Source organism: Romboutsia sp., assembly GCF_051659545.1.
In the GTDB taxonomy this organism is placed as follows: domain Bacteria; phylum Bacillota; class Clostridia; order Peptostreptococcales; family Peptostreptococcaceae; genus JBOFOR01.
Genome location: NZ_JBOFOR010000036.1, coordinates 1 through 50,041, shown reverse-complemented (window position 1 = coordinate 50,041; position 50,041 = coordinate 1). Strand labels below are relative to the sequence as shown.

40 protein-coding genes are annotated in these 50,041 nt (G+C 28.5%); 33 read left to right on the top strand and 7 right to left on the bottom strand.

The genetic code is table 11. The annotated features are described in order from the left end of the window. Positions 1 to 294: 294 nt before the first annotated feature. Positions 295 to 8,658 carry a hypothetical protein gene (locus ACRC03_RS02130; protein WP_438650905.1) on the top strand — a complete coding sequence of 2,788 codons (8,364 nt, stop codon included), beginning with the start codon at positions 295 to 297 and terminating at the stop codon, positions 8,656 to 8,658. Between the two features lie 126 nt (positions 8,659 to 8,784). Here ACRC03_RS02130 and ACRC03_RS02125 read toward each other — a convergent pair whose 3' ends face one another. After that, entirely contained in the window at positions 8,785 to 9,951 is a 1,167-nt protein-coding gene (locus tag ACRC03_RS02125; RefSeq protein ID WP_438650904.1) for a leucine-rich repeat domain-containing protein, read from the bottom strand. A gap of 654 nt (positions 9,952 to 10,605) precedes the next feature. On the opposite strand from ACRC03_RS02125, the gene ACRC03_RS02120 reads away from it, so the two are divergent. Beyond that, entirely contained in the window at positions 10,606 to 12,366 is a 1,761-nt protein-coding gene (locus ACRC03_RS02120; protein WP_438650903.1) for an ABC-F family ATP-binding cassette domain-containing protein, read from the top strand. A 122-nt stretch (positions 12,367 to 12,488) separates the two neighbouring features. Here the strand turns inward: ACRC03_RS02120 and ACRC03_RS02115 are convergent, their stop codons facing one another. Next, entirely contained in the window at positions 12,489 to 13,448 is a 960-nt protein-coding gene (locus ACRC03_RS02115) for a calcium/sodium antiporter (RefSeq protein ID WP_438650902.1), read from the bottom strand. Positions 13,449 to 13,791: 343 nt separating this feature from the next. Here ACRC03_RS02115 and ACRC03_RS02110 point away from each other — a divergent pair, with 343 nt between their 5' ends. From ACRC03_RS02110 to ACRC03_RS02030, 17 genes are all read left to right on the top strand, one after another. Beyond that, on the top strand, positions 13,792 to 14,685 hold the full coding sequence (locus ACRC03_RS02110; protein ID WP_438650901.1) for a LysR family transcriptional regulator: 894 nt from the start codon (positions 13,792 to 13,794) through the stop codon (positions 14,683 to 14,685). Between the two features lie 180 nt (positions 14,686 to 14,865). Beyond that, positions 14,866 to 16,071 (top strand): acetyl-CoA C-acetyltransferase, encoded by a 1,206-nt coding sequence (locus tag ACRC03_RS02105; protein WP_438650900.1) that lies wholly within the window; start codon positions 14,866 to 14,868, stop codon positions 16,069 to 16,071. A 194-nt stretch (positions 16,072 to 16,265) separates the two neighbouring features. Continuing rightward, positions 16,266 to 17,108, top strand: a complete 843-nt coding sequence (locus tag ACRC03_RS02100; protein ID WP_438650899.1) for an enoyl-CoA hydratase-related protein — start codon at positions 16,266 to 16,268, stop codon at positions 17,106 to 17,108. A gap of 11 nt (positions 17,109 to 17,119) precedes the next feature. Further along, a complete protein-coding gene (locus ACRC03_RS02095; RefSeq protein WP_438650898.1) occupies positions 17,120 to 17,962 on the top strand; it encodes a 3-hydroxybutyryl-CoA dehydrogenase in 843 nt (280 codons plus the stop codon). Between the two features lie 46 nt (positions 17,963 to 18,008). Continuing rightward, positions 18,009 to 19,133, top strand: coding sequence for an acyl-CoA dehydrogenase (locus ACRC03_RS02090; RefSeq protein WP_438650897.1), 1,125 nt, complete (start codon positions 18,009 to 18,011; stop codon positions 19,131 to 19,133). A 29-nt stretch (positions 19,134 to 19,162) separates the two neighbouring features. After that, a complete protein-coding gene (locus ACRC03_RS02085) occupies positions 19,163 to 19,960 on the top strand; it encodes an electron transfer flavoprotein subunit beta/FixA family protein (RefSeq protein ID WP_438650896.1) in 798 nt (265 codons plus the stop codon). A gap of 52 nt (positions 19,961 to 20,012) precedes the next feature. Further along, entirely contained in the window at positions 20,013 to 20,987 is a 975-nt protein-coding gene (locus ACRC03_RS02080; protein WP_438650895.1) for an electron transfer flavoprotein subunit alpha/FixB family protein, read from the top strand. A 23-nt stretch (positions 20,988 to 21,010) separates the two neighbouring features. Next, on the top strand, positions 21,011 to 21,391 hold the full coding sequence (locus tag ACRC03_RS02075) for a hotdog domain-containing protein (RefSeq protein WP_438650894.1): 381 nt from the start codon (positions 21,011 to 21,013) through the stop codon (positions 21,389 to 21,391). A gap of 18 nt (positions 21,392 to 21,409) precedes the next feature. Beyond that, entirely contained in the window at positions 21,410 to 22,255 is an 846-nt protein-coding gene (locus ACRC03_RS02070) for a 3-keto-5-aminohexanoate cleavage protein (protein WP_438650893.1), read from the top strand. 23 nt (positions 22,256 to 22,278) lie between these two features. After that, positions 22,279 to 22,932: an acetate CoA-transferase subunit alpha gene (atoD, locus tag ACRC03_RS02065; RefSeq protein WP_438650892.1), complete on the top strand. Its 654-nt coding sequence runs from the start codon at positions 22,279 to 22,281 to the stop codon at positions 22,930 to 22,932. Beyond that, on the top strand, positions 22,933 to 23,592 hold the full coding sequence (locus ACRC03_RS02060) for a 3-oxoacid CoA-transferase subunit B (protein ID WP_438650891.1): 660 nt from the start codon (positions 22,933 to 22,935) through the stop codon (positions 23,590 to 23,592). Positions 23,593 to 23,607: 15 nt separating this feature from the next. Next, positions 23,608 to 24,639, top strand: coding sequence for an L-erythro-3,5-diaminohexanoate dehydrogenase (locus ACRC03_RS02055; RefSeq protein WP_438650890.1), 1,032 nt, complete (start codon positions 23,608 to 23,610; stop codon positions 24,637 to 24,639). Between the two features lie 18 nt (positions 24,640 to 24,657). Then, positions 24,658 to 25,908 (top strand): lysine 2,3-aminomutase, encoded by a 1,251-nt coding sequence (gene ablA / locus ACRC03_RS02050; protein ID WP_438650889.1) that lies wholly within the window; start codon positions 24,658 to 24,660, stop codon positions 25,906 to 25,908. A 109-nt stretch (positions 25,909 to 26,017) separates the two neighbouring features. After that, positions 26,018 to 27,037 (top strand): hypothetical protein, encoded by a 1,020-nt coding sequence (locus tag ACRC03_RS02045; RefSeq protein WP_438650888.1) that lies wholly within the window; start codon positions 26,018 to 26,020, stop codon positions 27,035 to 27,037. 213 nt (positions 27,038 to 27,250) lie between these two features. After that, positions 27,251 to 28,531, top strand: a complete 1,281-nt coding sequence (locus ACRC03_RS02040; RefSeq protein ID WP_438650887.1) for a MutS-related protein — start codon at positions 27,251 to 27,253, stop codon at positions 28,529 to 28,531. 20 nt (positions 28,532 to 28,551) lie between these two features. After that, positions 28,552 to 30,129 (top strand): lysine 5,6-aminomutase subunit alpha, encoded by a 1,578-nt coding sequence (locus ACRC03_RS02035; RefSeq protein WP_438650886.1) that lies wholly within the window; start codon positions 28,552 to 28,554, stop codon positions 30,127 to 30,129. Beyond that, positions 30,129 to 30,914, top strand: a complete 786-nt coding sequence (locus ACRC03_RS02030; RefSeq protein ID WP_438650885.1) for an OAM dimerization domain-containing protein — start codon at positions 30,129 to 30,131, stop codon at positions 30,912 to 30,914. Before ACRC03_RS02035 ends, ACRC03_RS02030 begins: the two co-directional genes overlap by 1 nt. Positions 30,915 to 31,060: 146 nt before the next feature. Here ACRC03_RS02030 and ACRC03_RS02025 read toward each other — a convergent pair whose 3' ends face one another. The 5 genes from ACRC03_RS02025 to ACRC03_RS02005 all read right to left on the bottom strand — a co-directional run bounded on the left by ACRC03_RS02025 (position 31,061) and on the right by ACRC03_RS02005 (position 32,705). Further along, the gene (locus ACRC03_RS02025) at positions 31,061 to 31,624 is read right to left on the bottom strand and encodes a hypothetical protein (protein ID WP_438650884.1); all 564 of its coding nucleotides are present in this window, start codon (positions 31,622 to 31,624) and stop codon (positions 31,061 to 31,063) included. Then, positions 31,605 to 31,730, bottom strand: coding sequence for a hypothetical protein (locus tag ACRC03_RS02020; protein ID WP_438650883.1), 126 nt, complete (start codon positions 31,728 to 31,730; stop codon positions 31,605 to 31,607). Before ACRC03_RS02020 ends, ACRC03_RS02025 begins: the two co-directional genes overlap by 20 nt. Before the next feature lie 69 nt (positions 31,731 to 31,799). Further along, positions 31,800 to 31,988 (bottom strand): hypothetical protein, encoded by a 189-nt coding sequence (locus ACRC03_RS02015; protein WP_438650882.1) that lies wholly within the window; start codon positions 31,986 to 31,988, stop codon positions 31,800 to 31,802. 2 nt (positions 31,989 to 31,990) lie between these two features. Further along, positions 31,991 to 32,221 (bottom strand): hypothetical protein, encoded by a 231-nt coding sequence (locus ACRC03_RS02010; RefSeq protein WP_438650881.1) that lies wholly within the window; start codon positions 32,219 to 32,221, stop codon positions 31,991 to 31,993. A 19-nt stretch (positions 32,222 to 32,240) separates the two neighbouring features. Next, positions 32,241 to 32,705, bottom strand: a complete 465-nt coding sequence (locus ACRC03_RS02005; protein WP_438650880.1) for a DUF5058 family protein — start codon at positions 32,703 to 32,705, stop codon at positions 32,241 to 32,243. A gap of 365 nt (positions 32,706 to 33,070) precedes the next feature. Between ACRC03_RS02005 and ACRC03_RS02000 the strand changes: the two genes are divergently transcribed. From ACRC03_RS02000 to ACRC03_RS01935, 14 genes are all read left to right on the top strand, one after another. Beyond that, complete coding sequence (locus ACRC03_RS02000) at positions 33,071 to 33,604, top strand: GNAT family N-acetyltransferase (RefSeq protein WP_438650879.1); 534 nt, start codon at positions 33,071 to 33,073, stop codon at positions 33,602 to 33,604. 460 nt (positions 33,605 to 34,064) lie between these two features. Continuing rightward, positions 34,065 to 34,970, top strand: a complete 906-nt coding sequence (locus ACRC03_RS01995; protein WP_438650878.1) for a hypothetical protein — start codon at positions 34,065 to 34,067, stop codon at positions 34,968 to 34,970. Between the two features lie 509 nt (positions 34,971 to 35,479). After that, positions 35,480 to 37,018, top strand: coding sequence for a glutamate/gamma-aminobutyrate family transporter YjeM (yjeM, locus tag ACRC03_RS01990; protein WP_438650877.1), 1,539 nt, complete (start codon positions 35,480 to 35,482; stop codon positions 37,016 to 37,018). A 253-nt stretch (positions 37,019 to 37,271) separates the two neighbouring features. Next, entirely contained in the window at positions 37,272 to 38,006 is a 735-nt protein-coding gene (pxpB, locus tag ACRC03_RS01985; protein WP_438650876.1) for a 5-oxoprolinase subunit PxpB, read from the top strand. Further along, positions 37,994 to 39,010, top strand: coding sequence for a biotin-dependent carboxyltransferase family protein (locus ACRC03_RS01980; protein ID WP_438650875.1), 1,017 nt, complete (start codon positions 37,994 to 37,996; stop codon positions 39,008 to 39,010). Before pxpB ends, ACRC03_RS01980 begins: the two co-directional genes overlap by 13 nt. Positions 39,011 to 39,022: 12 nt before the next feature. Beyond that, positions 39,023 to 39,460 carry an acetyl-CoA carboxylase biotin carboxyl carrier protein gene (gene accB, locus ACRC03_RS01975; RefSeq protein ID WP_438650874.1) on the top strand — a complete coding sequence of 146 codons (438 nt, stop codon included), beginning with the start codon at positions 39,023 to 39,025 and terminating at the stop codon, positions 39,458 to 39,460. A gap of 16 nt (positions 39,461 to 39,476) precedes the next feature. Then, positions 39,477 to 40,817 carry an acetyl-CoA carboxylase biotin carboxylase subunit gene (locus ACRC03_RS01970; protein WP_438650873.1) on the top strand — a complete coding sequence of 447 codons (1,341 nt, stop codon included), beginning with the start codon at positions 39,477 to 39,479 and terminating at the stop codon, positions 40,815 to 40,817. 73 nt (positions 40,818 to 40,890) lie between these two features. Continuing rightward, positions 40,891 to 41,658, top strand: coding sequence for a LamB/YcsF family protein (locus ACRC03_RS01965; RefSeq protein ID WP_438650872.1), 768 nt, complete (start codon positions 40,891 to 40,893; stop codon positions 41,656 to 41,658). A gap of 42 nt (positions 41,659 to 41,700) precedes the next feature. After that, the gene (locus tag ACRC03_RS01960; RefSeq protein WP_438650871.1) at positions 41,701 to 42,975 is read left to right on the top strand and encodes an Nramp family divalent metal transporter; all 1,275 of its coding nucleotides are present in this window, start codon (positions 41,701 to 41,703) and stop codon (positions 42,973 to 42,975) included. A gap of 518 nt (positions 42,976 to 43,493) precedes the next feature. After that, on the top strand, positions 43,494 to 44,108 hold the full coding sequence (locus tag ACRC03_RS01955; RefSeq protein WP_438650870.1) for a hypothetical protein: 615 nt from the start codon (positions 43,494 to 43,496) through the stop codon (positions 44,106 to 44,108). A 38-nt stretch (positions 44,109 to 44,146) separates the two neighbouring features. Beyond that, complete coding sequence (locus tag ACRC03_RS01950; protein ID WP_438650869.1) at positions 44,147 to 45,259, top strand: hypothetical protein; 1,113 nt, start codon at positions 44,147 to 44,149, stop codon at positions 45,257 to 45,259. A 154-nt stretch (positions 45,260 to 45,413) separates the two neighbouring features. Next, on the top strand, positions 45,414 to 46,292 hold the full coding sequence (locus ACRC03_RS01945) for a YARHG domain-containing protein (protein ID WP_438650868.1): 879 nt from the start codon (positions 45,414 to 45,416) through the stop codon (positions 46,290 to 46,292). Between the two features lie 201 nt (positions 46,293 to 46,493). Further along, positions 46,494 to 48,839 (top strand): ATP-dependent DNA helicase, encoded by a 2,346-nt coding sequence (locus ACRC03_RS01940; protein WP_438650867.1) that lies wholly within the window; start codon positions 46,494 to 46,496, stop codon positions 48,837 to 48,839. 160 nt (positions 48,840 to 48,999) lie between these two features. Next, a complete protein-coding gene (locus ACRC03_RS01935) occupies positions 49,000 to 49,872 on the top strand; it encodes an aldose 1-epimerase family protein (RefSeq protein WP_438650866.1) in 873 nt (290 codons plus the stop codon). The last annotated feature ends 169 nt before the right edge of the window (positions 49,873 to 50,041 follow it).

Sequence of the window (50,041 nt, the reverse complement as noted above, 5' to 3'; positions counted from 1 at the left end):
TATTTAAGGACTCCATCTAAAGGAATTTTATCAGAAGCTACTATAGCAGTACATATTCGCTATATTATTTTATTGAGTTTGGGTAAAAATAGGGATTTAAGCATAACTAAAATAATTAAAGAAAAGCAGGAAGAAGCCTAAAAAAGAGAATTTTTTCAGGCTTCTTAATCATATGAACTTTTGACTGTGCAGTAATAAAGATAATACAATAATATCACCGATAATAAGTTGAAGCATATTATATAATAGGTCGATATAGACCAAATTTTTCATAAAGTGGGTGAAATTTGTTAAATGATAATATACAATAATGTATGCCTAAAGTTTGTTACTCAAGTAGATATAAATAATCCATATGAAAAAATAATTAATATATTTGTTGTAAATGAAGACAATGTAAATGAAACACTTAATCTAGAAGAAGATGTATCATTTACATTGACAATTACAAAAGGTATTGGAAGTTATTTTGATAATGAGTTAATTGATTTTAATTGTACATTATATGAGGATAATACAGAACTAATTAAATTTAAACCATCAAAAAATGAGGCAAAATTAATAGATAATAATAATGTTCCAAAAGATAAAATTGAACAACTAATAACAATAAAAAAAGGAGCAAATAAAAAAGTAATAAAAATTGTTTCAAATATAATAAAAAATGAAGATGAGTGGAGTTTTGATAATAAAAAAATAAACATAGCCAATGCAAACTACTCAGGAGCAGCCTTATTAAATATACAAGCATGGAATCCTATAAACTGTAAATTAATGCTAGATGATGGTGTTAAAAAAATTGAAAATGCTATCAAACTTGATATATATAATGAACTACCAAGTAAATGGCCAATGATTAGTCATTATAAATTATACAACACAAGTATTGAAAACAATAAATTCTATATATACGGAACTATTGACATGACATTGGTCAAATACCTGATTCAAAAGGGAATATTTTCTGGTAAAGGAAGAATAGATCTAGATACATTTTTTGAGGTAGAAGTTAAAAGTGGATTTAAGTTAATTGGCTTAGGCGAGTATTATTATGAAAAATATGATAATACCACAGAAACTATAATTAGTTTTTTAGTAATTGGTTCAAAAGGTGTTGTTAGTGCAGCTATAAATCAAAATTATTCTAGCGATTTAGACTTTTCAAATATGAAAAATTTTATTTGTAAAATAGAATTAGAAATCCAAGAAGGTAATATTAACACACCAATAAGCGAAGTAGCAAAGAAACTATTAATAGATATGCAAGTTGAACTAAGTAATTTTTATCAGCAAGGAGATCAAGAAGAGATAGGAACAATACCAGGACTTCCTAGATACAAAAATGTAAAAGTGGATGAGAGAGTATACTTCAGAGGAGAAAAAGTACCTATACTTGTAGAATTTGATAAAGTAATGAATGCAAACAAGAGAATTGATGACAAACAATGTACTCTAATAGTAAATAATGAAGAATTGAAACCATACTTTATCTCTGATGAATTTAATGCATCTACACTACTATTTTTATACGAAGTAAAAAGTGATAGTAATACAACTTTAAATATAGAAAAATTTATAGATGGTAGAGTATTTAATGATGCCAACTTAGACGAAATAGATTTTTCTCAAATTCCAAATTCTTCTCCAAAATGTACCTTAGTACCAATAAGAATGTGTGATGCAATCCTAGATATAAATCCAATAGATATAGTAAGAGACGATAAAACAGAAAATCTACCGATAACAGAAAAAATAGGAATAAGAATAAACTTGTTAAATGATGAAGATTATAAAACGTACTATATAAATGACAAAAAATATGAAAATTCTAATATATCTAACTCTGTATATGCAAAAATAATAGAAAAAGAAAGCAATGATATAGTAGCTGATAATATAGAATTACACTACTCATCTGACTATAGCACCTTAATAGGAAGTTGTAATATAAATCTAAATATATCTGATGAATCAAAAGAATACTTTGTAAAAATATACGCTAGAGATATATACCTAAAAGGTAATACTAAAGTAATAGGTGATTATATTTTAGTATATAACAAAACTGCTAGTTTTATTTTATCACCAATAAAATACGTAGTAGCTACAGATATTACCTTACAAATACCAGTACAAGGACAAAATTGGCCATCAAAAATAGATAACCTAATATACAATGTCAATGAAGAACTAGTAGAAATAGCATATGTATATTCAGCAACTATTCCAGCAGACTATGCTAGAGAAAAAGATTTTGTATGGAGTGTAGTAAATAAAGATACTTCTATCACAAATCAAATAGCTACCGTAACAATAATTAACAATAAAAATTTTATACTACCTCTTATAGATAATAAAAGTGAAGAAGGAGAAATAATAGTAAAACTAACTGCAACCAATGGAAATGTAAATACTATCCCAAATATAACAGTATCATCACAACCAATAAAAATAGCCTACGAAGATAAACCAAGTCTCATTATTCCTACAGTATTTTCAAAAATAGAAATAATAGATGAGTCTGATGCAAAAATTAGATATATTCAAAACTTAACAGAAGTAGATACAAGTAAAGATGTTGATTTTTACTGCTACCTTTACAATGGAAATTACAAAATAAACCAATTACAAAATATACAGCCTATAGAAACCTTTAATTATAAAAGAAGTTCAAACTCATATGATAAAAATGAATACACAATCTCAAAAGATTACTTAACTCATGGCCCTTCTCAAGGTACTACACCTGGATACACAGTTCTTATAAAATCAAAAGACCCTTATGAAAATAATAAAGACTTGTATGCTATTGCATATATTTACGTAAGAGCTAAGCCAATAAAATTAAGCTTAGACTGTGGAGATAAAACAACTTATATAGATAATAGCGACTCACAAAACAATAATACCATTGTAAACATAAATTGGAAAATAGAAAATATTGATGAAGTAAATGGGGCTGAGGTCTTATTCCAAATAGATAAAAATGGGAAGGTTTTACAAGAAAGCATAAAAATTTTAGAAAACATGATAAAACAGAGTAAAGGAACTTATACAGGAACTTATGATTTAGAACTTACAAACGTACCTCTTAATATACCAAAAGATGTGTATACGATTTCTATAAAAGGAAAAAATGTTCAATATAATGAAACTAGCTTCGATTCAAAAATATTTAATGTTTACTCAGCCAACAGTCTAAAGATACTAATAAATAATACAGATACACCAACCTATAACATGAATAACTATGACTATCTTAGCACTTTGAATCTAAATACCTTAACTTCTACAGAAATAGAAAACCTAAGAAAAGCATTAAATCTAAAAGCTAAGGCCTCTATAAAAGCCTCTACCTTCAAGGAGTATGAAGACTTTATAAGCTGGAAAACTTCCGACCATGATAAATTAACTATTAACTACCTTACTGGTAATAACTATCAAGATATACAAAAAACTATATATGAATATTTCACACCAAGTCAACAATTCTTACTAGCGGGATTAAAAGATGGGCAAGTTACCTTAAGTGCAACCCATGCTCAAACTAATATAACTGATAAAGTAACCATTAATATATCAACCCTAAAAGATAAATTCTATTTATTCAAATTCTATCCAAAAACTAAAACTACTATTAATTATACAGATTCCCAAAATAACAAAAGAAGTGTAACTAGTAATAATGAAGGAATGTTAGCTCTTTACGAACCCAATAGAATTAACTCGAGCGTATACGTAAAAAGTGAATATAATAATGAGACTTATCTTGGAACTATATTAAAGATAAATACCTTATCTGGAGAAAAAGATATAACAAAAAACATGCTCTATCCTATAAACATGCTTAGCCTGCGTAAAGTGGCAGTTATTGATATATATCTAAAAAATGATGATGGCACACCTTATACCAAAAAAATAAAAGTTCATGGTGGAGTATATAAAAATGACGGATACTGCCAAGATGCACTTATTGAAGGGAATACAGGCAAAGTAGGAGCAGAGATAATAGCAAGTAATAGTGGTCATATAAAAATTAACATGGATTCAACACAATTTTGGTCAAGGGAATTAGGAGAAGTGCAATTTGAGGAATTAATCCCAATGGATAAGCTTAAATTTATATTAGAAATTTATCCATTAGATGAAAATTACTACCCAACTATTATTTATATAGATGGTAATGAAAATAATGATGATATAGTTAAATTTGGAAATGGAGTAGTTAACCTAGTAAGGATAAAAGATAACAAAAGAAACACTCCTTTTATTTTAAATCAAAGTATCTCATACCTAGAGGAGGACAAAAAATCAGTAATAGTAACTGATAACATTTCTAAAATTGGTCCAAGTGATGTTAAACCAAAAGTTAACTTAAATACTAATATAATGCTATGGGGTATACCACTAGATACCAATAATAAGTACAGCCTAAAATGTAGGGATAAACAAGGTAAAGGTCAAATAGTTCAAAATAGTAGTATAGTAAAATATCCATTTTCAAAATCAGCAATTGTAAAAAGTACAATTGATTTATCAAAAGATAAGATATGGATAGGTGATTTAGAAAAAACAACTATTGAATTTAACTTGTATAATAGCAATGTAGTAATAAAATCTATACCTAATCCAACACAAATAATAAATATGTGTGGAATACAACCAGTAGAGGAATCGGAGGCAGTTACATCACAACTTGATAAATTAAAAGAATCAGCATTCATTAGTGGTCAGCCACAAGATATAGGAGATAAATTAATAAATATAGGTATAAAAATGATTTCAGCCATAGGAATGCAAGGGCAGTATTTCAAAATGGCAATAACTTCAACACAAGACCCTTCTATATTTAGAATATTTATATGGGCAGGAAATACAGATGTGGGATTAAATATACCAGACAATTTAAGTATTGTACTACTAGATGAGTTAGATAGTCGTGGGTTAGGATTAATGCCAGGCATAAGTGATTTATTATCTATGGGAAATGGAACTTATGAAAAAGAACAAGCAGATACCTTAAATAATATATTAAATAGTGGTAAGAAGGGCTTTTCCAACACTGACTACTCCTGGGGACTAGGAGGATTCTTCTTAGCAGAAGTTGAGTTTGACTATGATATAACCAAGTGGGGCTTTTGTATCTTAGGTGGTGGCTTTAGTGCTAATGCAAGTATGGAGTATAAATGGACTTATAACACTATGGTAGGTCCAGTACCTGTTACTGCATATATTAAAGCTGGTGGAGGAATAGGTGCTAACTTTAATGTGGCAGTTAGACGTAGCCAGCTACCAGGATATCCATGGGCAACTAACTATCCATCAAAAAAGGCTAACGATTATATAACTAGAATAAATGCAAATATCTATATTAGAGCTTTTGCAGGAATTGGATTTGATTTTTCTGTTATAGCTTTAAGGATAGGTATCTTTGGTCAAATAGAAGCAAATTTTGAAACAGTATTTTTATCAAGAAATTATTTAAGCGATTATCAATCAAGAGAACTAAATGGGATTTATTTAGAGATAAAAGGAACTATTGGTATAGAATTTGAAGTGAAGTTTTTATTTATATCTTATCAAACTGTTCTAGCTTCAGTATCTGCTAGCAAAGAGTTTAAGTTTAATACTAAATACGATGAAATAAATGACTACTGGAAGAAAAATAGCTCTATAGCTAGTTACAATGATTTTTATAGTGAAAACAGTAATGAGGAATTTAGAGTAGTAAGTTCAATAGCTACAATTGAGCATAGAAACTACCTTGATAAATATGAAAGATATTGGGGACTATCAAAGGATATCTCCATACTAAATGACAACAGCCTAATAATACTACAACAAAATGCATATCCAAATTCACAACCTAAGCTATCTAATGATGGGTCAATACTAATTTATTTAAGTGATGAAGGAAGCAGTAATATTAGTGATACAAGGCTTTGCTATTCTATAAGAAATAATCAAGGTAATTATGAACAAGGAATAGTAATACCACCTTCAATTAATGAGGACCAAACACCTTTTAATGGTTATGGAGATTGTAATCCTAAAATAGATGGAAATAAAGATTTTGCAGTGCTAACATGGGTAAGACTAATAGAAAGTGAAACCTTCACTCCAGGTACTACTTTATCTCAATATGAAGAGCTTTCTATGCTAAACTCAACAGAAGTTATGCTAAGTATATGGCAAAACAACTCTTGGAATACTATTAGGGTAACTAAAGACACTACACCAGATTTATCACCAGTTGTAGCCACAAATGGAGATTCTGTACTTTTAGCTTGGCGTAATGTTTATTCTAATAATGATGGAAATGTTTTAGAGTTTGGTGTAAAAGATAACATTGATTTTATAAGAGTAAATAAAAATAATTTACAAATAAATGAAAGCTATAATTTATATAATGGCTCTAATGGAACTGTAAAAGGTCTAGATGTAGCAATGTTAAAAAATGGAACTTGTTGTGTTGTTTACGTAGTGGACTTAAGTAAAGCTAATAAAGAAAGTGAGTATGAAATATTCTACTCAATAATTAATACTAACAATCAGGTTATCAAATCTGTAAGACTGACAAACGATGAATATTTAAATGAAAATCCAAAGATTGCAACAGTAACTTTAAAATCAGGAGAAGAAAAATTTGTAATTGCCTATCATACCTTAAAGGTTGATGAGGAAAGTGGCTTAAGTGATATAAGGCTTGCCTTTATTGATGAGGAAGGTACAATAGATGTAAATTATTTAGAAGCAGTAAGTGAAAAAGTAGGACCAAGTAATATAGAACTAAGTGGAAAGTATGAATTTGTAAAAGTTGATAAAAAAGACAATCAAATAGAAAACTTAGCCTTAATGTGGACAGAAGCTTATCTAAGTATAGATGAATCAGCAATTCATAATGTTGATAAAGATATAATTAAGGTAATAAAATTTATAGAAGATACAAACTATAATATAACCTTATCAGCACCTATTAATATTTATGTAATGCAGGATAGAACACTAATAGAGAACTTTGATTGTTATATGGATAATATTGATAACTTAATAATAAATACAGTATTGCTAGGAACAGAGTATGAAAAAATTGACCTAAACGACCCTTCAACTTACAAAGTAGTAATGTATAAAGAAAATCCACAATCCGAAGAGATACCAGTTTATGTAAGTGATTATATATCGAATTTATATACACTAAGCTCGAATCTAAGAAATTCAATAACTGTAGAATCTATGTATGTTGATTATGCTACAGTAAAAGCAAATATGGAAGTAACTGTTTTATTTAAGCTAAAAAATAGTGGATTAGATACTATTAATAATATACAAATAGAAATTGATAACCAATTATATAACTTTGAAAACTTAAACTTAGAGCCTAATTATAGTATTGAAATTCCAATTGTATATGAAATAGGAGAGGAAATAAATAACGCACCAGTAGTTATAACTGCAAAAACTGTATTTGATGAGATTATAACTGAAAATACAACCTTATATTTAGATTATCCTGATGTAGGTATTTCTAAGGTAGAAAATATAAGTGAAGCTAATGGAACACGTAAAGTTAGAGTTACTTTATACAATGAAACTGACTGTAAATTAGCAAAAGCTAATAGAGGTGTAATTCTAAAAGCATATTATGAAGAACATGAAACTCCTGTACAGGAATTAACTATAAATAATCTACAAGATTTACAAGCAATAGATGGAGGTTACTATACAACCATACTTGATTTTAATATTAAAGAATATCTAGGAGAAGGAGTAGAAATACCTTCAAATGGAGTAGGAATATATATAAATGTTCAAATATATGAAACTGCAAATAATAAAACTTATACACTTCCAGAGATAAACATGAATAACAATTATATGCATTATAATTTTGGAAGCTTATTAAAGAAATATAACGAAAATATTAGCATATCAGTAGATCATGAAATAGCACTAAATCAATCAGTAGGATATATAACTATAAGAAACAATTCCTTAAATAAAATCTATGGAAGATTATTAGCTAAGTTATTAGATGAAAATAATAATTTAATTATAAGTAAAGTATTTGATATGGATGATAATTTAAATACTTTTGGAAGTAATGCTAATAATAACCTATTGGCAAATGAAGAAGAAAACTTGAGCAAAACAATTTTCTTTGATACAGAAGGAAAAACTATTACAGTAGAATATTATAATGATGAAATAAAAGTAGACCCAGATGTAAATGAAACAAAACTTATAGTAAGCTATGACTTTGACCAAGTGCCATCTAAAATAAGAGTAGATATTAAAGTCATAGGAGCCGGAATGGACAATGAGGACCCTATAATAGGTGATACTAGATGGTTGCCTTATAACTATAAAGTCATAAAAGAAGATAAGATAGGAGTATATGAGTGCTATGAGTACAAGACTGATATGTATTTATGTAAGGCCTATGATAATAAAATATCTAAACTAAGTAATGAGTCCCAATTAAATAATAATTACACATTAAGTAATGATTACTATGGAAAAGTGTATGTAAATAGTATAGGCAAATATATTATATATGTTACTTTAGAAGAAGAAATTTATACGATAAATGGATGGCAGTTCCAAGAAAGATTTGAGACTATTGAATATGAATTTACAGTAGAAAATAATAATTAATAATAAGAAGCCATGACTGTTAAGTTACTTGTAGCTTAGAAGGTTAAAAAGCATCTTTAATAGCTAATTATGACTAAAGATTTGTTCATAATAGAATTAAAGATGCTTTTTTTAATAATAAATACCCTAACCTATAGCCTGAACATGTATCCATCCATTGAAAATGTGAGAACTGGAAGAACTAGAGAAATAAACATCAAAATATATAGGTTTGAATGGATTAATCCACACAATATAATGTTCACCATTAATTATTTCAATATTTCCACCATTAGATATAGAGGTTATTGGAGGTATTGTATCGTCTATATCACGTAAAAACTCTATATTTAATTCATACCTTTTAGAAGGTGGAGTACCTATATTAGTAGCAGTTCTAGAAATAAGTTGCTCATTGGCATAGACTTCTACATTTGTATTCTTAAATAAAGATAAGTCATAAATATCGTTATTATTTAAATATAATATTTCTAGACTATTTAGATTAGCCAGGTTATAAGGAATAACTTCAAGGTGATTAAAAGATAAATTTAATACTTTTAATTTATTCAATTTAACAATATTATCAAGGTCTCCTTGAATAAAATTTTGTGATAAATTAAGACTTTCCAAATTAGATAGACTGCAAATTTCATCAGGAAGGTTATTATAGTCACAATTTTGAATTATTAAATCAGTTAAGTTAAGAAAATACTTAAAATTATCTAAATACAAATTAAGATGAGGAATATTTATATATTCAAGCTTATTTATAGAAGCTAGTTCACCACGAGAAAATTGAGTATTCGTAGAAGCTTTTCCTAAAAATTGATTTAACTGTGCTAATGTGTAAGTATCTTGAGTTATCTCAACTAAAGGAGCTAAATATATTTTTCCTACCAAATTAATAGAGTATAAATAATAATTAAAGTTATCTCCTAACTCTGTAGAAGGTACTAAGGTAGTTGTAGATTTAATATGAGTTAAGAAATCGTATATAGTTGGATTAGGGACATTACTTGAACAGTATTCAAAAGATTGTATGACAAAGTTACTTTGTGCAAAATCATATACTTCGATTGATGAATTTTCATCTTGTAAATTAAAATCATTCAATAGGGAAGCATTAAAATAGACTATAGCACAAACATACTTTTTATTACCTAAATATTCTACAGTTACCTTAGGAAGAGCTGAATCGCATGGATTATCAATAGGTATAAACTTCTTTTCTTCTGATATAGACAAATGAAAATCATCAATGTAAATATTACTAAGATTAAGTATCAAATCTTTAGATTTGGCTGGTGGCAAATCTAGTATTTTTTTATCAACCTTGAATAAAAGTTTACAGTAAGCAGTTGGAGATTCAATATTTTCGTTAGCTAAAAGCTTAAATTCATTATTATTTATATCATTAACTGCATAGAGTGTTTCTTTTGGTCTTATAAAGAATCTTTTAAGGTTTTTTAATGAAGCTGATAAAGCAGTAATAGTTAAAACCTCCTCATATAATAGTATAATAGGATTAAAACCATATTATCCTATTATATAGTATGCAAAAGCTTGAAAAATGATATATTTGATAGCACTCAAAAGTATGAAGACTTATATTTAAACTCTACATTTCTACTTATTGTAACTTCTGAATCTCAACTGATATAGGCGCTTATATCTTTTAACAATATAGAACTAGATACGCAAGTGCCTTCATTATAACAAGCAAATACACTTTGACAAATAGCTATGTCTATACCTGTAGTAAAATCTGTCGGAAGGGATACTCTATTAGAGTTGGCTCGTAGTCACGAAAAGTTTTAATATAAAATGATTGAAATTAGTCGTAAAAAGTGTTATTATATCAACAGTAAATCTAAAAAGAATGTCATTACTACTATATAATTAATTGCAAAAATTATACTTATAAGATTATATATTGAAGAGCTTATTTTTATAGGCTCTTTTTAAATGACAAAGAGAGGTAATAATATGATAAAAGTAGATAACTTGTCTTACTCATTTCCGAAAAAAGATCTATATAATAATATTTCATTTACATTAGAAGAAGGTCAACATTGTGCTTTTATAGGAGCAAGTGGTAGCGGGAAAAGTACACTAATAGATATAATTATGGATCCAGAAAGATATATGTTTGATGGTACATTAGAAATGAATACAAATTTCAAAATTGGATATGTAAGCCAGTTTTCACAACGAGACAAAACAAACGAAACTACAGTTTTCGAATATATAGGCGAAGAATTTATTAAGCTACAAGAGAAAATCGCATCTATTTGTACTGAAATGGAAACATCTTCAGATATTGAGACTTTACTAGAAAAGTACCAAGAAGCTTTAGATGCATTTGATGCAATTGATGGTGATGATTTCGAAAGTAATATTAATAAGAAACTAAATCTTGCAAACCTAAATAAGCATAAAGATAGAATGATATCTGAACTTAGTGGTGGGGAATTCAAACTTATCCAAGTAATTAAGGAAATGCTTAATAATCCAGACTTAATGATTATGGATGAACCAGATGTGTTTTTAGATTTTGAAAACCTAAATGCTCTTAAAAATCTAATTAACTCTCACAAAAAAACAATGCTAATTATTACACACAATAGATATTTATTGAATCATTGTTTTAACAAAATTATACACCTTGAAAACATGGAGCTTCAAGAATTTGATGGAAGATATATTGATTACAACTTCTCATTACTTCAAACTAAAATTGAGCTACAAGAACTGGCTATTGCTGATGATGAAGAAATCGAAAGAAATGAGAAATTAATAGGGAAACTAAGAGAGAGAGCAACTTATAATGCTGAAGCTTCCAATGGGAGAGCCCTAAAAGCTAGAGTCAAAATCCAAGAAAGATTAGAAGAACGTAGAATTAAAGCACCATTTGTAGAGATTAAACAACCAGATATACGTTTAACTACTGATAATGAAATCGAAGAAACCATAGCTTTAAAAGTTAATGATTACGGTGTTGCTTTTGATGAGATGCTTTTAGAAAATGTTAACTTTGAGATTAAATCTAATGATAAAGTAGCTATTATCGGTTCAAACGGTATGGGAAAAACGACTTTAATGAGAGAAATCTTTAAAAATAATCATGATTCTATTGAAATAAATAACGATATTGAAGTGGCTTATTTATCTCAACTTCAAGGCGAAATACTAAATGAGTCTAATACAATACTTGAAGAGTTCTTCGATGCAGGATTTAAAAATTATACAGAAATCAGATCGTATATTTCAAAATTTGGTTTTGAGGAAGAAATTATTGAACAAAAGATAGAATCTTTATCTGGTGGAGAAAAGAATATACTTCAATTAGCTAAAGTTTGTTCTAAGAAGGCAAATATGTTGCTTCTTGATGAACCGACAAGCCATTTAGATACCTATTCACAAATGGCACTTGAAAAAGCCGTAGAAGATTATAATGGTGCGATTCTAATGATTTCTCATGACTACTATTTTATAGTTAACTGTATGGATTATGTTTTAATCATTGAAGATAAGACAATTAGAAAAATGAACATGAGAAAATTTAGAAAGATGATTTATGCTAGTCATTTTGATAAAGACTATTTAGAAATTGAACAAAAGAAAAAAATGGTTGAAACTAAAATAGCATTAGCTTTAATAGATAGTGATTTTGAACGTGCAAAAATCTTATCTGAAGAGTTAGAAGGGCTGATTAACTTACTTTAAATCGTTTATTATTTATAAATAAATATTTTAAAGGAGAAGTTCAAGAATTTTATTTGAATATTATTAACTTAGAAAAAGGTTGTCGCTCTAATTTTTAGTGCGACAACCTTTTTTAAAACTACTTATCTAATAACCGTATAAGTCATATATGCAAAGTATATAACTATAAAAATTATACCATGAACTTTAGTTATTGAATTTTGTTTTTTCATAAATAAATAAAGTAATACTGTAGAAAAAATCATAAATATAATATCAATAATAGCTACTATACTCATTGTTGTAATAGGGCTTATAGTAGATGCTAAACCTAAAATAAATAATATATTAAATATGTTAGACCCTATAACATTACCGATTGCTATATCATTCTCACCTTTTCTAACAGCCATTACAGAAGTAACAAACTCAGGTAAAGAAGTACCAACTGCAACAATAGTTAATCCAATAAGGTTAGTGCTCATGCCAAGTGAAGAAGCAATACTACTAGCTGATTTTACAACTAAGTCTCCACCGAAAACAATACCAACGATACCTATAACACTAACAGTAATAGTTTTACTCATTGATATGTCTTTAACTACAATAACATCAGAGTCAATTGCAGCCTCCATATCTAAATGAGGTAGTTCTTCAGTAGATTTTTTAGCATTTTTTATTGTACTTACTATGAAATAAGTAAATCCAGATAACAACAAAAATCCTTCTACTCTAGTTATTGATAAGTCAATAGCAAATACTAACATCAGTAAACTTGTCAATATAAGGAATGGTGTATCTTTTTTTATTGTACCAACTGACACAGGAAGAGTTGCAATTAAAGATGATACACCTAAAACAATAAGTATGTTAAAAAAGTTTGAACCTACAATGTTAGCAACACTCATATCATTTTGACCAATTAATGATGATGTAATACTGACAGAAGCCTCTGGAGCAGAAGTACCCATAGCAACAATTGTAAGACCAATAATCATAGCTGGAACATTAAACTTTTTAGCAATAGAAGAAGATCCTTCTACAAATAAATCAGCGCCTTTTATTAAGAAAAGGAAACCTACAAATAACATTATAAACGACATAATTACCTCCTAAATAAAAAAAACCACAAAGTAATTTCCATTAAATTACTTTGAAGGTCTTGCAAACAAGTTTATTAACTTGCTAATCAACCGGGATATAATCCGTAATGACGATTGATTAGCAACATGTGAAAGCTACTCCCCTTCAAGGGGTTATATTTAATTTAATATTATTATATGAATTTATTTCCAAATTGTCAATGTAAATACTACTTCATTTTTAATTAATCTAAATTTTTCGATAATATATAATTTACACAAAGATAAATTTATGAAATAATAAGGTATATATCAAAAATTTACAAGTTTAGACAACAAGACAAATAAAAAAGGACTGATAAATATGAATATAAAAGAAATAGAATATTTTATTGAAGTTGTTAAAGAAAGAAATTTTACTAAAGCAGCTAATAACTTATATATTTCGCAACCAGCACTTAGCAAAGCTATAAAAAATTTAGAAACTAATTTAAAAACACAGTTAATAGAAAGGAATGCAAAAACCTTCAATTTAACATACGATGGTGAAATATTCTATGAAAATGCAAAACAATCAGTAGAAATTATAAATAGAGAGTTATATAAGCTGCAAGATACGCTCGACCATGGTAAAAAAACTATCAAAATAGGTATTCCTCCAGTTATAGGGAGTGTATATTTTACATTAATAATAGCAGAGTTTAGAAAACTAAATCCAGATATAGAAATATATATAATAGAAGAAGGGGCAAATAATATAAAAGAAAAAGTAGAAAATGAAAGCATCGAGCTAGGCGCTGTAATATTTCCTATAAAATCAGAAAATTTAATTTCATATCCTATCAGGAATAATGAAGTTATGTTGGTAGTTAGCAAAGAGCATCCATTAGCATATAAAGATGTTATAGATTTATCAGAATTAGAAAGTGAAAAATTTATAGTTTTTAATGAAGATTTTATGATGTATGATAAAATTATAAAAGCTTGCAAAGATGTAAATTTCACACCAAATATAGTAATGAAAACATCTCAATGGGATTTTATTATAGAAATGGTAGCACTGAATCAAGGAATAACAATACTGCCAAAACCAATAGTCAAAAGATTTAAATCGGAAGAAGTAAAAATGATTAAGATAGTAAACCCCAATATAGATTGGAACATAGGATTGATAATCAAAAAGGATAGATATATGTCTAAAAGCTTAAAGATATTCTTACAATACGTTACTGAAAGAATTAAAGAAATTGGTGTGTAATTCCATGTTAAATAGTTTAATTTTATATTTAAAAAAAAACAATACATATATAACTTTAAGTTATATATGTATTGTTTTTTAAAATTTTACAAATCTATTTAACGTAGATATACTTAAACTATAAGGGAATTAAATTGAAACTTAAATTATTAACAAAAATGTAAAAACGGGGGGATTATTATGAGTAAAGTATATATAATAGATGCAAAAAGAAGTCCTATAGGCAGTTTTTTAGGAACACTATCAACAGTATCGCCATCTGAGCTAGCAGGACAAGTAATCAAAAAAACTTTAGAAGATAACAATATAGATGGTAAAAATATTGACGAGGTAATATTAGGAAATGTATTACCAGCAGGTCAGGGTCAGGGGATAGCAAGACAAGCATCAATTTATGCAAATATACCACATGAGGTTCCTGCATATACAATAAATATAATATGTGGGAGTGGAATGAAAAGTGTAATGACTGCATATTCACAAATAAAATCTGAAATGGCAGATTTAATAGTAGCAGGTGGAGTTGAAGTAATGTCTCAAGTTCCGTATATAACGGATGCTAATATCAGAACAGGAAGTAAAATGGGAGGAATGAATCTAAAAGATAGCTTAATTGTAGATGGACTAACTGATTCATTTAATAACTATCATATGGGGATAACTGCTGAAAATATAGCAGATAAACACAATATATCTAGAGAAGAACAAGATCAATTCGCTATAAAGTCCCAACAAAAAGCTATAAAAGCATTAGATGAAGATAGATTTAGAGATGAAATAGTACCTATAGAGGTTAAAAATAGAAAAAGTACAATGATATTTGATAAAGATGAATATCCAAACAGAAATACTACTTTAGAAAAACTTTCAAGTCTTAGAGCTGCATTTAAAAAAGATGGTTCAGTAACTGCTGGTAATGCATCAGGAATAAATGATGGAGCTAGTATAATAATTGTAGCATCAGAAAAAGCAGTTAAAGAATATAATCTAAAGCCAATAGCAGAAATTATATCTTTAGGCCAAGGTGGAGTAGATCCTTCTATTATGGGGCTTGGTCCAGTTCCTGCAATCAAAAGTGCCCTTGACAGAGTTAATATGAACTTAGAAGAAATAGATTTAGTAGAATTAAATGAAGCTTTTGCAGTTCAATCATTAGGAGTAATGAAAGAATTAAAAGAAAATCATAATCTAAGCAATGATTGGTTTGAAGATAGAACTAATGTAAATGGAGGAGCTATAGCACTAGGACATCCATTAGGTGCATCAGGTGCTAGAATAATAACTACCCTTTTACATGAAATGAAGAAAAGAAAATCAAACTATGGCCTAGCCTCTCTATGTATAGGTGGAGGAATGGGAACTTGTGTAATAGTTAAATCGGTTTAAGTAATTTAAATGATTGAATTGACAACAACATACATATTACACACTAGAAAATACTAAAAACTAAATAACAAAAAGATTTTAAATAGGGGAACTTCAGTAATCTTAGATTTTATAGAGGGATTTCAAAGATAAATGTAGAATTTCAATGATTAAATATAGAAATAACTTTTAATATAAGAGATAATTGTTTAAAGATGAATAGCAGTATAAAAATGGATAAGAGGATGGCAAAAATGTTTAAAAACTTAGTTTGCACTAAAGAAGGAAATATATATATGGTTAAGATATCTAGGGAAAAGTATCTTAATTCATTGAATGAAGAAGTTTTAAAAGAGTTAGACATGGCTGTTGACATCATCAATAAAGACGAAGAAATTTATGTAGGAATAATAACAGGTCAAGGAAAAGCTTTTGTTGCAGGAGCAGATATAGAAGCAATGAAAGATATGAACTTTGAGCAAGCAAGAAAGTTTTCTAAAATTGGAAACGATTTATTTAGAAAAATAGAAAATTGTGAAAAACCAATAATAGCAGGAATAAATGGATTTTGCTTAGGTGGAGGTTTAGAACTTGCTATGAGCTGTGATATTAGAATAGCTAGTTCAACAGCTAAGTTTGGGCAAGTGGAAGTAAATCTTGGAATAATACCTGGATTTGGTGGAACACAGAGGTTATCTAGAATAGTAGGTATAGGAAAAGCGAAAGAACTTACATATACAGCTCAAATAATAAAAGCACAAGAGGCTTTAAATATAAACTTAATAAATAAAATTGTAGAATCACAAAATTTATTAGATGAGTGCATGGATATGGCAAAATTAATAGCGTCTAAAGGGCAACTTGCAGTAAGATATGCAAAAAATGCTATAAATAAAGGTTATGAAATAGATATTGATAATGCTATAAACTTAGAAAGTAATTTATTTGGATTATGCTTTGCAAGTTATGACCAAGAGGAAGGTATGAATGCTTTTCTAGAAAAAAGGGAACCAGAATTTAATATACAATCAAACACTAAAGCAAGCAGTTCGATGTAGGGGGATAAATTATGAAGATAATGGTAATAGGAAGCGGTACTATGGGGAGTGGCATTGCAGAAGTGTTTATATCTAATGGGCATGAAGTAATACTAAGAGATATAAATAACGACACTCTAGGAAATGGAATTAAATTAATAACAAAAAGTTTAGATAAGAAAGTATCTAAAAATAAAATAAAAGAAGAAGAAAAAAATGAAATATTAAATAGACTTAGTTCAACTGTAGAACTTGAAAAAGCAAAAGACTGTGACTTAGTAATAGAAGCTATAGTTGAAAATATTAAAATCAAAAAACAATTATTTGAAGAACTGGATAAAATATGTAAAGAAGAAACGATATTTGCTAGCAACACATCATCATTGTCAATAACAGACTTATCAATTAGCACAAAAAGAGCAGAAAAAGTGATAGGAATGCACTTTTTCAATCCAGCACCGGTTATGAAACTAATAGAAGTAATAGACGGAATGCTTACATCAAAAGATACTCATGACACAATATATGAATTATGTAAACAATTAAACAAGACTCCAGTAAGTGTAAAAGAAGCACCAGGATTTGTAGTTAATAGAATACTAATACCTATGATAAATGAAGCAATAGGAATATTAGCAGAAAATATTGCTAGTGCAGAAGATATAGATAATGCAATGAAATTAGGAGCAAATCATCCAATAGGTCCTTTAGCATTAGGAGATTTAGTAGGACTAGATGTATGCTTAAATATAATGGAAGTACTATACAATGAATTTGGAGATTCAAAATATAGGCCACACCCACTACTTAAAAAAATGGTTAGAAGTGGAATGTTAGGAAGAAAATCTAAAAAAGGATTCTATGACTATAATTAATAATGTAAAGGGCTAATAGAACAAAATCAATAGGGAGGAGAATTATATGGAGAAGTATGAATTATTAAAACAAATGTATAGAGAGTTTACAGTTAATGAGGTAGCTCCTATAGCTCATGAAATAGATGAAGAAGAAAAGTTTCCATATGAAACAGTCAAAAAAATGGCTAAGTATGGTTTTTTAGGAATACCTTTTCCTAAGGAGTATGGTGGAGAAGGTGGAGACTATTTAGGATATGCCTTAGCAGTTGAAGAACTTTCAAAAGCTTGTGGTACAACAGGGGTTATAGTATCTGCACACACTTCTTTATGTGGAAGTCCAATATATGAGTTTGGGACAAAAGAACAAAAAGAAAAGTACTTAGCTCCACTTGCAAAAGGAGAAAAATTAGGAGCATTTGGATTAACTGAACCTAATGCAGGAACAGATGCAGCAGGTCAACAAACTACTGCTATATTAGATGGGGAACACTATATATTAAATGGAAGTAAAATATTTATAACAAATGCTGGTCCAGCTGAAATATATGTAGTTATGGCTATGACTGATATGTCAAAAGGTACTCGTGGAATATCAGCATTCATAGTAGAAAAAGAAACTGAAGGATTTACAATAGGGAAAAAGGAAAAGAAACTTGGAATAAGAGGCTCTGCAACTTGTGAACTTATATTTGAAAATTGTAGAATACCTAAAGAAAACATACTTGGCAAAGAAGGTCAAGGATTTAAAATTGCAATGAAAACCCTTGATGGTGGACGTATAGGAATAGCTGCACAGGCTTTGGGAATAGCACAAGGAGCACTAGATACTACAGTTGACTATGTTAAAGAAAGAAAACAATTTGGTAGAAGTATATCAGCATTCCAAAACACTCAATTTGAATTAGCTGATATGAAAACTAAAATAGAAGCTGCAAGACTTTTAGTTTACAATGCTGCAACTAAAAAAGATGAAGGAAAGTCATATAGTGTAGAAGCTGCTATGGCAAAATTATATGCTTCAGAAGTTGCAATGGAAGTTACAACAAAAGCTGTTCAACTACATGGAGGATATGGATATACTCGTGAGTACGATGTAGAAAGAATGATGAGAGATGCTAAAATAACTGAAATATATGAAGGAACAAGTGAAGTACAAAAAATGGTTATAAGTGCAAGTTTACTTAAATAGTTTTGGAGTGAATTGTGGGAGGAAAAAATATGAATATATTAGTTTGTGTAAAGCAAGTACCAGATACTACAGAAGTAAAATTAGACCCTAAAACTGGTACATTAATAAGAGATGGGGTACCAAGTATAATAAATCCTGATGACAAGGCAGGAATAGAAGAAGCGGTTAATTTAAAAGAACTAATGGGAGCAACTGTTACAGTATTAACTATGGGTCCACCTCAGGCTAAAAATGCTTTAAAAGAAGCTTTAGCAATGGGTGCAGATAGAGCTATTCTTCTTACAGATAGAGCATTTGCAGGGGCAGATACATTAGCTACATCTAAAACTATAGCAGGAGCTATTAAAAAAATAGATTATGATTTAATAATAGCAGGTAGACAAGCAATAGATGGAGATACAGCTCAAGTCGGTCCTCAAATAGCAAATCATCTTAATATACCATCTATAACTTATGTTGAAAAATTAGAAGTAGAAGGGGAAAATATAATAGTAGATAGAGCATTTGAAGATGGACATCAAGTTATTAAGGCAAAAATGCCACTGCTAATAACTACTTTAAAAGAAATGAATACTCCAAGATATATGAAAGTATCTAGAATCTATGATTGTATGAAAGAAGATAATATAGAAACTTGGGGCTTAAAGGATATAGAAGTAAATATAGAGGAAATAGGACTAAAAGGTTCACCTACTAAGGTTAAAAAATCATTTACAAAGGGTGTTAAATCAAAAGGAACGCTTCATGAAGTAGATGAAAAAGAAGGAGCATCAATAATAATAAATGCTTTAAAAGAAAAGTTTATAATAAATGAAGCAAATGCATAAAAAAAGATGACAAAAATTTCTCAAAAGTAGTAATTAATTAGGAGGAAAAATAATGAGTGTAATGGTTTATGTTGAACAAAGAAACGGTGAAATACAAAATGTTTCTTTGGAACTATTAGGAAAAGGAAGAGAGTTAGCTGATAAGTTAAATAATAAATTAATTGCTGTATTATTAGGCTATAATATTGAAAATTTAAATAAAGAACTTGTTCATTATGGAGCAGATGAAGTTGTTTTTGTTGATGATGAAAATTTAAATATATATGTAACTAATACATACACAAAAGCTTTTTGTGAAGTAATAAATAAAAAAGATCCAGATATAGTGTTAGTAGGTGCAACTACAATAGGTAGAGATTTAGCACCAAGAGTAAGTGCTACTATTGAAACTGGACTTACAGCAGATTGTACATCACTTGAAATAGATGATGAAAATAATGGATTACTAATGACTAGACCTGCATTTGGTGGGAATATAATGGCTACAATTATATGTCCAAACCACAGACCTCAAATGAGTACTGTAAGGTCTGGTGTTATGAAAAAATTAGTAAAAGACACTACAAGAAATGGAATCATAGAAAAGTTTGAAGTTGATTTTTCACAAGATGGAAAAAATGTAGAAGTATTAAAATACGTAAAAGAAAGTATTAAGAAAATAAATATTGAAGATGCAAAAATACTTATATCAGCAGGAAGAGGAATAGGCTCTAAAGAAAATATGGATGCTTTATATGAATTAGCAGATGTATTAGGAGCTGAAGTAAGTGCTTCACGTGCTGTAGTTGATGCAGGATGGGTTGACAAGTCTCGTCAAGTTGGACAAACAGGAAAAACAGTAAGACCAGACTTATATATTGCATGTGGTATATCAGGTGCTATACAACATTTAGCGGGAATGGAAGAGTCTGAATTTATAGTGGCTATAAATAAAAACAGCAGTGCACCTATATTTGATGTAGCTGACTTAGCTATAGTAGGAGATGTTAACAAAGTAATTAAAAATTTAATACAAGAGTTAGCATAAATAATCATAAGGGGGATTTACATATGAAAGCAATGATAAGATTAAGAATGGGAAGTCATGATGCTCATTATGGGGGAAACCTAGTAGATGGAGCAAAAATGCTTCAACTATTTGGTGATGTAGCAACAGAGCTATTAATACAAAATGATGGTGATGAAGGATTATTTAAAGCTTATGATAGCATAGAATTTTTAGCTCCAGTTTATGCTGGAGATTATATAGAAGCTGTTGGTGAAATAGTAAATATAGGAAATAGTTCAAGAAAAATGGTTTTTGAAGCTAGAAAAGTTATAGTGCCAAGAACAGATATAAATGAATCAGCAGCAGAATTTTTACAAGAGCCTATAGTAGTATGTAAGGCTAGTGGAACTTGTGTTGTGCCTAAAGATAAGCAAAGATTCTAGTTTAAAGGGGGGATTTATATGCAAAAGGTAATAATAACGGCAGCTATATGTGGTGCTGAGGTAACGAAAGAGCATAATGAAAATGTACCATATAGTGTTGAAGAAATAGTGAAAGAAGCAAAAGCAGCTTACGATGCTGGAGCAAGTATAATACATCTTCATGTAAGAAATGATGATGGAACTCCAACTCAAGATATAAATAGATTCAAAGAATGTATAGATGCGATAAAGGATGTTTGTCCAGAGGCAATAGTGCAACCTTCAACTGGCGGAGCAGTTGGAATGTCAAATGAGGAAAGAATACAACCTGTAAGTCTATCGCCAGAAATGGCCACATTAGACTGTGGAACTTGTAATTTTGGTGGAGATGATATATTTGTAAATACTGAAAATACAATAAAAGAATTTGGTAAAAAAATGATAGACTTAGATGTAAAGCCAGAAATAGAGGTATTTGATAAGGGTATGATAGATATGGCGCTTAGATTAAACAAAAAAGGTTTTATAAATGATAATATGCACTTTAACTTCGTTATGGGAGTCAATGGTGGTATAAGTGGAACGTACAGAGATTTAATGTTTATGAGAGAAAGTATACCTCAAAATGCAACATTTACAGTAAGTGGTGTAGGAAAGTGCCAGTTTGATATGATAACACTAAGTGTACTAATGGGGGGACATATAAGAGTGGGATTCGAGGATAACGTTTACATAAAGAAGGGTGTAAAAGCTAAGTCTAATGGAGAATTGGTTCAAAAGGCAGTAAATATTGCCAAAGAACTTGGTAGAGAAGTAGCTACACCTGAAGAAGCTCGTGAAATATTAGGATTAAAGATTAAAGAATTAAGTACACAAGGAGCTTAAAATATATCTTGGGGGTAGCTAGGATGCAAAAAAGTATATCAGTAGAAAAATTAAAAGGGCTTTTTAAAGATGACATGACTATTATGATAGGTGGATTTTTAGGATGTGGAACTGGAGAAATACTTATAGATTCACTTATAGATTCAGGTGCTAAAAACTTAACTATAATAGGAAATGATACTTCTTTTATAGATAGAGGAATAGGAAGACTTATAGTAAATAATCAAGTTAAAAAGGTTATAGCATCTCATATAGGAACGAATGCCGAAACTGGAAGATTAATGAATGAAGGCAAGTTAGAAGTAGAACTATCACCACAGGGAACTCTTATTGAAAGAATAAGGTCTGGAGGTTTTGGATTAGGTGGAATATTAACACCAACAGGAGTGGGAACGTTAGTAGAGAAAAATAAACAAAAAATAACTATAGATAATAAAGAATATTTATTAGAAATGCCACTAAGAGCTGATATAGCCCTTATAAAAGGCAGTATAGTAGATGCGTTTGGAAATACAGTTTATAAAGGAACTACTAAAAACTTCAACCCAATGATTGCAATGGCTAGTGACTTAGTAATAGTAGAAGCTGAAGAATTAGTAGAAATAGGTAGTATAGATAAGGACATGATTATGACTCCAGGTGTAGTAGTAGACTACATAATAAAGGAGGCAAACTAAATGAATCCTAAAGAAATAATAGCTAGAAGGGTAGCTAAGGAGTTTAAGGATGGTCAATTAATAAATTTAGGAATAGGTCTTCCAACTCTAACTACAAATTATATAGAAGAAGGAGTAAATGTAACTTTCCAATCAGAAAATGGTATGGTTGGAATGGGGACAGTTGCTAAGGAAGATGAAATAGATGTAAATATTACAAATGCAGGAGCACAGTATGTAACTATTAATGACGACGGAGTATTTTTTGATAGTGCTGTATCCTTTGGACTTATTAGAGGTGGTCATGTTGATGTAACTGTCCTTGGAGCTTTAGAAGTAGATCAACATGGAAACTTAGCAAACTGGATAGTTCCAGGAAAGATGGTTCCAGGAATGGGTGGGGCTATGGATCTAGTTGTTGGAGCTAAAAGAGTAATAGTTGCAATGTTACATACAGTAAAAGGAAAATCTAAAATACTTAAAAACTGTACACTTCCACTAACAGCACAAGGGGTAGTTGATATTATAGTAACTGAGCTTGCTGTTATGAAAGTAACTAAGGAAGGATTAGTTGTAACAGAAATCAATGAAGGTGTAACTATAGAAGAATTAAAAGAAATGACAGATGCGGATTTAATCATATCAGATGATTTATTATACGCAAAAGAACAAACTATATAACAAGGGGGATTAAACATGAAGGGATGTAAATATGGAACGCATAGGGTTATAGAGGAAAATGTACTACCTCAACCAGCAAAAAAAATAAATAATGATATGAATATATATGATAATGAAATATTAATAGATGTACAAGCTTTAAACATAGATTCAGCAAGCTTTACTCAAATAGAAGAAGAGTGTAATCATGATTTAGAAAAAATAAAAGCAAGAATATTAGAAATAGTAGAAGAAAAAGGTAAAATGCAAAACCCAGTAACTGGTTCTGGAGGAATGCTAATTGGAACTATTGAAAAGATTGGTTCTGATTTAGTAGGGAAGATAGATTTAGAAATAGGGGATAAGATAGCTACACTTGTATCATTATCATTAACTCCATTAAAAATAGAAGAAATAATAGACATAAAACCTGATATAGATAGAGTTGAAATAAAAGGGAAAGCTATTTTATTTGAAAGTGGTATATATGCAAAGTTACCAACAGATATGGAAGAAACATTAGCATTAGCAGCTTTAGACGTAGCAGGAGCACCAGCTCAAACACAAAAGTTAGTAAAAGAAGGAAATAGCGTGTTAATACTTGGAGCTGCTGGTAAGTCAGGAATGCTTTGTTGTTATGAAGCTAGAAAAAAAGCAGGAAAAGACGGTAAAGTAATAGGATTAGTTAGAGGTGAAGAGCAAGCAAACTTCATAAAAGAAAATGGTCTTGTAGATGAAGCGATAGTAGTAAATGCTCAAGATCCTAATGCAGTATTAAATAAAGTATTAGAAGTAAATGGTGGTAAAGAAGTAGATTTAGCTATAAACTGTGTAAATGTTCAAAATACAGAAATGAGTACTATACTACCAGTTAGAGATGGAGGAGTAGTATACTTCTTCTCAATGGCAACAGCATTTACAAAAGCAGCTCTAGGTGCTGAAGGTGTTGGAAAAGATGTAGATATGATAATAGGTAATGGATACACTAAGGGTCATGCAGAGGTTACTTTAACTGCATTAAGAGAAAGTGAAACATTAAAAAATATATTCAAAAAACTATATATATAATTAGGGGGTGCAAATATCATGGAAAGAAAAATATTTACAGATGTTAGCAATGAATTATGGAATGATTGGAATTGGCAAGTAAAAAATAGAATAACAACAGTTGAAGAGTTGAAGAAATATATACCATTAACAGAAAGCGAAGAACAAGGAGTTGAGGAATGTCTTAAAACTCTAAGAATGAGTATAACTCCATATTACTTATCATTAATTGACCCAACAAATCCTAATGACCCTGTAAGAAAACAAGCTATACCAGTTTCAAGTGAATTAAAAGTTTCAGATGCTGATTTAGATGATCCACTTCATGAAGATGGAGATTCACCAGTACCAGGACTTACTCATAGATATCCAGATAGAGCATTACTTTTAATAACTGATCAATGTGCAATGTACTGTAGACACTGTACTAGAAGAAGATTTGCTGGACAAAATGATGGAGCTCAACCAGTTGATAGAATAGATAAAGCTATAGAATATATAAGCAATACACCAGTTATAAGAGACGTATTATTATCAGGTGGAGATGCACTTTTAATGAGTGATGAAAAATTAGAATATATCATAAGTAAATTAAGAGCAATACCACATGTTGAAATAATAAGAATAGGAAGTAGAGTTCCTGTAGTTATGCCTCAAAGAATAACTGATGATTTAGTTAATATGCTTAAGAAGTATCACCCAGTATGGTTAAACACTCACTTTAACCACCCAAATGAAATAACACCAGAAGCTACAGAGGCTTGTAGTAAAATGGCAAATGCAGGTATACCATTAGGTAACCAAAGTGTTTTACTACGTGGTGTAAATGACTGTATGCATGTTATGAAAACATTAGTTAATAACTTAGTGAAAATAAGAGTAAGACCATACTATATATATCAATGTGACTTATCTACTGGAATAGAACACTTTAGAACTCCTGTATCTAAAGGTATAGAAATAATAGAAGGTTTAAGAGGACATACATCAGGATACTGCGTACCAACATTTGTTGTAGATGCACCAGGTGGTGGTGGCAAAACTCCTGTTATGCCAAATTATGTAATATCTCAAAGTTATGATAAAGTAATACTTAGAAATTTTGAAGGGGTTATAACTACTTATACAGAGCCAAAAAACTATAGCCATATATGTGAATGTGAAGTTTGCAAAGGTGAAAAATCAGTACATAAGGTAGGGGTAGCAGGATTATTAAATAATGAAAGAATGACACTTGAGCCAACTGAATTAGATAGAAAGAAAAGAGAATTAAGTGCTCATCTAGGTTAATTTTTTAATAAAAGCCAAAAGATATTATAGGTTATAAATCTATAATATTTTTTGGCAAATAAAGATACATTGCTTATAAAAATAAATTTAGATTTATAAGGAAAAATTTATGAATATAGTAAATGAAATATTAAAATATAAAAGTATGTCTATTATAGGAAATTATAAAAATGTAGGTAAGACTACAACTCTAAATTACATACTAAAGGAATGTATAAGCAAAAATATAATACTAGGTCTTACATCAATAGGAGTTGATGGAGAAGGCGTAGATGTTGTTACTAAAACTTATAAACCAAGGATATATGTAAATAAAAACACTATAATAGCTACAGCTAGAAGTTTAGTTTTAGGAAGTGATATAACTAAAGAAATTCTAGAGATTACAAATATAACAACGCCACTAGGAAATATAGTTATATTTAAATCTTTAAGCGATGGATATATAGAACTTGCAGGACCATCTATAAATACTCAAATAAAGTATATATGTGAAAGATTAAGGTATTATGGAGCAGATTTGAGTATAGTTGATGGAGCTTTATCTAGAAAAACATTAGGATCACCATCTATAACAGATTCTACAGTATTTTGTAGTGGAGCTGTAATAAATAAAGATGTTAATAAGGCAGTCGAAAAAATTATATATGAAGCTAATATTTTAAATCTTGAGAAAATAAATGACAATAAACTTTATGAAGTTTATAAAAATATAAAAAATCAAAAGGTTAGCTTAGTAAATAAGGATTATTCATATAAAAGCCTAAATATAAATACAACTCTAAACTCTTCTAAAGAAATTATAGATAGTGTAGATGAGAATACTAGATATGTAGTTATAAATGGAATTGTTACTAATAGTTTTATAAATGATTTTATAAAAAGTGGAAATAAATACAAGAATATAACCATATTAGTTGAAGATAGTACAAAAATATTTTTAGATAAGGATATATTTGATAAGTATGTAAAGCTTAAAGGAAATATAAAAGCTATAAATAAAGTAAACTTAATAGGAATTAGCATAAATCCAACATCAATAGAAGGCTATAGCTTTGATGAAGAATATTTTATAAATAGTATACAAAGTAAGACTAATATAAAAGTATTTAATGTTATGAATCTTTAATATAAAATAATTAATATTTGAAAAATAAGCTTTTATAAACAAGAAGGTGATTATATCCAGTCATTTATAACAAACGAAGTAAATACAGTTACACCATATGGAGAAAAAGAAAAAGCCGATATAAAAATATATAAAAAAGAAAATAGAGATAAGTTAACAAAAGAACTTAACTATATTGAAGAAATAATAAGCAGTCAAAAAGAAAATAAAATTGTGTATGACAATATACAATATGAATTCTGTAAAATTAAAAATATAAAGAATACTATAAATAGATTAGAAAACAAAAATATATTAGATGAAATAGAACTGTTTGAAATTAAAAACTTTGCTGTAAGTTCTAATAAAATAATAGAAAACTACTCCAAACTAAATATAAAAGTAGACTATATAAAATATAAAAGTGTAGATGCAATAGTAAAACTATTAGATCCGGATGATTTGAAGTTGACGACATTTCAAATATATGGTGCATATAGTAAGCGATTATTACGTATCAGGCAAAATAAAATAAACATAGAAAAAACTATATTTAGTGAAGCTGATATAGAAAAAATTGAAATGTTAAAAAAAGAAAGACTTGAAATAGTTGTTCAGGAAGAACAAGAAGAATTAAAAATAAGAAAAGCTTTGAGTGAAAAGTTATATAATTACCTAAATGATATAAATGAAAATATAAAATCTATAGGAAAATTAGACTTACTTATTGCCAAAGCTAATTTAGCAATTAAATACAATGCTATAAAACCTAGTATAAATAATGAAAATAAAATATATTTTAAAGATCTTCTAGATCCAAATTTAGAAAGACTTTTAAGTTCACAAGGTAAAAAATATATACCTATAAGCATAGAAATAGACAAAAAAATAACCATAATAAGTGGTGCTAACATGGGCGGTAAAAGTGTAAGTATTAAAACTATAGCACTTAATTTATATCTATTTCAATGTGGATTTTATGTTTTTGCAAAAGAAGCGAACTTATGCATACTAGACTTTATATATGTAGTAAGTGATGATATGCAGGATATAAATAAAGGTCTAAGTACATTTGGAGCGGAAATTATAAAACTAAAAGAAATAACAAAATTTATGAAGATAAGAGATGGGTTTGTGGCATTAGATGAATTTGCAAGAGGAACCAACCCAATAGAAGGAAGAGTACTTTTAAAAGCTACATGTGAATACTTTAAAAAGTATAACTCTGTAAGCTTAATATCTACACATCTAGATGATATAAATATAGATGATGCTACATATTATCAGGTTAGAGGACTTAAGAATGTAGACTTTGAAGGTTTAAAACGTCAAATAGACTTAAAAATTGGAAATGGTAAGAATTTCAATAGTATAAAACTACTTCAAGAATACATGGATTATAGACTAGAAAAAGTAGATAAAGAAGCTAAAGTTCCAAAAGATGCTATAAATATATGTAAGTTACTAGGACTTGATAATGAAATAATTAATATAGCGGACAAATTAAGTAAATAAGCGGTCAAGGGGGAATTAATATGAGTAAATTAAATTTAGATTTTAGCATAGTTGAGAAGGCTCGTGAATCAGCACACAGTATAGTAATAGATACACAAGCATTTATAAATAAACATACTACAGTATCAGTAGAAAGAACTGTACTTAGATTACTAGGTGTAGATGGTGTAGATGAATTTGGTGTACCATTACCAAACATAGTTGTAGAAAGTATAAAAAATTCAAATAATGGTTCTTTGGGAATGGGTGTAGCTTACTATATAGGTAATGCTATGATAAATACAGGTCTTAGTTCACAAGAAATAGCGGAAAAAATATCTGAAGGTGAATTAGATTTATGTTCACTTAAGGAAAATGATGTATTTGAAGTAAAGCTTAAAATAAATGAAATAGCTAAAAAAAGTGTAGAACAAATAAAAGAGAATAGAAGTAAAAGAGAAAACTTTCTAAATGAGTATGGAGATAAAACAGGACCATATTTATACGTAATAGTTGCAACTGGAAATATATATGAAGATATAACTCAAGCAGTAGCTGCAGCTAAACAAGGGGCAGATATAATAGCAGTAATAAGAACAACTGGACAAAGTTTACTTGACTATGTTCCGTATGGTGCTACTACTGAAGGATTTGGTGGTACTTATGCTACTGGTGAAAACTTTAGATTAATGAGAGAAGCACTAGATAAAGTAGGATCAGAACTTGGAAGATATATAAGACTTTGTAACTACTGTTCAGGGTTATGTATGCCAGAAATAGCAGCTCTTGGAGCTCAAAATAGATTAGATGTAATGCTAAATGATGCCTTATACGGAATATTATTTAGAGATATAAACATGAAAAGAACAATGATAGATCAATATTTCTCAAGAATAATAAATGGATTTGCTGGTGTTATAATAAATACTGGTGAAGACAACTACTTAACAACAGCTGATGCAGTAGAAGAAGCACATACTGTACTTGCATCTCAATTTATAAATGAACAATTTGCATTAGTTGCAGGACTTCCAGAAGAACAAATGGGGCTAGGACATGCATTTGAAATAAGTCCAGATGTTGAAAATGGATTTTTATATGAATTAGCTCAAGCTCAAATGGCTAGAGAAATATTCCCTAAAGCACCTCTTAAGTATATGCCACCGACTAAGTTTATGACAGGTGATATATTTAAAGGACAAGTACAAGATGCATTATTTAATATGGTAACAATAATGACAGGACAAAAATTACACTTATTAGGTATGCTTACTGAAGCTATACATACTCCATTTATATCAGATAGAGCGATTTCAATTGATAATGCTCAGTATATATTCAATACTATGAAAGACTTAGGTAGTGAAATAGAGTTTAAAAAAGATGGAATTATGTGTAATAGAGTTGATGAAGTTTTAAATAAGGCTTATGAACTAATAGCAGAGATAGAAAAAGAAGGATTATTCAAAACATTAGAACAAGGTAAGTTTGCAGGAATAAAAAGACCTGTAGATGGAGGAAAAGGTCTTGATGGAGTTGTTATGAAAGAAAGTGTATACTTCAATCCATTTATAGAGTTAATGTTAGACAAAGAGTTAGTATTAGGGGGTAACTGTTAATGAGCGGATTATATTCTATGGACAATAAAGAGTACGATAAGAATATTGATTTGAAAAACATAAAGCCGTACGGAGATACTTTAAATGATGCAAAGGTGCAAGTAAGTTTTACATTACCCATAAAAGATGATGAAAAAGGTATAGAAGCTGCTAAACTTACTGCTAAGAATATGGGACTTAGTGATATAAATGTTGCTCACCATAAAGCACTTGATAGCGAGTTTACCTTCTATGTTGCATATGGAAGTTTAGAAAAGGGAATAAACTACGAAGATATACATGTAGAAGTAGCACAAGAAAATACAATGGATAAATATGAAATAGAAAAATATATAAAAGAAAATATAAAAAGAGATGTAGTTGTAGTTGGAGCTAGTACAGGAACAGATGCCCATACGGTTGGTATAGATGCAATCATGAATATGAAAGGTTACGCAGGAAATTATGGACTTGAAAGATATAAAGGAATAGAAGCATATAACTTAGGAAGTCAAGTTCCAAATGAAGAATTTATAAAAAAAGCAGTAGATCTTAATGCAGATGTATTATTAGTTTCACAAACTGTAACTCAAAAAAATGTTCATATAGAAAATTTAACTAACTTAGTGGAATTATTAGAAGCAGAAGGACTTCGTGATAAAGTGGTACTTCTTTGTGGAGGACCAAGAGTAAGCCATGAATTAGCAAAAGAATTAGGATATGATGCAGGATTTGGTCCTGGTAAATTTGCACAAGATGTTGGAAGCTTCTTCGTTGAGGAGTTAGTAAACAGAAATTTAGTATAAATAAATAATACATCACATGTAGGATAAAGAATGCAAAAGAGAAGAGAGTCTTATATTAGACTCTCTTTAGTTGTATCAGTATGAACTCATATTAGTTCATATTGATTAATCTTATATTTTATTTTGTTGGATTTTATATAAGACTTTTATATATTATAGTTAAATACATAAGTATTAGTATTTTCATCCATAAACTCTAAGTAAGTATCTTTACTAAACGTTGGATTAAAATCATTTAATATATCCTTAGAAACCTTAGCATCATCGTATAATAAATCAATCAACGTCATAGCCATAGCTTTAGCAGGAACTATATAAGCTAACCCCTCATCACTCATTTCATAATCCTTAGTATGAAGAGCACCTGAAACGCCCCCTATCCAAGGGTGTATACAAGGCATTAATTGAGAAATATCACCAAAATCAGTAGATCCAGCAGTAGCTATAATATCTGTTATAGTATCATCATTACCACCCATAAGCTCTACAAAGTTTTTCTTAAATACAGAATCCATACTATCATCTGAATTAAGATGAAGATATCCTATACAGTCTTCTATTATAACTTCACCGCCAAGAGCCATTTCAGCAGCATTTAAAGATCTATTTATCTTCTTATTAGCATCCATCATAGCATCTATACTGGCAGCTCTAACCATAGCCTCCATAGTAACCTTAGATGGAACAACATTAACAACATCTCCTTTCATTTAAGTAATTAACTAACCATGTTGCCATTTCTAATTCTTGATTAGAAGGACTGTCTATTTTAACCATTTCTATAAAATTATTTACTAATCTTTCTTTAGATAACATATGAATATCTCCCTTTTAATTAATAGTATTTATTAAAATGACTGCATTTTAAAATGCAGCCAATTTATATTAAACAGCCTTTTGGCTAGCTTTTGCTTCTTCTAATTCAGTTATTTTCTTACCAATTAATATTGTACCGAATAATGCAGGTAATATAAAGTCAAATGATGCTGTTACTGCAGGTGGTAATACTGATAATATTGCTTGTCCGAATACTACACCTAAAGATAATATAACTATATTAACTATTATAGACACCGCTATTCCGATATGTTAGATGTATTACCAGATATAAATGTCATATATGTACCACTAACACTTATTTGAGATACTGTACCAGCTATTATAGCTGCTATTGGTGGCATAATTCCGAATATTCCAGACACTACAACGATAGGTCCAAAACATAATATAATTCCTAATAATAAAGTTGCTTTACCACATTTAGTTATACTAGGGATATAATTTTTTGAATAGTAATTGTTGTTCATTTTTGTATCCTCCTTCAGATTACATCATATTTACTATAACTGTACTTATTATCATTCCGCCAAATATTGCGAAAGATAAAGCCCATTCTTTTATCCATTGTATATTTTTATCTTTAGCTATTTTAGATAAAATCATCATTATTACACATCCGATTATAGTTGCTATTGCAGATGGAGAAGTAAATGTAACTGAACCTTCACCAGTTATAAAGTTTCCTGATGCTAAGTAAGCAAAAGCACCTAACATAGCACAAGCTGATATTATAGGAACTAATTTTTCATTACCTTTTGATAGTAAGTGATTGACTTTATCCATTTTATCAGTAAATAAAAGTGTGAATATTAACCAACCTAAAGAACCTAAAACCATTACCCAAACTGAAGTTGCGAAAGCTGTAGTACTCATACCAGCGCCTAAAGTTTCACCAACAGCTTCAGCACCAACCCACATAAGTGGATGATTTGCAATTTCTAAATAATTCATGTTTATTCCTCCTAATATAAAATAAATAATTTTAATATTTTTGACAAATTTGTTTAGACGTGTCAAAAATATGTCCTAAACAAATGACAAAGGAAAAATATTTCAAAGTCAATAAAAATGTTAAAAAATACAGATAAAAGAAATAAAAAGTCGTAAAATACAAAATTAAAAAAATAAATAATATTAAATTATAGTTATTATTTTAAAAAAGTTTAATCCTAAATTTTGGAAAAGATTTATTTAATAAAATAGTAAGAGAATATTTTTATGCAACGACAGAGCTGTTAAGGAAATAATGGAAAAATATTGAATAAAAACTATATAAATAGTATTATATATATAAAAATTAGAAATAGGGGATAAATATGAATACAGTAGAGATGAAAAATGGCCAATTAGCTGAACTAAGAAATGCAGAGGAATATGATGCAAAAAATATTATTGATTTTTATAATATAGTTGGAGGGGAAACTACTTTTCTTTCATTCTGTGAAGGTGAGTATAGGGTTAGTGTAGAACAACAAGCAAGTATTATTAAATCATGCAATGAGTCAAACAATAATACGATGATAATTGCATTAGTAGATGATAAGATAATTGGAATAGGTACTATATCATCAAATCAAAAGAAAAAAGGAAAACATGTTGGGATTTTAGGGATTGTTATAAAAAAAGAGTATTGCAATATAGGGCTAGGTAGAATAATTATGGACTACTTAATAGATTGGTGTAAATCAAATAAAATAACTAAAAAAATAAGTTTGGTATCTAGCCAAAATAATCCAAATGCAATAGAACTATATAAAAAGTGTGGATTTGAAGTAGAAGGAATATTAAAGAATGAAGTTTGTATAGATGGAGAATTCTCGGATTTAGTGAGTATGGGGTTAATGATATAATTTTTTAAAGGGCAAGTTGAGTTTTATGGTTCTTACTCATTTTTGGGTAAATGATGCTATTTTAATAAAGGTGGACACGTTAAAACTAATGTGTCCACCTTTATTAATTATATTTAGCTATTTTCGTAATACCCATACTTGAGTAAGAATCAAATACTCGATAACCCCTTTTATAATATTATTAACTAGATTTTTAAAAGGTAACTGGACTAAAATAAAAATAAGATAAATAAATAACTAAGGAGGATATAAAAATTAAAAAATTATAATTGAAGAAAAATTTTGGGTCTATTACCTAATGCTAAAATAGGAATTATTGTTTGTAATGATATAGATAACAATATATATATAACTTATAATAATATACAAAATTTGCTATAATAGAAATTGTGGCTTAATTAGAAAAAGATAGAATGGTAAGGTAAGTATAATTAGTTTTAATATTTGGGAGGTCAAGATTATGTATTCAGAGGGGAATTTAATATCATTTACGGAACTTGGAGATAGTTATGAAGGAATAGTTATTGAAAAAAGAGAAGATTCATCATTAATTATATTTGATATATATGGTAATATTAAGACTGTTTATAGAGAAGATGTTATTACTACTGATATAGAAATGAATATAAATTCAGTAAACAATCTTCTAGAATATTATAAACATCATTTAGATCAAAAAAAATATGAAGAAATAGTTAGACAGTACCAAGTTGAATTACAAGAATTACGCAAAATGTATTCTGAAAAAATTAGAAAAAATACAAGTATAATAGAAAAAATAAAAGATTCAAAAAATGAATTAATTGAAAAATTAGATATATATACCTATACAAATATTAATAAGAGATTTGATGAAATATTAAATTCAAAAATAAAAGTATGTGAAGTTTTTACAGATTTCACTAATAGTCTAACAGAAATACTTTTCAATAGATTATATGTTTTAGCAGAAGAAGGAACTTTTGATGTAGAAAAGTTAAAATTTATAAATTACTTTAATGATGGACAACCATATACACAACAGCCAAAAGAATGGAATGATGAAGCTAAAAATCAAGCAAATAGCTTAATAAGTAAAATTGATAAAGAATTAGGAATAGATACATGTAATTTATATAACACAACATTAGAAATAGAAGATAGGATAATTTTTGGAGGGGCATTAAAGGATTTAACTTTAGAAAGAAACTATAAGTTCATACCTAATAAAATTAGCAATAAAAAAGAAGAAATAGATAAAGTATTAATTGAAGTTTCTGATTTTGCTAAAAAATATATTCTAGATAAGGATTATATAGTACAAGACTTATGTGAAGATGATAAACCAGAAAATAAAATATTAATATTTCCTAAAGTACAAATATAAAATAAATATAGCAACTTATCCACAGTTTTTGAGGTAATATAATATCCTTAAGCGTAAAAAAGGTGGTTAAAATTAGAAAATATTTTCTGATTTTAACCACTTTTTTGTGGGGCTAAAACCTTTGTAAAAAAAAATGACATATAACTAAGGATACATCTAAAAGTGGAATATTTGAAAAAATATATAAATTAGTCTTAATAACATAAATTTAACAAAATAAAATAATTTTTAAAAATTAATAATATTGAAATGGATTTTATAATTTATTCAATTTATTAATAAATGTTTTTAAAACTAATTAAAAATATATAAAAGAAAATGTTTATTACAATATTAAATAAAAAACATATTTTATATAAAAAAATATTTGAATATACAAAAAAAACAAATTTAAAATACAAACAAATTTTAAAATTTAAAATATTACGTGTTTAATAAAACGTATTGTTAAAAAATAACAATGGTGTTATTCTAATAAAAATTTCAAAAATTGAAAAGAGGGAGACAAAATGTCGCAACAAGGGAATAATACAAAAAAATTAACTTTAGTACCTTTAATACTTATGATATTTACATCAGTATTTGGGTTCGCTAATATGCCAAGAGCATATTACTTAATGGGATATGCTGCAATTCCGTGGTATGTATTTGGGGCAATATTCTTCTTCATACCATTCGCACTTATGATGGCTGAATATGGTTCATCTTTCAAAAAAGAATCAGGTGGAATGTATTCATGGATGGAAAAATCAGTAGGTCCTAAGTATGCATTTATAGGAACATTTATGTGGTATGCATCTTACATAATATGGATGGTAAACGTATCATCAACAATATGGATACCTTTATCAAATGCAGTATTTGGTTCAGATTTAACTAGTACATGGTCATTATTTGGATTAAATTCAATTCAAACTTTAGGAATATTAGGAGTAATCTGGATAGCTTTAGTTACATTTGTATCAACTAAAGGTCTTGAAAAAATAAGTAAAATAACTTCAGTTGGTGGTACTGCAGTTACATTATTAAATGTAGTTTTACTAGGTGGGGGTATATTAGTAGTAGCATTAACTGGTGAATTAGCAGAGCCGATAACTAGTGTGGCATCTTCATTTATAAATTCTCCAAATCCTTCATACCAAAGTATACTTTCGGTATTGTCATTCTTAACATTTGCAATATTTGCATTTGGAGGATTAGAAGTTTTAGGTGGTCTAGTTGACCAAACAGAAAATGCTGAAAAAACTTTCCCTAAAGGATTAGTAATATCAGCGATAGTTATATCTTTAGGATATGCATTAGGAATATTTGCTTGTGGTACATTTACTAACTGGAATGAAGTTTTAGGTGGAAACAATGTAAATATGGCTAATGTTGCATATATATTAATGGGTAACTTAGGACTTAAAATAGGACAAGCATTTGGATTAAGTGAAGCAGTATCTTTAGCAATGGGAACTTGGGCTGCTAGATTTGTTGGTTTATCAATGTTCTTAGCTTTAACAGGTGCATTCTTTACTTTATCTTATTCACCTCTTAAGACATTAATACAAGGTGCTCCCAAAAAAGTTTGGCCTGGTAAATTAGGTGAAATAAAAAATGGAATGCCAATAAATGCAATGAAGGTGCAAGCAGGAATAGTTATATTTATGATAATTTTAGTTTCATTTGGTGGAGATAATGCTTCTGAATTCTTCTCTATATTAGTACTAATGACTAACGTTGCAATGACAATACCATACATGTTCTTATCAATTGCTTTCCCTAAATTTAAGAAAAAGCAATTAGAAGGTAAAGTAGAAAAAGCATATGTAGCATATAAATCATATGGGGTAGCTTTAGCAGCTTCAATAGCAGTTACAGGAGTTGTAGGATTTGCAAATCTATTTACAATAATAGAACCAGCTCTATCATCTAAAGAAGGTATGGTTCAAACTGTAGCTATGATAGCTGGTCCAGTAACTTTCTCTATAATAGGATTTGTGTTGTTTACAATTTATGAAAATAAAAGTAAAAGTAAAAATATTTTAAATAAAAAAGCTAACTAATAAGAATATATCTTAGAAGTTAAAATATATCCTATAGAATGGACAACTAAAAAGTCTGCTCTATAGGATTTTTTATTATATGCAAAGTATATATTGAGTAAATTGATATAACATCAAAAAAATAAGTTATAGTTCGGCTAAAATGAAAAATGCAATATTTTAAAAAAATATTGCATTTTTTACATTTTTAACATATACTTAATAAAAAGCAATACATACATAATAGAATACTTCTAAGTGGGGTGTAAAATAAGTGGAATACTTGATATTAGGGGATTGTGCGGTATCTATAGAGTTTGGGAATGAGATTAACCCTGAAATAAATAATAAAATAAAAAATTTTAATGATTTAATAAAAGCTTCTGAAATTGAAGGAATTATTGAAACGGTTCCATCGTTTAAATCATTACTTGTATATTATGATCCTTCAAAATTATATTTCAATGAAGTAAAAGAAATACTTTCTAATTTATCAAAAGAATTAGATACAAAAGTAAATAATAAAAAAAGAATAATAGAAATCCCAGTTTGCTATGATGAAGAATTTGGAGTAGATTTAGACTTTGTGAGTGATTATACTAATTTATCTAAAGATGAAATAATAAAAATTCATAGTTCACAGGAATACTTAATATATATGCTAGGTTTTTTACCAGGATTCGCTTATTTAGGAGGGATGGATAAAAAACTTGTTACACCAAGATTAACAAATCCAAGAGTAAGACTAGAGGCGGGCGCAGTTGGTATTGGAGGAGAGCAAACTGGAATTTATCCGTTAGCTTCACCTGGAGGTTGGAGAATAATAGGGAGAACACCAGTTAAGCCTTATGATATTAATAGAGAAAATCCAGTATTATATAGATCTGGAGATTATATAAAATTTACTCAAATTAATAAAAAAGACTTTTTTAAGATAAAAGATTTGGTAAATAAAGAATCTTATAATTGTAATATTATTGAGAGGAGTGAAGGATATTGGGGATTATAATTCATAATGGTGGTATGTACACTACACTGCAAGACTATGGAAGAATTGGTTATCAAGATTCAGGTTTTTCAGTATGTGGAGCAATGGATAAAAAAGCACTTACAATTGCAAATATACTTGTAGGAAACGATGAATTTGAAGCAGGACTAGAAGCAACTTTAGTAGGTCCTACTATAGAATTCACAAAAAATAATATTATTGCTGTAACAGGAGGAGATTTATCTCCAAAAATAAATGGAAAAAATATAGAAATGTATAAAGCTATTTTAGTAAAAAGTAAAGATATTTTAAGTTTTGAAAGTGCTAAAGCTGGAGCTAGAGCTTATATATCATTTTCAGGAGGATTAGAAATTCCCTTAGTAATGGGAAGTAAATCTACAAATGTAAAGTGTTCAATGGGGGGATATAAAGGAAATACATTAAAACAGGGAGATTTTATAAAATTTAACTCACCTAAAGAATACTTACCTAACTTCTTATCAAGAAAGATCAGTAATGAAGAAATATATGAAAATAATATAACTTTAAGAGTGATACTTGGACCACAAGATGATGCATTTACTAAAAAAGGAATAGAAACCTTTTTTTCTAAGGAATATGAAATAACTAAAGAATTTGACAGAATGGGATGTAGATTAGATGGTCCAGTTATAGAGCATAAAGAATCTGCAGATATAATTTCGGATGGAATAGTTTTAGGATCAATTCAAGTGCCATCTCATGGAAAACCAATTATAATGCTTAGTGATAGACAAACAACTGGAGGATATACAAAAATAGGAACAGTTGTATCTGTTGATATACATAAATTGGCTCAAGGAAAAGTTGGAGATAGAATACAATTTGAGCAGATAGATATAGATAAAGCTCAAAAACTTTATAGAGAAGAATTGCTAATTATTGAGAATATAAAAAAAATAGTAAATAAATCCTGTGTAGAGGTGTTAAATCCTAGAAATACCTCTAATCGTATAGAAAAATTAATACTAAGTAGTAATGAATAATGGGGGGATATTATGGATTACGATAAATTACTAAAATTAATAGAAGTAGTAGAAAAATCATCTTTAACTAAGTTTGCTTACAAAGAAGGAGATACTGAAATAAAACTAGAGAAAAAATGTGAAATTATTCATGAAGTAGCTAATAATTTAAAATCGGAGGAATTAGTTAGTAACCATATTGAAAAATTAGATATAGCCAAAGAAGATAATTTTGAATATATAAAATCCACATTAGTCGGAACTTTTTATGGTGCATCATCACTAGATGAGAAACCTTTTATTTCTGTTGGAGATAAAATAACTAATGGTCAAGTCATTGGTATTATAGAGGCAATGAAAATGATGAATGAAGTGAAATCTAATCATGATGGAGTAGTAGAAGAAATACTAATGGAAAATGAGCAAATCGTAGAATATGGTCAATGCTTAGTAAAAGTTAAATTAAGTTAATTATGGAGAGTAGATTATGTTTAATAAAATATTAATAGCAAATAGAGGAGAAATTGCAGTAAGAATAATACGTGCAAGTAAGTTATTAGGAATAAAAACTGTAGCAGTTTACTCTGAAGTAGATAAAAACTCTCTTCATACAGAACTGGCAGATGAAAAAATATGTATAGGACCATCAAATCCAAAGGAAAGCTACTTGGATATGAATAAAATTATAACTGCAGCATTAGTTACAAACTCCGATGCAATTCATCCAGGATTTGGTTTTCTATCTGAAAACAGTAAGTTCGTTAACTTATGCAAAAGTAACAACATAAAATTCATAGGTCCCAACAGTAGCATTATAGACGCTATGGGAAATAAATCAAAAGCAAGAGAAACTATGATAAATGCTCGAGTTTCAGTTGTACCAGGGAGTCAAAATCCCATCTATGATAGTGAAGAAGGCAAAAAAATTGCAAATGAGATAGGCTATCCTGTAATTGTAAAGGCTTCTTCTGGTGGAGGCGGCAAAGGTATGAGGATAGTAGAAGATGAAATTAAATTTACTAGACTATTTAATCTAGCTCAAAATGAATCATTAAATGCTTTTAATGATAACACTATGTACATAGAAAAGTACATTAAAAATCCTAAGCATATAGAAGTTCAAATTTTAGGAGACAAATATGGAAATGTAATTCATTTAGGAGAAAGAGATTGTTCTATACAAAGGATGCATCAGAAAATGATTGAAGAAGCACCATCAGCATTTTTAAATGAAGAAACTAGACAAAAATTAGGCCAATGTGCAGTAAAAGCAGCTAAAGCTGTAAACTATGAAAATGCAGGGACTATTGAGTTTTTAGTAGATGAAAATTCTAATTTTTACTTTATAGAAATGAACACTAGAATTCAAGTAGAACATCCAGTTACAGAAATGGTTACAGGTATCGACTTAATAAAAGAACAAATAAGGATAGCTATGGGAGAAAAGTTATCTTTATCTCAAGAAGAAGTTCGTATTAAAGGTCACTCCATTGAATGTAGAATAAATGCAGAAAATCCAGCTAATAACTTTATGCCATCCCCAGGGAAAATTACAGCATTACATTTACCAGGAGGCTATGGAGTTAGAGTTGATACAGCTCTTTATAATGGTTATAAAATTCCACCAAATTACGATTCTATGATAGCTAAAGTAATAGTTCATGGAAGTAATAGAAAAGAAGCAATAGAAAAAATGAAGGTTGCTTTAGAGGAATTAGTTGTAGGTGGAATTAAAACTAACGCAAACTTTCAGTACTCAATAATGAATAATAAAACGTATATAGAAGGAAATGCAAATACTGGATTTATAGCAGAGTTATTAGAGTAATTCCTAATTCATTAGGATGCATGATAATAACATATATAATGAAGAAATAATAGGATGAGCTGGGGGGAGATAGATGTTGAAAGTAGATTTAAATTGCGACTTAGGAGAAAGCTTTGGAAGATATAAGTTAGGATTAGATGAAGAAGTAATTAAATACATATCTTCTGCAAATATAGCTTGTGGATTTCACGCTTCAGATCCTTTAGTAATGGACAAAACAGTAGCTTTGGCAAAAGAAAATAATGTATCAATAGGTGCTCATCCTGGTTACCCTGATTTGGTAGGATTTGGAAGAAGAAATATGGATATATCAATAGATGAAGCTAAATCTTATATAAAATATCAAATTGGAGCATTATACTCATTCTGTAAGTGTAGCAACGTAAAACTATCTCATGTAAAACCTCATGGAGCTTTCTACAATATGGCTGCTAAAGACTATAAATTAGCAAAGGCTATATGTGAAGCTATATATGAATTTGACTGTGAATTAATACTACTAGGTTTATATAATAGTCAAATGATAAAGGCGGCAAAGGATGTAGGAATAAAATATGCAAAAGAAGTATTTGCAGATAGAGCTTATGAAGAGGATGGTTCACTAGTAAGTAGAAACAAAGAAGGTGCAATTATACATGATGAAGATTTGGCTATATCCAGAGTAATAGAAATGATACAGAAAAAAAGAGTAAAGTCTATTACAGGAAAATACATAGATATAGAAGTTGACTCTATATGTGTACATGGAGATGGAGAAAAAGCTTTAGAGTTTGTGAAGAAAATAAAAAGAAAATTAAAAGAAGAAAATATAGAAATCAAACCATTTAATGAATTTATTTAATTTTGCGTATTTTAGTAAGGTATTAAAAAAGGGGGAAGTTATATGGAAAATTCAAAAACTAAATTTTCAAATGTAAAAGAAAGTAAGTTTAAAGAAAGACTAAGAAATATCGGACCAGGAGCATTAATCGCAGCTGGATTTATCGGGCCAGGAACAATAACAACGTGTACTAAATCGGGAGCAAGTAGTGGGTATACTTTATTATGGGCAATGTTATTTTCTACAATAGCTACAATGATATTTCAAGAAATGTCTGCTAGATTAGGAATAGTAACTCAAAAGGGACTTGGAGAAAATATTAGAGAAAAAATAGCGAATAAAACACTAAAAGGAATTGCTGTATTTATTGTTATAGTAGCTATTTTTGTAGGTAACATAGCTTACGAAACAGGAAACTTGGTTGGAGGCTCAATGGGACTGTCTACATTAGTACCATCTGTGCCAAATCAAATTTGGGGTCCAGTACTGGGAATATTAGCATTTACTTTATTATGGTCAGGAAATTATAAGAAAATAGAAAAAATACTAATCGGTTTAGTTCTAGTAATGAGTGTAACCTTCTTTACTACTGCAATAGTCTCAAAACCAGACTTAGGAGCGATAATAAAGGGTATGTTTATACCAAGTGCAGGTGCAAATGATTGGTTAACAATTGTTGGACTTATAGGTACTACAGTAGTTCCTTATAACTTATTTTTACATGCATCATCAGTATCAGAACGTTGGAAAAACAAATCAGATATAAAAAATGCTAGAATAGATACTATAGTATCTATAGGATTAGGTGGATTAATATCTATGGCAGTTATAATATCTGCATCTGCATCTTTCTATGGAACAGGAATTGGAGTAGATAGTGGTGCAGTAATGGCACAGCAACTAGAGCCACTACTTGGTTCATGGGCAAAATGGTTCTTTGGAATAGGATTATTTGCAGCAGGATTTACTTCAGCAATTACAGCTCCTTTATCAGCGGCATTTGCAACAACTGGAGCACTAGGATATAAGAAAGATATGAAGAGTGGTAAATTTAAAGCTGTATGGATGATAGTGTTAGGTGTAGGTATAGCGTTAAGTGCTTTAGGAATGTCTTCAAGTCCAACAGAATTAATATTAATAGCTCAAGCAGCTAATGCTATAATACTACCAATAATAGCTATATTCTTAATATATGTTTTAAATCACAAGGATTTAGGAGAATACAAAAATAAACTGTGGAACAATATTTTAGGATTATGTATAGTAGGAGTAACTCTAGCAATAAGCTACCGTTCACTATTATCATTTGTATCTACAATAAAAAGTCTGTTCTTATAAAAAATAAGGTCTCTATATAAGAGGCCTTATTTTTATTAAAAATATTTAAATTATAGAGAACAATATTATTAAACCTAATAATATATAAATTATCACACTAAGCCATTTTATCTCGCTTGTAAATTTATAATGAATATAGTAGTAAATAAAAACAGCAGCATATGAAACTATTAAAGCTATTACACCTAAAAGTACATTTCCAGTAGCCATATATCCTACAAAAAGCAAAATTCCTATAAAAATAAATACATACGATAGAGTTGCTAAGTTTTTTAGTTTAAACAAATTAAATCACATCCTTTGACTAAAGTTAAGTATAATAAAAAAACAAAAAAAATTCAATAGATTAAATGAAATAGAAATCTCTAGTAATAATGTAGATGGTGGAAATCATATAGCGCATGAAAATGGACAATTAGGTGGTAGAGTTGGAGGGCAAATAAGTATTTCTTATTTAAGGCTAAATTTTGTAATTATATTTATGAAAACCACATAAGTTTTTATATGAGGTGGTTTGTATGGATATAAAAGAAGATAAAGAATTAAAATTTATAATAGATAAACTTATAGAGTACTCTAATGAAATTGATGAAGAAATTAAAATATTAACTAGAAAGAAAAAAGAAGTAGAAAAAGTTATAAAATCCTATATAGTGGATATACAGGATACAGAAGAAAAGCAAGTTTTAGAAATTTGCTATGAAAGTGATTATTTTCATACATACTTGAATAGAAAAATTAGAGGAAAAGAATTATATAAAATTAAAAAGGACAACCTTCAAGAACTAATTAAAAAACAAGATTACCATAGCATTGAAATAAAATCTTCTGTACAACTAATAAGAAGGTTAATAAAAAACATAGAGGAATGTAAATATGAATGGGAAAAACTAAAAGCTGAAGAAATCTTGGCTAAATATTTAAATTACATAAATAGAACTAGAGAAGAAAATAAAAAAAATGAATTAGATAAAGATAAAATAGAATTGATAAAGCACTTTATTAATTCTAGTGGCAATGAAATAAATTACCTTAAAATAAAAAAATACTTTAACAATACATATCTGCCATTAAACAAAGATATTAAAGAAAGTAATTATAAGATTAAATTAATAAAGAAAAACATTGATTAGATAGAATATAGTTTAAGTTGGAGGAGATTTAAGTGCAAGTGAGCATATTAAGTAGAAATAATAAGGATAATTCTCTCTTCACCCAAAGTTTATATCAGTTATTTAGAGCAAAAGGAAATACACTAATATTAGTATATCCATCTATGAGAAAAACAGTTTTTGATAAAGGTTATAAAAGAAATTGTGAAGATGAAACGAAAGAAGATGTATATATAAGGAAGTCAAAAATTTACACAAGAGAAAACTTTAAGAATTGTATATTAGAAGGTTTTAATGGTTGTGAAAATCCAACTATTAAGTTAATTGGAAGTATGCAAGACGATAAGTATAAAAAAGATATGGTTTGCTTTGCCTTTGAATTAGAAAAAATGCTAGAAAATGATGAGATAAAAATTGAACTATATACAACAAAACAAAAAAACTACTATAACAAAGTTGCTATAAAGCTAGATGATTTCAATATAAAAATGATGATTACTGGTAACAGTAATATTAGTACAATATCATTATGGTCAAATAATGAAAATAATTATAATGAAGATATAGATATTCTCATATGGGATAAATATAGACTAGAAAAAAATATATTAAATAATATAAAAAATATGCAGACTACTCTTGCTTTAACAAATTCAAGTTATACGGAAATAATGAAAAGTTACAAATTAATAAATGAAGAAAATTTAAAAATAATTAATAATAATAGTTTTATAATTTCACCTCTAGAGCCTTATAGATTAAAAAATAAAATTTTAGAAGAAACAAACAGCCTTAATTTTACAAAAATTTATGTGAAACACTATAAATTAGAACTATTAAAGGGTGTTTATTATTACTATTTGGAATTTTATAAAGAAAGAAAAGATAAAAGTGTAGAAGCTAAAGAAAAATATGGGTGCCTTAAGTCGAATTCAAGGGAATACATGGCCAGCATAAATCAAAAAAATCTTTTTTATACTCTAGAAATTATTCAAAGAGATGCAGTTATTAAACAACTATTGTTTGAAACTGCAAATGGAAATATAAACTTTTATGAATTAATAGTTAGTATTTTAAATTACAATGATGAAGAAATAAAAAATATGTTCAAAAGAAATGCTAACCAAGGTTTTATAAAATATTATAATGAAATTTATGATTATAAACTTTAAAATTAATGATTATAACTTTAAAAGATATTACTCAGACAATAATTGAAGTAGGGAAAATATTACTTGGGCAATAATTAAAATAGGACAATATAGTTAGTTATATATAAGAGATTTATGTAATATAATATAAAAACTATATATTGGGGGTGTCAATTTGAAAAATTGTAATAAATGTGGTGCCCAACTAGACGATAAAAGTATATTTTGCCCTAACTGTGGAAGTAAAATTGAAGAAAATAATATTAAAGAAACTAAAGTTACTCCAGAGAAAAAAATAAACAAAATAATAATTGCCTTGGCAATAATTATCGTACTTGTTTTTGGAGGGGTAATATTATTTAAAGATGATATAATGTATAACTATTATACTATGAAAGGCGATAAAGAAAACTCAATAAATGTATCTATAGAGTATTATATAGAGGCATTAAAAGTAAAGTATTCTAGTGATATAATAGATAAGATAAATGATAAAATAAAATTGGATGAAAATTTTGAGAGTACATTATCTAATTTAAAAGGAATAGTAAAAGATAGTGACTTAAACAACTTATATATAAAAGCATATGTAAATAAGGCAAAAGAAAACTTCAATAATAAAAATTATGAAACAACATGGAAATATTTAGCTAAAGCTGAAAATTATAATTATAATACTAAGACTTTTGAATATTATAGTGATTTAATGGCAGTTCAGAATGAAAAAGATAAGCCTGATGTAACTCAGAATATATCTGTATACAATAATCAGCAACCAGTATATAATGGTGACCTGTATGATTATTATATCATTCCTGATAGTGATATTAGATATTTAACTGTAGAAGTATTGAGTAGTTATGATAGAGAAACTTTAGGTTACATCAGAAATGAAATTTATGCAAGACATGGGTATATTTTCAAAACTGAAAAATATAGACAGTATTTCGGTAGTATGCTTTGGTATTTTCCAAATCAATACGTTAAAGGAGATTTTAGCTACTTAAATGATGTAGAAAAATATAATGTTGAATTGATAAAAAGCTTAGAATAAATATAGTAAGAATAGGTATAATTAGAAAATATACAATTAATATATATACATTAATAAGAAAGCTTAGAAATTTTTAATAAGAAATTTCTAAGCTCTTTTATTTTGTCTTTGTTTTAAAAAATACAAAATAATGCTAATATAAGTGTAGTATTTAAATTGCTATTAAAAATATAAAATAGCTAAACATATGAGGAAATTAAAATGAATAAAGTAATAAAACTATCAATAAGAAATTTAGTAGAATTTATAATGAGACAAGGTAGCATAGATAACAGATATGTAGGAAGTGTCAAAGCAATTGAAGGCATAAGAGGTCACCAAAAAGTTCAAAAATCTTACGGTGATAATTACAGTGCCGAAGTAAGTTTAAAACATAATTTTAACTATGAAAATTTAGAGTTTCAAGTAGAAGGAAGAGTAGATGGAATTTTAACAGAAAATGAAAAAATAATAATAGATGAAATTAAAACTACTACCAAAGACCTTCTTCTAATAGACGAAGAATATAATCCACTGCACTGGGCTCAAGCAAAGTGCTATGGTTATATATACTGTGTTCAAAATGGTCTAGAAAATATTGATATACAAATAACCTATTATAATATAGATAATAAATCAACTAGAATCCTGAGGAAAAATTTTGAATTTAAAGAACTAGAAGAATTTTTCTTTTGGCTGATTAAAGAATACAAGGATTGGGCAGAAATCGAAGGCCTATGGATAGAAAAAAGGAATAAAAGTATAAAAGAGCTAACCTTCCCTTTTGAAAATTATAGACCAGGGCAAAGAGAATTTGCAGTTAGAGTTTATAAAAGTATAGTAGATGGAAAAAAATGTTTTGCACAAGCTCCTACAGGTACAGGCAAGACTATATCCACCTTATTTCCAACTATTAAAGCTATGGGAGAAGGACAAACTTCAAAAATATTTTATCTTACAGCAAAAACAATAACTAGAGAAGTTGCTCAGAGTAGTGTAGCTTTAATGAAAAAACAAGGCTTAGAAATAAAGTCTGTAACAATAACAGCTAAAGACAAGATTTGTAAAATGGAAGAGACAAATTGCAATCCAGAGTATTGTCCTTATGCTAAAGGCTATTACGATAGAATAAATAGTGCATTAAAAGAAGTTGCATCAAAATACAATGATTACAGTAGGACAAGTATAGAAAAAATTAGCGAAGAATACAAACTTTGTCCTTTTGAACTTTCTTTAGACTTAACCTTATTTAGTGATGTAATAATATGTGATTATAACTATGTTTTTGATCCAAGAGTTTACTTAAAAAGATTCTTTGAAGTCAAAACTACTGATTACACTTTTTTAATAGATGAAAGTCATAATCTAGTAGATAGAGCACGAGAGATGTATTCATCATCTATAAATGAAGAAAGCTTTACTAAGATAAGAAAAGTTTTAGGTAAAAAAGATAAAAGGCTTACCAAAACCATAAAAGAAATAGAAAATTATTTTAAAGATAAAATAAAAATATTAAAATCTTTAGATGAAATTAATTTAGTAGAAGAAGATTCACCAATAGAGTTGTGTGGTATTTTAAGTATGTTTATAAAATTTATGGATGAATACTTATCAAATAACAAAGAAGAAAACCAAGAAGTAATGGATTTATATTTTGATGTATATAAATTTTTATCAATTAGTGAGCTATATGATGAAAATTACACTACTGTATTTACAAATGATTTTTCAGGAGGAAGTGTAAAGTTATATTGTGCCAATCCATCTAAAGAAATTAAAGCTAAAATGCAAAAAGCTAAATCTTCAATAATATTTTCAGCAACATTAATACCTATGGATTACTTTAAAATGATGTATGGGGCATTGGAAGATGATTACTTAATAAACTTAAAAAGTCCTTTTGAGGTATATAATAGGCTTCTATTAATAGGAGACAACATAGCAACTACTTACAACAAAAGAGAAGAAACTAGTGAAGAAATAGTAAAGTACATAGTAAATTGTGTACAAGGTAAAAAAGGAAATTACATGGTGTTTTTCCCATCCTACAAATATATGGAACTTGTATATGAGAAACTTAAGGATAATAACCCTGAAATTAATGCAACTATACAAGAAAGTAACATGAGTGAAGAAGCTAAAGAAGAATTTTTATCTATGTTTGATGAAGAAAATGAAGATACTCATGTAGGTTTTTGTGTTTTAGGAGGTCATTTTTCGGAAGGAATAGATTTAACTAATGACAAACTTATAGGTGTTATTATTGTAGGGGTAGGTATGCCACAAATAGGTATAGATAGAGATATTATAAAAAATAACATGAATGAAGACAATAAAGGGTTTGATTATGCCTATGTTTATCCTGGTATGATAAAAGTACTTCAAGCAGCAGGTAGATGTATTAGAACTGATGAGGATAAGGGGGTAATTATGTTATTAGACAGTAGATATTCTCAAAAGCGTTATGCGAGCTTGTTTCCTCATGAATGGTATCCAAATTACAGAATTAGAAGAAGTGAAGATGTATTAGCTTTATGTAATGAGTTTTGGGATAAGCAGAATAGTTAGTAAGTATTTAATCTAGATAACTAAGTAATTCTATAGATTATGTAATAAAAGTTCTAAAATAGTTTTATTATATAACAATATATATTGAAAAAAAATAACAATAAAAATATAATTAGAAGGTAATAAAATTTTAAATAATAAAAAGGACATTGGTGGTTATATGAATATTTTAGAAAATAAGAATATAATAATACAAGTAAATGACTCTGGAGCGGAACTGTGTAGAATTTATTCTAAAGAAAATAGTAAAGAATACTTATGGAATGGAGACAGTAAATATTGGGGGAGATATTCACCTGTATTATTTCCAATAGTAGGAAGACTTAATGATAATGAAACTTACATACAAGGTGAAAAATATCAAATGGGTCAACATGGATTTGCTAGAGATATGGAGTTTGAACTATTAAATAAAACTGAAGATAGTATGGAGTTTTCATTACAGTATAATGAAGAAACTTTAAAAAAATATCCATATAAATTTAAATTAAATATAATATATAAACTTGAAGATTCTAAGGTTGATGTAACGTGGGTAGTAAAAAATTTAGATGATAAAGAAATCTTCTTCTCTATAGGAGCTCACCCTGCATTTAATGTACCGTTTAGCAAGGAAGATAATATAGAAGATTGTTTCTTAACTTTTAGAAATAGAGACAATGTAAAACAATATACCTTAGAAGGTCCTTATGTTGGTAGCAACAAGGAAATAGAAGGTATAGAAAAATTAGACTTAAGAGCAAATTTATTTGAAAATGATGCTCTTGTATATAGTGGTGTAGATGAAATTACTATAAATTCTACTAAAAGTAAAGAAAAAATTAAAGTTACATTTGACAACTTCCCTTACGTAGGAATCTGGTCACCTTATTACAAAGAAAATGATACTGTAGCACCTTTCTTATGCATAGAACCATGGTATGGAGTTGCGGATGAAGTAAACAGTAATAAGGATTATAGTACTAAGTTAGGTATTAACAAATTAGAAATAAATGAAGAGTTTAAATGTAAGTATAGCATAAGCTTAATATAATGAAATTAGAAGTAAACTTGAAAAAGTTTACTTTTTTGTACGTTCAGCATGTCTACTGAGCCGATAGGTTGAAAGAAACCTTATCGCCTAACCAACAGGAAGATAACCCGTAAGCAAGGGCGTCACTGGTAACGGTGAGTCTGAAGGAAGCCGAAGGGGGAATATGGAA

Coding starts and splice junctions, on each gene's coding strand:
- ACRC03_RS02090 (WP_438650897.1), top strand. CDS start 18,009: ATGGAGAAGTATGAATTATTAAAACAAATGTATAGAGAGTTTACAGTT.
- ACRC03_RS01940 (WP_438650867.1), top strand. CDS start 46,494: ATGAATAAAGTAATAAAACTATCAATAAGAAATTTAGTAGAATTTATA.
- yjeM (WP_438650877.1), top strand. CDS start 35,480: ATGTCGCAACAAGGGAATAATACAAAAAAATTAACTTTAGTACCTTTA.
- ACRC03_RS02085 (WP_438650896.1), top strand. CDS start 19,163: ATGAATATATTAGTTTGTGTAAAGCAAGTACCAGATACTACAGAAGTA.
- ACRC03_RS01965 (WP_438650872.1), top strand. CDS start 40,891: ATGTTGAAAGTAGATTTAAATTGCGACTTAGGAGAAAGCTTTGGAAGA.
- ACRC03_RS02055 (WP_438650890.1), top strand. CDS start 23,608: ATGAAGGGATGTAAATATGGAACGCATAGGGTTATAGAGGAAAATGTA.
- ACRC03_RS02105 (WP_438650900.1), top strand. CDS start 14,866: ATGAGTAAAGTATATATAATAGATGCAAAAAGAAGTCCTATAGGCAGT.
- ACRC03_RS02030 (WP_438650885.1), top strand. CDS start 30,129: ATGAGCGGATTATATTCTATGGACAATAAAGAGTACGATAAGAATATT.
- ACRC03_RS02110 (WP_438650901.1), top strand. CDS start 13,792: ATGAATATAAAAGAAATAGAATATTTTATTGAAGTTGTTAAAGAAAGA.
- ablA (WP_438650889.1), top strand. CDS start 24,658: ATGGAAAGAAAAATATTTACAGATGTTAGCAATGAATTATGGAATGAT.
- ACRC03_RS01960 (WP_438650871.1), top strand. CDS start 41,701: ATGGAAAATTCAAAAACTAAATTTTCAAATGTAAAAGAAAGTAAGTTT.
- ACRC03_RS02080 (WP_438650895.1), top strand. CDS start 20,013: ATGAGTGTAATGGTTTATGTTGAACAAAGAAACGGTGAAATACAAAAT.
- ACRC03_RS02000 (WP_438650879.1), top strand. CDS start 33,071: ATGAATACAGTAGAGATGAAAAATGGCCAATTAGCTGAACTAAGAAAT.
- ACRC03_RS02060 (WP_438650891.1), top strand. CDS start 22,933: ATGAATCCTAAAGAAATAATAGCTAGAAGGGTAGCTAAGGAGTTTAAG.
- accB (WP_438650874.1), top strand. CDS start 39,023: ATGGATTACGATAAATTACTAAAATTAATAGAAGTAGTAGAAAAATCA.
- ACRC03_RS02010 (WP_438650881.1), bottom strand. CDS start 32,221: ATGAACAACAATTACTATTCAAAAAATTATATCCCTAGTATAACTAAA.
- ACRC03_RS02025 (WP_438650884.1), bottom strand. CDS start 31,624: ATGAAAGGAGATGTTGTTAATGTTGTTCCATCTAAGGTTACTATGGAG.
- ACRC03_RS02035 (WP_438650886.1), top strand. CDS start 28,552: ATGAGTAAATTAAATTTAGATTTTAGCATAGTTGAGAAGGCTCGTGAA.
- ACRC03_RS02070 (WP_438650893.1), top strand. CDS start 21,410: ATGCAAAAGGTAATAATAACGGCAGCTATATGTGGTGCTGAGGTAACG.
- ACRC03_RS01970 (WP_438650873.1), top strand. CDS start 39,477: ATGTTTAATAAAATATTAATAGCAAATAGAGGAGAAATTGCAGTAAGA.
- ACRC03_RS02045 (WP_438650888.1), top strand. CDS start 26,018: ATGAATATAGTAAATGAAATATTAAAATATAAAAGTATGTCTATTATA.
- ACRC03_RS01955 (WP_438650870.1), top strand. CDS start 43,494: ATGGATATAAAAGAAGATAAAGAATTAAAATTTATAATAGATAAACTT.
- ACRC03_RS02020 (WP_438650883.1), bottom strand. CDS start 31,730: ATGTTATCTAAAGAAAGATTAGTAAATAATTTTATAGAAATGGTTAAA.
- ACRC03_RS02120 (WP_438650903.1), top strand. CDS start 10,606: ATGACAAAGAGAGGTAATAATATGATAAAAGTAGATAACTTGTCTTAC.
- atoD (WP_438650892.1), top strand. CDS start 22,279: ATGCAAAAAAGTATATCAGTAGAAAAATTAAAAGGGCTTTTTAAAGAT.
- ACRC03_RS02005 (WP_438650880.1), bottom strand. CDS start 32,705: ATGAATTATTTAGAAATTGCAAATCATCCACTTATGTGGGTTGGTGCT.
- ACRC03_RS02130 (WP_438650905.1), top strand. CDS start 295: ATGATAATATACAATAATGTATGCCTAAAGTTTGTTACTCAAGTAGAT.
- ACRC03_RS02100 (WP_438650899.1), top strand. CDS start 16,266: ATGAATAGCAGTATAAAAATGGATAAGAGGATGGCAAAAATGTTTAAA.
- ACRC03_RS01935 (WP_438650866.1), top strand. CDS start 49,000: ATGAATATTTTAGAAAATAAGAATATAATAATACAAGTAAATGACTCT.
- ACRC03_RS02075 (WP_438650894.1), top strand. CDS start 21,011: ATGAAAGCAATGATAAGATTAAGAATGGGAAGTCATGATGCTCATTAT.
- ACRC03_RS01995 (WP_438650878.1), top strand. CDS start 34,065: ATGTATTCAGAGGGGAATTTAATATCATTTACGGAACTTGGAGATAGT.
- ACRC03_RS02095 (WP_438650898.1), top strand. CDS start 17,120: ATGAAGATAATGGTAATAGGAAGCGGTACTATGGGGAGTGGCATTGCA.
- ACRC03_RS02115 (WP_438650902.1), bottom strand. CDS start 13,448: ATGTCGTTTATAATGTTATTTGTAGGTTTCCTTTTCTTAATAAAAGGC.